Here is a 55,990-nt window from a genome sequence, read left to right on the forward strand (position 1 = left end):
AACAGATTGACCATATAAAAAAAGTGTAAGTGGATAATCCACCTACACTAAAAATTTTGATTAACTTTAATTACGCTTTAACAACGTTTGCTGCTTGAGGTCCACGATCTGTTTCTTCGATTTCGAATGTTACAGCTTGACCTTCTTCTAAAGTTTTGAATCCGTCACCTTCGATTGCTGAGAAATGTACAAATACGTCATTTCCTTCTTCTTGTTGAATAAATCCAAATCCTTTTTCTGCGTTAAACCATTTTACTGTTCCTTGAGCCATGTTACTTCCTCCTCGTGCCGTAGCACATGTTAATTTTTGTAATACTTGCTTTCGGTCGATAGAGGGTGTTTCATACAACATCTATTGAAATCCAAAACCATATTACATATTCATGATAACTCATGTCTCTTTTAATTGCAAGTAAAGTCCCGTTTTTACAATGATAATCTCTGCGTTTCTCGAAAACTTACATAACCGGATTCTCCCACAATTATATGATCTAAAATCTCTATCCCCATCATTTCGCCACAAGAAACCAAACGTTCTGTGAATAATTCATCTTGATCTGACGGTTCTGGATTTCCGGACGGATGGTTGTGAACAAGGATGAGACGAGAGGCCGAATACCTCACGGCTAGATGAAAAATTTCACGTGGATGGGCAATGGATTGATTTAATGTGCCAATAAAAATCGTTTCTTTCCTAATGATTTCATTTTTAGCATTTAAATAAAATACCATAAAATGTTCTTGTATTAGATCTTTCATTTCTTCAATTAATCGTTCGCCAATTTGCTGACTAGAATAAATTTTTCCATATTTTTCTTGCGTCGATAAAGCTAATCGTTTTCCTAATTCCACAATAGCTTTTATTTGTACCGCTTTTACTGTTCCTATTCCATTTAAATTCATCAATTCCTCTATTTTAACTGTTTTTAATCCATACAACCCGTCCACTTCTTTTAACATATTTTCTGCTAACTGCATGACTGGCGTTGACTTGTTTCCTGATTGTAACACAATAGCCAATAACTCTTCATTGGATAAAACCTCTGAACCATATTGTATTAATCGCTCACGAGGTAACAATTGATCTTTATACTCTTGCTCTCGACATTTAATTTTCAATAAAAAAACACTCCCTTCTTCACTCAAAACATACGTGAAAAAGAAAGAGTTTTTCTTAAATTGATTTTATGTAGTCTAAAACCGCAAACAAATCATTTTTGACGGCTAATGTTTTTTCATTTGCTTCATCATTAGGTAAAATTAAATCAGGTACCATAATCACAGGAACTTCTGCAGAAAAAGACGCACGAATACCATTTAGCGAATCTTCCAACATGATGGTTTCTTCCTTTGGTGTCCCAAGTAATGATACAGCTTTTTCGACAATTTCAGGGTGTGGTTTAGCATGTGTTACATCATCGCCACTTACAATCCCCTTAAATTTATCGGTTAATTGAGCTTTGTCTAACAACAAGTCGATTGCCACTCGATTATTACTTGAAGCCACCACACATGCTATATCATGGTGATTCAAATAAGTTAGCAATTCTTCTACTCCTGGTTTTAAAGGAGCACCTTTTTCATTAAACTCTTCCCAACTACTCTCTCGACTTTCTTTAAAAAACTGATCCACATCACTTTTTTCAAGCATCGGAAAATCATTGGTGTATTTTTCATAAACAGCTTTTTCGCCTAAGCCAACTTCTGATTTATAGTACTCTTCATCATAACCAGGCATATTAAATCGTTGTGCTATTTCAATATTATTTTTTGAATAGACTGCCTCTGTATTAAACAATAAACCATCCATATCAAAAATAACGCCGCTAATTTTTTTCACACGTCACTCTCCTAATAAAATTTGTCTAACTTGAGAAATAAAGTACAGTGAGCCTGTAATTAAAATCAAGTCATCTCCTGATACTTCTTTTAGAGTATCTGATAAAGCTTCTTGCCAATGTGTATAGGCAGTTAACCCCATCTCTTCATATAATTCTTTGGTACAGGCTTTTGGGTAATCAAATGTTGTGACTTTCAAATCTAGATTATTGACTGATTGTAATAACTCTATCATCCCTTTAATGTCCTTGGTTGTTAATGCTCCAAAAATAGTATGAATACGTCGATCAGAAAATTCTCGTCTTAAATTATCTACTAATACTTCCATCGCGTGATCGTTATGCGCCCCATCTAATACAATAAATGGTTCATCAGAAATTTTTTCCATACGACCAGGCCAAAATGCTTGTTGTAATCCTTTTTGATAATCACGATTAGACACTGGTAAATGAAGCATATCAGCCACCTCATTAAATGCTTCAATGGCGACACTTGCATTATCTACTTGGTGTTTTCCAACCATATTTATGGATAATTGTTTTAAATCAACTTTATCTGATTTAAAATGGAATGTTTCTCCCCAATTATCAGTTGGTTGTAAGTATTGACTATCAAAGTCAACCCCATAACGTTTGATTGGAGCATGCAATGAGTTTGCTTCTTTACTAATCACATCAAATGCTTCATCTGAAACATTCCCGACAATAACTGGCCTTCCTTCTTTAATAATCCCAGCTTTTTGACTAGCAACTTGTTCAATCGTATCTCCTAAAATATCGACATGGTCTAAACCAATTGTCGTAATTACTGACACAAGTGGAGTCATCACGTTCGTACAGTCAAAACGTCCGCCCAAACCAACTTCAACTAGAACAATGTCAACTTTTTTATCAACAAAATAATCAAACATCATAGCTGTTAATACTTCAAATTCAACAGTATGAGCTAACTCAGGCACCTCATCCATCTTATCTACGATAGGTATCACTTTTTCACATAATTCAACCAAATCTTCATTAGGAATTGGTTGACCGTTAATCGCAATGCGTTCGTTAAATGATTCGATATAAGGTGAGGTAAAGGTTCCGACCGTTAAGCCTTGTTGCTCCAACAGACAACGTAAAAACGTTGTCGTTGAGCCTTTTCCATTTGTCCCACCAATGTGAACAATTTTTAACTTATCTTGTGGGTTATCTAATTGATTTAATAAATAGTTGATTCGTGTTAATCCTGGACGAATGCCAAATTTCGTGCGTTCGTGTATCCATGAAATGATTTCTCCATACTCCATCTTGTACAGCCACCTTTATTTATTTTTTTAAAGAAGCTAGTCTTTCTTTTACTGAAGCTTGTTTTTCTAAGTAATCTTTTTGTTTTTCTCTTTCTGCTGCAACCACTGCTTCTGGTGCATTCGAAACAAAACGCTCATTGCTTAATTTTTTCTCAACAAGTGCAACTTCTGACGTCCATTTGTCTAATTCTTTTTCCAGACGAGCAATTTCTTCGTCGATATTGATTAAATCTTCTAATGGCAAGTAAATTTCAGCTCCAGTAATCACTGCACTCATTGCTAAATCTGGCACATCAAATTCTTCTTTAATTTCTAACACTTCTGGGTGACAGAAACGTTCAATATAATTAGTGTTTGCTTCAAAGAAGTCTTTAACAGAGTCTTTTGATGTTTTAATTAATAATGTAATTGGTTTAGACATTGGTGCGTTCACTTCTGAGCGAATATTACGCACTGAACGAATCAATTCTTTTAATACTTCCATTCCTTCTGCCGCTTGTTCATCTGTCCAAGCTTCATTTACAGTTGGATAAGCTGCCACTACAATGGATTCACCTTGATGTGGAATTTTTTCCCAAATTTCTTCTGTCACAAATGGCATAATTGGGTGTAGTAATCGTAAAATGTTATCTAGTACGTGTACTAAAATGCTACGAGTCATTTGTTTTTGTTCTTCATTTTCTCCGTAAAGGACTTCCTTACTCATCTCGATATACCAATCACAGAAATCATCCCAAATAAAGTTATATAAATGACGACCGGCTTCACCAAACTCAAAACGGTCGAAGAAGTTCGTTACTTTTTCAATCGTTTCATTTAGTCGAGTTAAAATCCATTTGTCAGCAACGGTTTTATCACCATCAAGAGAAATATCATCATACGTCATGCCTTCAACATTCATTAACACAAAACGTGATGCATTCCAAATCTTGTTGATGAAGTTCCATGCTGCATCCATTTTTTCATAACTAAAACGCATGTCTTGACCTGGTGTAGACCCATTTGATAAGAACCAACGCAATGCATCTGCCCCGTATTGATCAATGACATCCATTGGATCAATTCCGTTACCAAGAGATTTGCTCATTTTACGTCCATCTTCCGCACGGATTAACCCATGAATTAACACATTTTCAAATGGTCTTTCGCCAGTAAATTCTAAACTTTGGAAGATCATACGACTTACCCAGAAGAAAATAATGTCATAACCTGTTACTAAAGTATTCGTTGGGAAATAACGTTTGAAGTCATGTGATTCAGTATCAGGCCAACCCATTGTTGAAAATGGCCAAAGAGCTGAACTAAACCATGTATCTAACACATCTTCATCTTGATGCCAATTTTCGATATCTTTTGGTGCTTCTTCCCCAACGTAAACTTCTCCTGTTTCATTATGGTACCAAGCTGGAATACGATGTCCCCACCAAAGTTGACGTGAAATAACCCAATCATGCACATTTTCCATCCAAGTTAAAAACGTTTGATTAAAACGTGGTGGATAAAAATCAACTGCGTCATCTGTTGCTTGATTTTCTACGGCTTTTTTCGCAAGTGGTGCCATTTTAACAAACCATTGTGTTGATAATCTTGGCTCAACCACGACTCCAGTTCGCTCAGAATGACCAACACTATGAGTCATTTTTTCAATACCTTTAAGTAGACCTAATTCATCTAAATCTTTAATCACTGCTTTACGTGCAGCGAAACGATCCATACCGGCATATTTTCCAGCTAAATCATTCATTGTCGCATCATCATTCATCACGTTGACACGAGGTAAGTCATGACGATTACCCACCTCAAAGTCATTAGGGTCATGGGCCGGTGTAATTTTTACCACACCTGTTCCAAATTCCATATCAACATAATCATCAGCCACAATCGGAATTTCTTTATCGACTAATGGTAAAATAACTGTTTTACCAATTAAGTGTTGGTAACGTTCATCTTTAGGATGAACAGCTACTGCCGTATCCCCAAGCATAGTTTCTGGACGAGTTGTGGCAATTTCTAACTGACCACTGCCATCAGCAAGTGGATAATACATATGATAAAATGCGCCCTCAATATCTTTATGGATTACTTCGATATCAGATAACGCTGTTTTTGCTTGTGGATCCCAATTAATGATGTACTCACCACGATAAATAAGTCCTTTATTATAGAGTGTTACAAACACTTTTTTCACCGCATCAGATAACCCATCATCTAAAGTGAATCTTTCTCTTGAATAGTCCAAAGATAATCCTAATTTCGCCCATTGCTCACGAATATGTCCAGCATACTCCTCTTTCCATTCTTTTGTTGTTTCGATGAATTTTTCACGACCTAAATCATATCGTGATACCCCTTCACCACGTAATTTTTCCTCAACTTTCGCTTGAGTGGCAATCCCTGCATGGTCCATACCTGGTAACCATAATGTATCAAAACCTTGCATTCTTTTTTGACGAATAATCATGTCTTGAAGTGTTGTGTCCCATGCATGACCTAAATGAAGCTTTCCTGTCACATTTGGTGGTGGAATCACGATAGAATAAGCTGGTGCACTTTCATCCCCACTTGGTTTAAATAAATCTTTTTCTAGCCATTCATTGTAACGCCCTTTTTCAACAGCTTTTGGATCAAACTTTGGCGCTAAATTATGTTGTTCATCTGTCATATACATTTCTCCTTATTTTTTATTTTTCAAAACAAAAAAGTCCTAAAGTTATTTCTAACTTTAGGACGATTATATCGCGGTACCACCTATCTTATAAGCACATTACAGTACTTATCTCTCAAGGTCATATAACGTTGACAATACGGTTCCCACTCCTAGGCTACCTTCATACTTTTCAAATGGAAAATCTTTCAGCCAATGGACTTTCTCTCTGGATATCTCCAAGTATTACTCTTCCTGTTCATCGTGGTTGGTTATGCCATTCATTTTACATTGGTAAATTCATTTCGTCAAACTTAGATTAAAGCTTTCGCTGCTTCTAATGCTTTCGCGTAATTTGGTTCTGTGGAAACTTCTGGAACAATCTCTTCATACGTAATCACACCATCTTTGTCTAACACAAAAATTGAACGTGCTAAGCGACCAATTTCTGGGATTAAGATACCATATTCTTTCCCAACAACACCCTCTTCATCTCTTAACATAGTCATATCAACTGATTCAGCTGCACACCAATTTGCTAATTGCTCTTTTGTGTTATTTGAAATCGTTAAAAAGTGAATATCAGCAATCGTTGCTGCTTCTTGATTAAAATGCTTTGTTTGTAATGCACAAATACTAGTATCAATATCTGGAACAACACTAATAATAACTGGTTTTCCTTTTAACTCTTCAAGAGACACTACTTTATCAGATAAGTCTTTCAAACTAAATACTGGAGCTTTTTCACCAACTTTAGGTGGTGTTCCCACTAATTCTACCGGGTTACCTTTTAACAATACTTCCATATCGACACATCCTTTACTTGACTTTCCTTCATTATAGTGAAATCAAGTCAAATACACAAAATAGATGCTTGAAAAAATCAGATTAAATCAAGGTTTGCATGATTGTAATTTTCATCATAATAGATAAGTGTTTGAAGTTCTGTGGTTAAATCAATGTACTGCACTTGAACATGAGATGGTACTTTTAATCGTTTAGGAGCAAAGTTTAAAATAGCTGTAATCCCTGCATCCACCACTTCATTGATAACTTGTTGTGCTTTGCTGCTTGGAACAGTCATAATAACTGTTGTAATACCTTCTTTTTTTACAACAGCCTTTAATTCACTCATATCTTTTACAACAATCCCGTTAATTTTTTCACCCACAATATCTGGATTCGTATCAAATGCTGCCACAATATTCAAGTTCGTATCTCGTCTGAAATTATTTTTTATTAAGGCTTTCCCTAAATTTCCAGATCCAACTAATGCAATTCGTTTTTCAATGTCTGTTTTTAATATCTCACTAAATACTTCTATTAAATATGGGACATCATATCCATAACCACTTCGTCCCAACTCCCCAAAGTGAGAAAAATCTCGTCTAATAGTTGCTGATGGGATTTGAATCATTTTACTAAACTCGTTTGATTTAATACGTTTTACACCTGTTTCATCTAATGTTTTTAAATATCTAAAATAAAGTGGAATACGTTTTGTTGTTGCTTTAGGGACCATTTTCATATTTTTCTGTTCTTCCACAGTCCATCCCTCCTAAAAAATTGTGATGATTTTCACATTGAGTGTATCATTTTTCACAATCTTTTTCAATAACAGTTCAATATTATTCTTCTAATCCTTGTTCAGTGTTGCTTACTAGTATGCGATCAATCGAACGTTTAATCATTTCTAAACGATACCCTTCAATAACATCATCTACAATAATCACATTATCCAACTCGTGATAAAACAGATGATTGGTTATCACAATGTCTACTTTTTTTAATGAATCCATTGTTTCTTTACTATTAAATAACGTTTTTTCATATTCTAAACCAACAATATCAATTTTAGTTTGGAACGTTTGCTTTAAAATATAATGCAAGATTTCTGCATGATTTTTTTCTAAAGTGGTTGATATAACCATCGAAACCGGTCTGATTTTAGTTAAGCTTTCAAACGCTCTATAATCCCAATATCTAAAAACACGGCTTATCAATAAAAACTCATAAAAATGAAGCCATGGATTCGTTTTTTCTAATTCTTTTAAACTTTGAGAGACAACATCATAAAAAATAGGGTACTGCATTTTAATAGACTTAGCATTTAACTCACTTCGTAAACTAACTAAATTAATTTGGTGAGGATAAGCTTGATTCATAAAAGAAACATAGGCTAATTCTTTTTTTATCCCTTGATAATCAAGAACGTTTTCCTCAACTTTCATTTTATTAGAAATAGATGAAACAAATTGAGTTGTTAATTCTTCCACCTCTTTTGAATGATAGTTGTGGGCTAACTCACTAAACAAAAGATATATAAACTGTAAACTATCTCTATACTGCGCTTCTTCGGTCAAAAAAACATCAAAAGTCGACTCGTGTTTTAATGTTTTTAACGCGTGAGACACCTCCTGTTCAAACTCAGACGGAACGGTTGTCTCTGTCTCTAAAAAATGATTTTGGCTCGATCTCGTCACAGATATATAAATAAAGAAAGAAAAGATATTTTTTTGGATAATACTAAGTGCGATATCAAAATAGTGTTCACACCTATCAATGATGTCAAACAACTGTTTTTGAGCCATATCAATATCAGTCCACTCATAAATAGACCGCTTTTCAATACTAAATAGAGCATAAAAAAATCGCAATATCCGTTCATCTTTAACTTTTAGTTTACCAGTCGATGAGCTGACTGAGATGCCTAACTTTTTCAGGGTTCGATTGATTAATGACATTTGACGTTTTAGGGTTGTTTCACTAATAAAATACGTATCATAAAAATAATCCAAACTAGTATTTTTACCAAAAAAACAATCAGATAAGATAGAGAAAAAAAGAGACTCTTGTATCCAACTTAAATAAATTTCTAATACGTTCCGTCCATCCATCGTATAAAACTTATAACCCAATTGTTTTGAGTACTCAACAGCCACAATATCAGAATAATTTTCTTCTAGATAATTAATATCTTGTCTCACTGTTTTAATATTACATCCCAAATAATCCGCCAAATCCTGTGCCGATGTCCATTCGTAATTTCTCGCAATAAATAAAATCAGTTGTCTTTGCCTTTCTGTGCTTTTGTTTAAAATGGAATCCATATCATCCCGCCTTTTTTAGTCTCTTTTTTGAACAAAACTATTAAAATAAAAAACAACTGATTAATAAAGCAGTTGTTTTAAGTCTGTAATGAATCTCTGATAAATTCTGATGGTTTGATTAATTCCTAGATTATCGTAAGGAAATCTCTTTTGATCTTCTAACAAATGATATATTTCCTTTTCGTAGTAGAAAATTAATTCTCTTACTTCCATTTAGCCACTCACCCTACCTTTAAGAACTAAGTGTAACGAAAGTAGCCTGTCATTAACAAACCAATAAACGGCTTTTTCAAGGAAAAATTAGACAGATAATTTAGCTTTTCTCATCTTATCTAATCGCTGATTAATAAAATATAATTTGGCGTCATCAATAATATCGTCTACCACAATGATTTTATCCAACTCTTGGTAAAAAAGATGATTACAAATAACTAACTCTGCCTCTTCTAATAATGGATTGGTTGTCTCACTATTAAAACTTGTTTGTTCATACTCATAGCCAATAATATTCATTTTATTCTTAAACGCTTTTTCAAAAATATATTGATTTAGCTTAGCTTGATTTTCATTAAGTGTTGTTGAAATAAATACCTTAACCTGATTAATTTTAGTGATGTAACCATAATCTTGTGCTTTCCAGTATCGAAACAAACTATTCATTAACTCAGGTGCATAATGAGCTAACCATGCATAATCTTTTGATAATTGATTAAAGCTGTCCATCACTGCTTGATAAAAAATAGGATACTTTATCTGTATAGCAACTGAATTAAAATACCCTCTATGATTAATATAACTCATTTTATAAGGGTATTTATCTCGGACAAAAAGAATATAGCCTATGTCTTTTACTAACAATTCCTTATCAAAAACTGATACATCTGTCTGCATTTTATCCGCAATACGTTGCATTAATTCTTCACTCATATTTTCAGCTAAATCGGAGGTATAGTTTTCTTTTAATTTGATAAAAAAAGTATCGAGAAATAGCAATGTATCATTTATTTGTATTTTCGACGTTAAATAAGATGAACAAGATATAGGGTTTTTAAATGATAATAAAACCTCATAGCAATTTTTATCAGTCACTAGTGGACTTTCAATAGTATTATCTTCCTCTAGATAAAATTCACCTGATGAACGAACGACTGAACAAAGTACAAAATACGCCATCATATTTTTTTGCAGAGCTGTTAATTTAATCTGGTGAAAGTCTTCTAACAATTCTATTAGTTGAAAAGCATATCCCTGATTTTCTATCTGCGAATCATCCCAATCATAAATAGATCGTTTTTCCATTTCACGATTTCCAAAAAACATCCGCGCAACAAATTCATCCTGCACTTTAAAACTCATTTTACTTAAACTTAGTGACATCCCTAATTCTTTTAAATGATAGTTTATAACAGCAACTTGGCGTTTTAAAGTTGTTTCACTAATAAAGTAAGTATTATAAAAATAATCTTCATCGTCTTTATTTTTTTGATAAAATACGTCTGTGATAATAGAAAAAAATAATGAATGATTAATCCAATCTAAAAAAATTTCTTGGATACTATGACCTGGTTTAACTAAAAATTTATAACCTATGTTTTTTAAATACTCACATACTAAAATATCCTCATAAGTAGTGGTTAAATACTCTATATCTTGTCTTAATGTTTTTATATTACATTCTAGGGTATCTGAAATATATTTTGCCGACTTCCATTTGTCATCTTTAAACATCAACATAATCAAACGTTGTTGCCTTTCAGTGTCTTTATTCAAAATGTGTTTCACATAATCCCCCCTAAATCTGTCAATTGTTACATAAATTTTAACATAATATAGGTACTTAAAACAAACGAAGACACAGTATCTACAATGAATACTGTGCCGTTTACTAATTTATTGTGCTGAAGCAAAAATAATTAAATTCACATCATCATTAACGCATGATTGCAAAGTAATTCTTTCTCCTCCGTCTGTTCCTGTAATCGTATCATATAACTCTGCCCCATTACTTATATCTCTGCCATCATCTGTTACTTGACAAATCGCATTCACAATATATGTTTTAGGTGTTCCAGTTGAGTCTGTTACAACAATTTGATTTCCAATAGATAAACTAAAAATAATACTAAACGCACCAGGGTTATGGCCAATAAAGTGAGTATTCATTCCATCATTACCAGAAAATGTTTGAGCACCTCCCCAAGTTGATGCTTCATAATCGGAATTAGCATCAATAATACTTTGACCTGCTGCTTGTCCACCATTTTGATAGTAAACAATTTGACCTAAGATATTTAAAGACATAGCTGGTTGCGCTTGAACAGCAGTTGTGTCTTTATTGGTTGGCACTTGTTCTTGATTAACTGTCCATTCTTGTGAGTCATCTTGAACTATTTCTTGTGACTCGGTAGGCATAGATGTTTCTGTTGATACCTTGCTATCAGTTGAGTGATCTATTGTCTCAATTTTTTTAATGACTTCTTGTTTATCAGAGCTTTTAAACGTCATACTGTGAGGTGCTGTTACAATGGTTTGTCTGATTTCTTTTCTCGATTTATTTGATGCTTGATGATCTAATGCTGCTGCTGTTGTACCTAATCCCAAAGTAGCGATTAAAATAGCTGCTGCACTAATTCTTTTAACACGTTTTTTATGGAGAGATTCTATTTTGTTATGATCATTCTTTGTAGTTACTTGTTGTTTACGTTTCATATCAACGATTTTTTTATGATTTGGTTTTGAAGTGTTTGTTGAATGCGTTCTTCTTTTTTTGATAACGACTTTTCCATCTCTTATCACTTTTTTACCAGTTGAATGTGATGAATGATTAGATGATTGTTTATGTTTTCTTTTTTTACGTTTTTTCATTGATTCAGTTTCGTTTAAATTTGTTGGTTGAGTTTGGTTTGTTTTTTTAGTCATTTTTTATGCCCCTTTTTCGAATTTGTTGTTAATTACAAAAACGAGTATATGACTCTTATCACATTTTTTTAATGCTCAAAACTGACTTCAAAATAACCAAAATTTGACAAAAAAATATAATTTTGACGATTTACACTTCAAGAATACTTATAAAAGCTGAATTCCCCTTTATTTCATCTGATTAAGTTTCACTTTTTACCTTTAACAACTCACTTCTTGACCTATTTCCTAAAATGTTTTTTGTTTATACTTACTCATTTTTCACCTATCGTTTTAAGAAAGATAAAACAAAAAAGAGTTAGAAACCAAACGCTTCTAACTCTCACTATCTATATTAAACATAGCACAATTATTTAATTTCTTGCTCGATTTTTTCTAACCATTTCGTTGTCCCTTTATCTATCAACTCATAAGTTAAATCAAAATCTCCTGTATAGTATGGATCTGGTATCACTTCTTTTTCTAAACCAATTTCTTCAGACAATAATAAATGAATTTTATGTAGTGACTCAATATCAGGGGATAACCCTTCTAAATCCCGAATATTATTTTCATCCATTCCTATAATGTAATCATAGTAATGAAAGTCGTCTGCTGAAATCTTTTGTGCATGTAGCCCTTCGCAGGACAACGACACTTCTTTTAATTTATCTTGCGTGCCTTTATGTGGCGCATCTCCTTCATTCCAACTACCAGTCGCTCTAGAAGAAACCTGAATTAAATCAGATAACCCTTTATTTTTTACCTTTTCCTTAAATAGTACTTCTGCCATAGGTGAACGACAGATATTACCTAAACAAACAAATAATACTTTTTTCATCCTTTGTCCCCCTTATACAAAAATAAAAAGCCTTAGGACTACTAGGCTCTATATCTTTCTTATCCTATTAATTCTTCTTCGTTATCATGAAATAATACTTCAACTGAATGTGTTAAAATATCTGTATAACTATACGACACACGTTCAAAAGCATTTTCATCTTGATCTAGTTGCACAATAAAGACTGATGGGTACAGCTCAGCTAGTACACCATGACGCTCTGTTTGTTTTTTACGACCTGTTTGAGCGACTAACTTTATTCTACTACCAACTTTATGTTCTAATTCTTCTTTTATGGTGGAGATACTTAAAGACATTTTATTCACCTCTTATGCCAATTATATCATAGGCGAACAAAAAATACAAATTTTACCATAATTGTTTTTGTTTATCAATAGTATTTTCATTTTTTCAAAGAATAATTAAACATTTTTAATAAGAGAGATAAGCACTTTTCTTTTTTTATGGGTTGATATAATGATGAACAAATTTTTTCTTAATTCGAGTCAATGCACGTTTTTCTTTTAACATCTTGCATTCCTCTTCTAATGTGTATTTTACGAACACTTCTCGTTCATAATCCGACAATGATTCAGCAAAAAGTAAGGCATTTTCTTTATAAAAAACATATTTAATTGTTTCAAGTGGTCTATCTTCAACCACTTGTGGCATCACCCCTACATCCACTCCACAACTGACACATTCTTTATCAACTTTTCTTTTATATGCTTCTTGTCTTCTAATTAATGAAAAAACATGATTTTTAAAATTCATTCTAAAATAACTACCAAACGTTGCCCCTTTTTTCGCATCGTATGTTTGCAAAGACTTAAAGCAAATAATACGTCCTTCTTGTAACCAATCATCTGTCTCATAATGAAACAAATAATAGACTTTCTTTGCTCGGTAAACAACAGGTTTATAGGTCTCAAAAATGTAGTCAAACGAAATTGAACATCCTTTAACAGCACGTTCTTTTAGCAAATTAAAAATATCTTCTCTCATACATAAGCCTCCTTAAACTTGAAAGCGCTATCTCTCTACTCCGTTATTATAACACCACCTCTTTTTTAATAATTTGTTATTTTTATAAAAAAAATATGACTTTTTTGTTATCAAATGAATAGATAACTGCCTACTTATATGGATTATTCTACCTCTTTTTTTATTTCATAGGTCAATGTATCATTAACTGAATCATGCTTGATAGTTATTTTTTCTTTTGTCTCACTAAATGGACCAATTGTAAATATTTCATATTGATCATCTAAAATTTCAGCCTCTTTAAAATAATTTGAAAAAACTTCACGAAATCGCTGCATTTTAGATAATCTAGCCATTGCTTTTTCATAGGCCATAGATAATTTGTAGCCTCTATCCAAATATTCTTTAATTAACTCTACTTTAATAATTTCACTTAATTTATATGAACGTGGACTATTAGGATCTGGCTGAATAGATTGAATATAGCCTTTTTTTTCCCAATATCTTAATTGTCTAGTTGTTGTCTCAGTTTTTTTAGTTAATTCACTAATTCCCATACGGATATCTTCTTGTTCTATCCAATCCTTAAATTTTGATACCATAACTAAGTCCTACTTTCTATAAAATTACTAGCCACCTCAATATACACTCTCTTAACATCCGTGTCAATGTCGTTGACAAAAATATCCGTTACGTGTATATTATTTTACTGTTATAAAAATATTTTTAGGAGGTTTTAGATATGAGCAACTCACAACCCGTTGACATTCACGGGAAAACATACAAACGTAGCTTACTTGTCGCTGTACTTTTAATTGGAACTTTTTGTACAGTGTTAAACCAAACGTTACTAACAACTGCCTTTCCCACTTTGATGAAAGACTTCAATGTCTCTGCTGCCACTATTCAGTGGTTAACAACCGGATTTTTATTAGTTAATGGTATTATGATTCCAATATCAGCTTGGCTAATGAATAAATTTAATTCAAAAAATTTATATATTGGGGCTATGAGTATTTTCTTAGTTGGAACCATTCTTTGTGCGATTGCGCCAACTTTTTCAATACTACTGACTGGTAGACTCGTTCAAGCCGCTGGTGTTGGAGTATCAATGCCTTTAATGCAAAACATTATGTTAAATATTTTCCCACCTGAAAAACGTGGAGCAGCCATGGGTGGTGCTGGTATTGTTATTGGGTTAGCTCCTGCTTTAGGGCCTACTCTTTCAGGCTATATTATTGACCATTATGTCTGGCGTGATTTATTTTATATGGTCATTCCTATTGTCGTATTAGTTATTATTTTATCGTTTTTCGCAATGAAAAGTGTATTAGAATTATCAAATCCTGCCATTGATGTGTTATCCATTTGTTTATCTACTTTAGGATTTGGTTCGCTACTTTATGGATTTTCTAGTGTTGGAAATGATGGATGGGGTAGCACCAAAGTATTAAGCTTTTTAGCAGTCGGTATCATTACTCTGATTATTTTTACTTGGAGGCAATTAACTATCGAGACTCCTTTCTTAGAACTAAGAGTATTTAAATCAAAAACCTATACGATTGCTACCATCCTTTCAAGCTTAGCTAATATGGCAATGATTGGTGCTGAAATGGTATTACCACTTTATATTCAAAATATTCGTGGTGAATCAGCTTTTCATTCTGGTTTGATGTTACTTCCTGGAGCTTTGGTAATGGGATTCATGATGCCAATTACTGGTCAAATTTTTGATAAACATGGTGCCAAACGTTTAGGTATCATGGGGATGTTTTTACTAACCAGTGCCACTATTCCATTTATGTTCTTAACAGAAACAACTCCTGTTATCTATATCATAACGTTATACGCTATCCGTATGTTTGGTATTTCTATGGTTATGATGCCTTTAACTACATTAGGTATGAACTCTTTACCAAAACATCTCATTACACACGGAACTGCTGTTAATAGTACCTTGCGTCAAGTTGCTAGTTCTGTTGGAACGGCTATTTTAATCAGTATTCTCACAAATAAAACAAAAAATGCTTTACCTGATAAATCACTTTTAAAGTCAGCTCCTCTTGAATACAAAGAGTTAGCAACAAATGCTACTTTAACGGGCTATCATGCGGCATTTTTAGTGGCTGTTCTATTTGGAATGATTGGTTTATTAATTACCTTTTTCATTCATGAAAATACAAAAAAATCTTCTCAAAGTCAGGAGGTTATCTCATGATCGTTGTATTAGTTATACTTAGTGCCTTATTATTTGCCTTTACATTTATTTTTGCCAAATCAACATGGCAATATACTTTAACTGCCATTTTCGGTATTTTATTTATCGGAAGTATTGCTTTAATGGAAATGAATTACTCCCATCATTTTGGTATGAAAAAAGAATACACACTAAAAGAAGTTTCTATTGTTAGCTTGGCTGATAGTGACCAATTAAATCTATTGCTTTATCAACCTCTAGGAACTGGTGAGGAAAAAGTCTATTTATATAAAACAAAACCATCTCAAAAAAAAGTCACTCAGACGGGAACGAATCATGTAACCAATACTGTTAAAACAAGTGATAATAACCAAGCAATATTAAAATCTAACACAACTCGCTGGGTATATAAAAATTCAATGTATCAATTACTCTTTGGAATATCAGGTAACAACAAAGAATACATTTCAAGAGAAAATACTTTCTATATTCCCAAAGACTGGTTAGAGCTGAGCACAGACCAAGCAAAAAAACTTGGAGAAGAGATGGCTAATAAAAAAGACTCGTTAGAAACCGAAACAAAAGACTATGTTTCTTCTAAATTAAAAGAAGCTGTCACTAAAGACCCTACTCTAGCAACAAATAAAGACAAACAATCTGAGTTGTCTCAAAAATATGCAACAGAGTACCAACAAAAAATTATGTCCGATATCATTAAAGACATAACTAAATAATGAAAAAGGACCACTATCTCTTTTAAAGATAATGGCCCTTTTTTGGTCTCTTATCATCCAATTTTGTCTCTTTACTTCATGATTAAATTTATATTATGATGATAAAAAATCAGATTTAAAAAGGAGTCACATCATGAAAAATTTTTTTAACAATCAGGAAAATCAACAATTAACGATTAACGCTATTATTTTTTTATTTGCTATTATTTTGCTTAGTTTGAGTATTATTTTTTATCTGATTGGCTTATTTGGTAATCCTCTACTAGAAAATTTCTTTGCTGATGTTTCTAGTCTATTGTTTATGGGATTTATTGTATCAGGAGTACTTTATCTTGTTAAATTGATAATAGAAACGGTTATTATGTCACAAAAAAAATAAATCACAAAGCCCAGTAATTCTACTTAAATCATTGGGTTTTGTGACTTAATATTAATGATACATCAACTCATCAAATAATTCTTTCAACGTTTGAACTTGTTCTTGATTCCATGGACTATTTCGTCTCAAATTTTGATATTTATAGTCTTGTGTATCAGATTTAATTTCTTTTTCTACTTCTTTAATCGAATTAAACAATTCTCTTGCTGAAACACGCAATGCTCCTTGAGAAAAGATTACCCATTGCTCTGCCAAATCGCTTGTTGCCACACGAACTGTCGATAGTGCATTCATTTTATTAGGAACTTCTCGTTCAATATACGTGTCTGCTGTTTCATCTTCCTTTGTAAAAATAACCGTTAATCCGTACTTATCATACGTCTGTTGAATTCCAGGAACAAGTTGGGCATCAAATACAACGATGATTTCGATTCCTTTATATTTAGCATAATTCGATAGAATAAATAATAATTGATCTCTCGCATCGCCTAATTTATCTTGCTTTTTCAAGCGATTTAATTCAGGCCAAGCACCAATCATATTATAACCATCGACAAAAAGGACTTGATGTTTTAATTTTCGTGTCATATGATGCCCTCCATTGTCTATCTTCTCTTTCTATGTACTTCATACATCAATAAACCAGCAGCAACACTAGCGTTTAAGCTCTGTACGTGTCCTTCGATTGGGATAGTAATCATCTCATCCACTTCTTTTTTGAGTGCTTGCCCCATGCCTTTTCCTTCATTGCCAATAATTAAAGCAATATCTCCTGATACATTCCATTGAGTGTAGTCTGTTCCTTCCATATCGGTTCCAAATACCCAAATATTTTCTTTTTTAAGCTCTTTCACTGTTTGAGATAAATTGGTCACACGTGAAATAGGGATGTGTTCCACTGCCCCAGTAGATGTTTTAACCACAACTGGTGTCACACCAACTGCACGGTGTTTTGGAATAATAACGCCATCAACATTTACCGCGTCAGCTGTCCGTAAAATTGAACCTAAATTATGTGGATCCATAATACTATCTAAAATTAAGAAAAAGCGATTTTCTTTTTCTTTTGTTTTTTCAAGTAACTCAGGTAATGATAGGTATTCATATGGAGTAATTTTTAAGACAATCCCTTGATGATTTAATCCATCTACCATTTCATCTAATTTAGATTTTGGTACCCATTTAATAGAGACAATCTTTTCTTGAGCAAGTTGCTTAATCTCCTCAATTTTATTTCCTTTAATATCTTCTTGTAAAAATAATTTATTGCCTCGATTAGCTTGTAGTGCTTCTATTGTGGCATGCTTTCCTAATACTACATCATCCATCTCTGGTGTTGGAACATCTGCTTCTTGTTGATATTTTTTATCAAATTTCGGGCGTTGTCTCTCTGGTTTGCGTTTATTTTGCGGTTTTCTCATTATTTTTTTCTCCTATTGTTTGAATACACCATGCAATGACTTCTTCTAAGCGTTCCTTTTGTTCTGTTAAATGTAAATATCCCATCAATGCTTCAAAACCTGTGGATGATCGGTACACCGCCACGGAAGTATTTTTTGCACTTGTGTGGCTTTTGGCATTGCGGCCACGTCGATACATATCTTGTTCTTCATCAGTTAAGAATCCTTGTTCCATCATTTGCTCAATCAAATAATGTTGTGCTTTAGCTGATACATAGTGTGTTGCTAAACGGTGTAATTGATTGGGACGTGTTTGTCCACTTTTTACTAAATAATCACGGACATATATTTCATATATCGCATCCCCCACGTAAGCAAGAGTTAATCCACTTAGTAAGGTATAATCTTTTTCATTTGTCATTCACTTCTACTCCATCTTGTTCCTTGAGGGGTATCTTCTAAAATAATCCCTTGTTCTTTTAATAAATCACGAATTTCATCACTTCTAGCAAAGTTCTTTTCTTTACGTGCCGTATTTCTCTCAACAATTAACGCATCAATATCTTCATCTAATAAATCCTCGCTACTAGCTAGTTCAATACCAAAAATAAGCATTAATTTTTCTAGCGTTTCTTGATAGGCAGATATGACTTCTTTAGAAACCACCTCTTCTTCTAAGTAACGATTTAAGTGTTTCACTAACTGATAAACTACTGTAATACCATTTGCGGCATTAAAATCATCGTCCATCTCTGTGACAAATTCCATCATCAAAGTAGATAATTCTTTTAACCAATCATGATCGTTTTCTAAAGAATCAACTGACGTTTCTAATCGAAAATTCGCATTATTGTAACTACTTTTAATACGTCCTAAATTAGTGGTTGCTTCTTTAATCGTGGTGTCATTAAATGGCATTGGACGACGATAATGAGTGGTTGATAAGGCAAAACGCACCACTTCTGGTGAAACGTCCTTCATCAATTCATGTGCCGTTATGAAGTTGCCAAGTGATTTACTCATTTTCTCACCTGATTCACCGACTGTTAAATAAGCGTTATGCATCCAATAATGAGCAAACGTCTGATCAGTTTTTGCTTCACTTTGAGCAATTTCATTTTCATGATGAGGAAATTCTAAATCTTGACCACCTGCGTGAATATCTATTGTATCACCTAAATGTTTTGTTGCCATCACAGAACACTCAATGTGCCATCCTGGACGGCCTTTTCCCCATGGAGAATCCCATGAAACCTCATGCTCTTTTGCTTCTTTCCATAAAGCAAAATCTAATGGATCTTCTTTTTTAGCGGATTCAGCACCAGTTCTTTGACTAGCTCCAATTTCCAACTCGTCAATACTTTTATTACTTAATTTTCCATATGGTTTAAATAGTCGTGTGCGGTAATACACATCTCCTTGTGACTCGTAAGCATAACCTTTATCAATTAAAACAGAAACAAAGTCAATGATATCATCAATATGGTCAACGACACGTGGGTGCAGACAAGCTGGTTGCACGTTTAATTTACCCGTGTCTTCTTTAAACGCTTCAATGTACTTATCGGCTAATTCTTTCGTTGAAATTCCTTCTTGGTTAGCTGTCTTAATGATTTTATCATCCACATCTGTAAAGTTCGAGACATAGTTTACTTTATACCCTCTAAACTCAAAATAACGACGAACCGTATCAAAAGCGACTGTACTTCTAGCATTTCCTATATGAATGTAATTATAAACAGTTGGACCGCACAAATACATGCTCACTTCATTTGGTTTAATTGGCACAAAACTTTCTTTTTTTCGGCTTAATGTATTATATATTTGTATTCCCATAGACTTACTCCTTCCATAAATAAAAAAGAACGCCTTTTAACAAATTGTTAAAAGACGTTCTCACGTGGTTCCACTTTTCTTCATTCACTTAACTAATCAGTGAATCTTTTGATAACATAACGTTTATCACACGTGACGAGCTACTTACTTCACTCATCCTACTCAAAGAGGCATTTCACTGATAAATTGACACTTGTTTTCACCCACCACAAGCTCTCTAAAGACAATCGATCACTTACTTTTCTTATCCTTGTATTTCTTTTAATGCTAAATTAATATGTTCTGTTGCTTGTTCTTTACCTAATAAAAGAATCGTTTCTGCTAATTCTGGACCATGCATTTGTCCGCTAACTGCCACACGAATTGGCATAAATAATTTTTTACCTTTAGCTCCTGTTTCTTTTTGAACAGCTTTAATCGCTTTTTTAATTGTTGGAACATCAAATTCCTCTAATTCATTCAATTGAGCTTTAAATGCTTCTAATACTTCTGGTACTTGTTCATCTGATAAAACTTCTTTAGCTGCTTCATCAAAAGTCAATGTATCATTGAAGAATAAACTTGATAATTCAACAATCTCTTTAGCATAACTCATTTGTGGTTGATAAAGACTCACTAATTCTTCAACCCAAGCTTGTTTTTCAGCTGATGGATTTTCTTCTACTAATCCCGCTTCAATCAAGTAAGGTAGGGCCATCTCTGCCATTGTTTTTCTATCAAGCTGTTTCATGTATTGGTTACTAATCCACTCAAGTTTTTTATTATCAAATGCTGCAGGAGATTTCCCTAAACGATCAGCATCGAATATTTTTATAAATTCTTCTTGGCTAAAAATTTCTTCTTCCCCAACTGGAGACCATCCTAATAAACTGATAAAGTTAAACATCGCTTCTGGTAAATAACCTAATTCACGATATTGTTCGATAAATTGTAAAATCGTTTCATCACGTTTACTTAATTTTTTACCTGTTTCAGTGTTAATAATTAATGTCATATGACCAAATCTTGGTGGTGTCCAACCAAATGCTTCATAAACCATCAATTGTTTTGGCGTGTTTGCAATATGATCATCCCCACGTAAAACATGAGTGATTTTCATCAAATGATCATCCACGGCTACGGCAAAATTATAAGTTGGCATGCCATCACGTTTTAAGATAACAAAATCTCCACCAACACTATCTGATTCAAATGTGATATTTCCTTTAACAATATCATCAAACGTGTATTCTTCACCTTTAGGTACTCTAAAACGAACAACTGGTGTGATGCCTTCTGCTTCTTTTGCTGCTTGTTGTTCTGGTGTTAAGTGAGCACATTTTCCATTGTAGCGTGGAATTTGGCCACGGCTACGTTGGCTTTCACGTTCTGCTTCTAATTCTTCTTCTGTACAGTAGCATTTGTAAGCTAAGTTACTAGCTAATAATTGATCAACTAATGGTTGATAAATGTCTTTTCTTTCTGATTGACGGTAAGGACCATAAGCACCTGGTTTATCAGGGGATTCATCCCAATCAATGTTTAGCCATGCTAAGTTATCTAATTGGCTTTTTTCTCCGTCTTCAATGTTACGTTTTTGGTCTGTATCCTCAATACGAATAATAAAATCGCCGTCATGATGACGAGCAAATAAATAATTAAATAATGCTGTTCTGGCATTTCCTATATGCAAATGACCTGTTGGACTTGGTGCATATCTGACACGTACTTTATTTCCCATGGTATTACCTTCCTTGTTCACGTATTATCGCTTCCTATGCTTTTAGTTTACCTTCATTTACTTAAATAGTAAAGGCACTTTCTTAAGACTTTTTTAACAATTAGTCAGCATTTATAGTAGTTTGAGAATGACTCGGTTTAGCAAAAATCATTCGACCAGCGGCTGTCTGTAAGGCACTTGTTACAATCACATTAATTTTCTTATTCATAAAGTGCTTGCCATCTTCGACAACAACCATGGTCCCATCATCTAAATAAGCCACTCCTTGTTGACGTTCTGTTCCATCTTTCATCACAATAACATCCATTGTCTCACCTGGTATTACAACAGGTTTAACCGCGTTAGCTAAGGCATTGATGTTAAAGACAGGAACATTTTGAAATTCACATACTTTATTAAGATTGTAGTCATTTGTCACCACAATCCCATCTAACAATTTAGCCAACTTAATCAATTTACTATCGACTTCTTGAATGTCTTCAAAGTCTCCTTCATACATTTCAACCGAGATATTTTCTTCTTTTTGTAAGGCATTTAAAATGTCTAATCCTCGACGTCCACGAACACGTTTCATACTATCACCTGAATCAGCAATATACTGTAATTCATATAAAACAAAATTAGGAATCAACAATGTCCCTTCGATAAACCCTGTTTTAGCAATATCATAAATACGTCCATCAATAATCACACTTGTATCTAAAACCTTATATTTATGAAAATAGTCATCAACACGACGATCTAAAATATCTTCTGATACTTTTTTTGACTTTGGTACAAATAGTTTTTTAAAATCTTCTGTTTTCATTGTTCCGACTCTAAAACCTAAATACCCTGTAATTAACATAATAATCGCAGGTATAACAACCGGTAATGAATAAAACGGAATAGAAATAAGTGCCCCTAATAATAATCCAATAATCGTACTAACACTTCCAAATAACAAATCTGATAAGCTTTGTTCAGTAATAAATTTTTCTATTTTTTTTAATCCTGATACCAAATATTGCTCAGTTAATGTTGCAATAATTGCAAAAATAATGGCGCCAATAATTCCGTTAGTAATATCGTTATTTAACCAACTGAGCGTTTCTTGATTTGTTGCCTTCCATAATAATGGAAATAATGCCACACCTAAACTAAAGCCGACAATGGCCATGATAACTACATATATTTTTTTCTGCATACTGCTCTCTCCTCCTTTACTTAAGAAAATACTTTAAATAATGTTTCAGATAGTGTTTCGACACCTATCACTTCAATCCCAGTTGGTGGTGTCCACCCTTGTAGATTGTTGATAGGAATAAACACTCGTTTAAATCCTAGTTTTTGTGCTTCTCCTACACGTTGCTCGATACGATTTACTCGTCTAATTTCACCAGTTAAACCAATTTCACCTATAAAGCAATCTTGGGGAGAAGTCCCTTTGTCTTTATAACTTGAAGCAATACTGACAGCGATTGACAAATCAATTGCTGGTTCATCTAATTTTACGCCACCGACAGCTTTTAAATATGCATCTTGGTTTTGTAAAAGCAATCCTGCTCGTTTTTCTAACACAGCCATAATCAGTGACACACGATTATAATCAAGTCCTGTCGCAGTTCGTTTGGCATTTCCAAAAACAGAAGGTGTCACAAGTGATTGGATTTCGGCTAAAATTGGACGAGTTCCTTCCATTGAACAAACAATAGCAGAACCTGTCGCACCATCAATCCGTTCTTCTAGAAAAGCTTCAGATGGGTTAAGAACTTCGACTAGTCCGGCTTGTCTCATTTCAAAAATACCAATCTCATTTGTTGAACCAAAGCGATTTTTTACTGCACGTAATATTCTAAACGTATGATGTCTATCCCCTTCAAAATAAAGCACTGTATCCACCATATGTTCTAACATTCTTGGTCCAGCCAGTGAGCCTTCTTTTGTCACATGCCCCACAATAAAGATGGCAATATTATTTGTCTTTGCAATTTGCATTAACTCAGCAGTGTTAGCACGTACTTGACTCACACTCCCTGCTGCACTTTCTGTTTCTGGATGCACCATTGTCTGAATCGAATCAATAATCACATAATCGGGAGTCAATTGCTCGATGACTTGTTTGATACGTCCCATGTCCGTTTCTGGATAAACATAGAAATCATTGCTTCCGTCTGCTAAGCGTTCTGCACGCATTTTAATTTGTTGTGAACTTTCTTCACCAGAAACATATAACACATTTCCATTTAATAAACTAAGTTGTTGAGATACCTGTAATAGTAGTGTTGATTTTCCAATCCCTGGGTCGCCACCAATTAAAACCATCGAACCAGGAACAACCCCTCCACCTAATACTCTATTCAATTCACCTAGTTGTGTTTTTACACGTGGTTCCTTTTGAGCAGCCACTTCTTTTAATTTCTGTGGCTTACTCATCTCTCCTGTTAAACTTACTCTACTGTGTCTAGTGGGCGTCTCTGAGGCAACTTCTTCTACTAATGTATTCCACTCGCCACAGTTGGGGCATCGCCCTAAATACTTGGGAGAGATATAACCACACGTTTGACAAACAAACTCATTTCTCTTTTTTTTTGCCACAAAATCATCCTTATTCTACCATTTTCGATTTTTTATTAAATAAAATACTTATAAACGTATTTTAACATAAATTGTCCGATTCTAATAAAAACTCCCACTCTTTTAAGAATTATTTACCAGATGACCCAAATCCACCAGTTCTCTCAGTTTCTGCTGAATCATTATCGGCTTTTAAAAAAGGTAAAAAGATCCCTTGAGCGATGCGGTCCCCTTTTTTAATGTGTTTATCTGTTAAACCAAAATTCAATAATTGAATCATGATATGCCCTTCATTTTCTGGATTATTATAATAGTCACTATCAATAATTCCTACACCGTTTGTTAAAACTAGGAAATTTTTTAGTGGGTTACTAGAACGATTGGCAATCTGTAAAAACTCATCATCACCCATATATGATTTAACACCTGTTGGAACAAGTGTTGATTTTAATTCTTTTTGCATAGCTGAATCAACTAATACATCTTCTTTTGATAAAACAGCCTTTAATACTTTTGCGATACCTTGTTTCCAAATACTTGGAATCACAATATCAACAGCTGATTCAAAATCATATCCTGCTGCGTTTTTTGTTGCTCTTTTCGGTAGATTAATGTCCTCAAACGTTGATACCTTTTCAAAACCTCTTACTTTACTCATGTGTTACCTTCCTTTATCTTTTGATTTCTTTAATCCTAACCGAAAACAAGACAAATAAAAAGAGTAAAAATAAATCTTACTCTTTTCTTTGATAAATTATGTTATTCATCATCATCTTCATCAAATTCTTCTACTTGAACTTGTCTTAAAGTGACTTTGTTTTTCTTCGGTTGAATGACTAGTGGTACATACTCTGTAATCACATCACTGTATTCTAATCCGTACCATTTAGCTGGATCAACCGCACGACTTTTAATACCAAGTTTTGCTTGCATAACGAGTGTATCTATCCAATTCAATTCTGTTACTCGTGATAGCTCTTCACGAATTAACACGAACGAAAAGTCCCCAGTCTCTCTACCTGGTGTAATAGAATATTTTTGTGGCTGTTTTGGCAATTTCCCTTCATTCATCAAATCATGCACAATTTGTCTTAGATACACATTGACTTCTTGTGGCATTTTAAATCCTAAACGAAGTTGGACATTGACGATGTAATCTGTATCCATCATATCAACATAGTACTCTTTTGTATAAGGTTCATCTGTAACAAATACATTAACAAACCAATACACTTTCGCTCGTTTCGGACTCTTATCCAATATCGAATACATAATCTCACGACTAATCAGATGGCCTTTAATCTTAGATGTTAAAAATACTAAATTAGTTTGTAATTGAGGCCAATCCGTATCGTTTCTTAAATCACCCAATTGTTCTTTATAATCATATAAAGAAATTCGTTTAGAAGTAGCCTCTGTAATCATGTTTCCTCGATGCCAAATCAACATAATCAAGAAAATAACTAAGGCAATTCCTAAAGCAACATATCCTCCGTGCATAAACTTAGAAGCACTTGATACAAAGAAAATACTTTCAATTGTAGCAAAGAATATGAAAATTAAATATGCCAGTGGTTTTGGTGTTCCTTCTTGTAATAAATAAACGAGTAGCAAGATAGTCGTCATTAACATCGTAATCGTAATCGCCAACCCATACGCTGCTTCCATACGAGCTGATGTTTGGAAACCAAATACAATGGCTAAACAACCAACCATTAACATGTTATTAATCGCAGGAATATATAGCTGTCCTTTTTGATCTGTTGGATAAATAATTTTCATTCTTGGTAATAAACGTAACTTAATTGCTTCTGAGGCTAATGTATACGAGCCTGAGATTAATGACTGAGATGCAATAATCGCTGCTACTGTAGCAAAGATAACTCCTACAACTGTTAACGATTGTGGCATCATTCTAAAAAACGGATTAAGCATGTCAATATTTTGATATTCTGGTAAATCTTTCACACGAATAATCCAAGCAGCTTGACCAAAGTAGTTTAATACCAAACATACTTTAATGTACGGCCAGCTAACACGGATATTTTTTCGACCGGCATGACCTAAATCAGAATACAATGCTTCGGCCCCTGTTGTGGCTAAAAAGACACTACCTAAAATTAAAATACCTAATTTATTTTCTTCAGAAAATAGTAAATGAACAGCATAATAAGGATTGAGTGCACGAATCACGGATAAATTCCCCATAAAATTAGATAAACCAATTAATCCAATAAACGTGAACCAACCAAACATAATAGGACCAAAGGCGGTTCCCACTTTTTTAGTTCCTAAACGTTGAACCATAAACAGTGAAAAGATAATAATCACCGTTATAATGACAATAATCTGTTGACTATCACCAAACATATCGTAAAAAGAAGGAATCCCTCTAAGTCCTTCAACTGCTGTTGTCACAGTCACAGCAGGTGTTAAAATCCCATCTGCCAGTAACGTTGCGCCACCTAACATTGCTGGGTATAACAAGTATCGACTGTTTTTTCTAACTAATGTGAAGAGTGAAAAAATACCACCCTCACCATGGTTATCTGCGTTTAACGCAATCATGACATATTTTATTGTGGTTAATAAGGTTAAGGTCCAAAAAACCAATGATACCGCACCTAAAATAAATGTTTCTGAGACGTGAGCTAATCCTCCATTGCCATCCACAATGGCTTTCATAACATATAATGGACTAGTTCCAATATCCCCGTAAACAACTCCCATAGCAACAAGCGTTCCACCTAGCGTAAAACGATCAATCGCCTGTTGGTTACATTTTTGACTCACTTTTTTCACTCCTCTTCTCTTTAAAAAGTTAGTATTCATGACAATCATATACTCATTTTTTTTAAAGTCAACACTAATTTTCAAAAATCATTTTCAATTAGTGGAAACCCAAGTAAAAATGCGTTATTATAGCATGCATAGACACTTAAAAAATAGCCATTAAACAAAAAAGAGGGATTATTTTGGAAAGAAAAGAGTTATTAAAAAATAGTAAACGACTTGTGATCAAAGTTGGGACCAGTTCACTTGTCTTACCAAATTCAGAAATAAATTTACGTGCTATCGATCAATTAGCTTTTACCTTATCTTCTTTGAGACAAGCAGGTTATGAGGTTATCTTGGTTTCTTCAGGTGCAATTGGCGTCGGAATGAAGCTACTAGGTCTAGATAAACGACCTGAAACCATTGCTAAACAACAAGCTATCGCCGCCATTGGACAGGCGGAACTCATTAAAATATACACGCAACGCTTTGCTTCTTATCATCAGCAATCGGCACAAGTGTTACTGACTCGAGACGTCACTGATTTTCCGACAAGTCGACAAAATGTTATCAATACCTTTGAAGAACTACTAACGATGGGAGTCATCCCAATTGTTAATGAGAATGACAGTGTATCTGTAGACGAATTAGATCACTTAACAAAATTTGGTGATAATGATCAATTGTCAGCTATTGTTTCTAACTTAGCACAAGCAGACTTATTACTAATGCTCTCAGATATTGATGGCTTTTATAATGATAACCCTCATACTAATCCTGAAGCGACTCTCTACTCTCATATCACAGAAATTACCACTACAATGGAAAAAGCTGCTGGAGACAAAGGGAGTGTATTTGGTACTGGTGGTATGATGAGTAAATTAAAAGCTGCCAAACGTGTATTAGATAGTCAATCGCAAATGATTTTAGCTAGTGGGAAAGACCCAGCCATTTTATTTGATATTTTAGAAGGAAAAGAAATTGGCACGTTATTTTCAAATGAATGCTAATTTAACTAAAAAGGAGGCGTTTTGAATGACACTGTTAGATGTATTAGGTAAGCAAGCAAGAGAAGCTGCATTTTTTTTAAATAATACGACAACAAAAGAAAAAAATAATGCACTAGAGTCAATTATCAAAAAGTTAGATGAAGATACGGAAATTATTTTATCAGCAAATAAAAAAGATGTTGAAATCGCACGTGACAATGGTATGCCTGAAACCATGATTGACAGATTACTCCTCACAAAAGAACGAATCCATGCCATGCAACATGATATTCGTACAACCATCGATTTAGACGACCCTATTGGAAAAGTTGATCATATGTGGCGAAATGAGGATAATTTATTAATTGGAAAACAACGAGTTCCATTAGGCGTTATCGGTATGATTTATGAATCAAGACCAAACGTTACAACAGATGCATCCACCCTTGCTTTAAAATCAGGGAATGCTATTATTTTAAGAGGAGGCAAAGAAGCTTTCCATTCTAACCAAGCACTTGTTCAATCTATTCAACAGGCTTTAGAGTTAGTTGATTTTCCAAAAGAATGTGTCCAATTTATTGATGATACTTCCAGAAAAACGGCAACAAAATTCATGCAGTTATCAGATTATCTAGATGTTCTAATCCCTCGTGGTGGTGCGAACTTAATTCAATCTGTGGTTAAAAATGCCACTGTGCCTGTTATTGAAACAGGAACTGGAAACTGTCATATCTATGTTGATGAACATGCTAATTTAACGATGGCAAAAGACATTGTTATCAACGGTAAATGCCAACGACCTTCCGTGTGCAATGCAACAGAGTCACTTTTAGTGAATGCTACTATTGCTGAGGAATTTTTTGAACTAGTCTACCCTGAACTTGAAGCACATCATGTTAAATTAAGAGCAGATGAAGCATCATTATCTTATCTACCTTCTGCTACACTTGCAATAGAGGAAGATTTTGCCACAGAATTTAATGACCTAATCTTATCAGTAAAAATCATCAATAATCTAGATGAAGCTATCCAACACATTAACCATTATGGAACAAAACATTCCGAAGTCATTGTAACAGACAGCTATCAACATTCTCAAAAATTTATGCAACAAATTGACGCAGCCGTTGTTTACGTAAATGCATCTTCTCGCTTTACTGATGGTAGCGTATTTGGATTTGGTGGAGAAATTGGGATTAGTACCCAAAAACTACATGCTAGAGGTCCAATGGGATTGAACGAACTCACTACTACAAAATATATTGTCTTTGGGGAAGGGCAAACTAGACGTTAAAATGTTATCTAGGAGGATAGAGAACAACTATGTTATCAAACATAAAAAAGAATTTTAAAACAAGTGGTAAATACGGACTTCTTGCTTTTATCATCCCCGTTTTGGTTATGATTGGCGTTTATTTAAGTTTAAGTATTTATCCTGGAAGTTCTAGAAGTGTCTTAGCAAGTGATGCTTTCTCGCAATTTTCAAATTTCCATGCCAGTTTTAACAATGTTCTACATGGTAAACAAAGTATTTTTTATACTTGGAATGCTTCTTTAGGACTCAATTACTGGTCTCTTATCTCATATTATTTAGGTGGAATATTTACACCGATTGTTTTCTTTTTTAACAATCAAAATATACCAGATGCTCTTTATTTATTAACCTTACTAAAAATAGGTGCAGCTGGATTATCCTTTTGGTACTACTCAAAAGAAACCTATAAATTACCAAATCTATCACATGTTACATTAGCTATTTGTTATTCGCTCATGTCTTTTGCAACCGCACACTCTGAATTGATTATGTGGTTAGACATCTTTATGTACATCCCTCTGATCTTTTTAGGTATCAACCGAATACTAGATAAGGGAAAATCTTCTTTACTGTTTGTTTCTTACTTTCTTTTATTTGTATCTAATTTTTACTTTGGATTTATGGTAGGATTATTTTCGTTCCTTTATTTCGTTGCTCGTGTTGCCATAAACGCATCTTTTTATAAAAAACGAATCATTCCTTATCTGACAACCTCTATGTTAGCTGGGATAGCTTCGATGGTGATGATTTTGCCAGCAGTATTTGATTTAAGATCTAACGGCGAGACACTATCTGCTATAGGTCATCTTAAAACAGAAGCAACAGCTTTTTGGGATATCGTGATTAAAAATATGATTGGGGTTTTTGATACCACAAAATATGGCTCCATTCCATTTATTTATGCTGGATTACTGCCATTAATCTTTTGTATCTTTTATTTTTGTAGTAACAAAATTCCAACTAAAAATAAAATGGCTTATGTAAGTTTATTTGTTATTTTAATTGCAAGTTTTTATATTGAACCACTTAATTTATTTTGGCACGGTATGCATGCGCCTAATATGTTTTTATTCCGATACAGTTTTCTATTCTCTTTCTTAGTTGTGATGATAGCAGGATATGGTTGGGAAAAATTTACTAAACCAGATATGTCCTTGATGATTGTTGTAGTACTGTCATTAGCTGTATTATTTTCGGTTGCATTCTTTGCTTCAAGTAAAGAGAGTTACACTTATGTTACTCTAGGACAATATGTCTTAACCATTCTATTTTTAGGCCTATATTTAGTCAGTATGTATTTTTACTACGGCAATCAATTGCCCAAAAATACTTTTGTCTTTTTACTGCTTTTAGTAGTGACTGGTGAAGCCTATATCAACACATCCTTTATGTTAAATGGGATTTTAAATGATTGGAACTACGCTTCTCGTAGTTTATATTCAGAGCCTTACCCAGATTATAAATACCTTGTTGATAAAGCCAATGACTCGAATAAAAAATCATTTAATCGTTTAGAATCTCTTGCTCCTATTTCAAGTAATGATAGCTTTAATTATGGATATAGCGGCATTAGTATGTTTTCTTCTATTAGAAATAGACATTCTTCTGCTTTACTTAATGAACTAGGATTTCGCTCTCGAGGAACTAGTTTAAATATTCGTTACCAAAATAACACCTTATTAATGGACAGCCTAATGGGGATTAAACACAATATCAGTGATCAAGATATTTTAAAATATGGATTTAATCCCACAGATAGTCAAGGAAAATATACCCTGTATACAAATGATAATGCTCTACCTTTAGGGATACTAACAAATGATGATTTGTATAAATTAAAACTGCCAGCAAGAGATAATTTAGGTGCTCAAACAACATTGATTAACCAGTTAGCAGATTTAAATGATGTCTATTACACTTTTACTAATCCAACAGTTGTCAGTACACAAAATGCTCAAATAACCAATTTACCAAATAATCGTGTGGCGATTAAAGAACAAAAATCAAATGAAGCCAAAGTTGTCACATATCAAGTCAGTGTACCGGCTGGTAAACAAGCTTACTTTAGCCTTTTTCCAAATAATTTTGGCGATTTAAAAAGTTCTAATGCCAAAATCACTACACAAAAGGTTAGTTATGAAACACAAATCGGAATTACAGGTCAATACTATAATTTAGGCTACTTCAAAGAAGATTCCATTGTAGAATTTTCGGTTTCTTTTTATGGAACAGATACCATTGAATTAATCAATCCACCTGTTGTATTACTTGATATCCCTAAATTTGATGCGGCTATTAAATCTATACAAGAAAAAGGCGTAGATTTTAAAGTCAGTGGTAGAAAAGCAACTGCTCACGTAGAAATACCAGAAGAACAAGTAGTCTTTACAACTATTCCTTATGATAAAGGTTGGACAGTCAAAATAGATGATAAAAAAGTAGCCATAAAAGACTTCCAAGATGGTTTTTTAACCTTTACAGTTCCTAAAGGAGTTCATGATATTGAATTAAGTTTCCTACCACCTGGACTCATGATTGGACTCATCTGTTTTGTTAGTGCGACCGGTCTATTTATTATTTATTATCGTTTAACGAAAGTGACATTAAAAAAAAGAAAGTCTATTTAATTAATAAAGATTAAAAAAACATCCTTTCCATTATTCTGGAGAGGATGTTTTTGCGTCTTTTTCTTTTTCTCTATCAACAATTTGATTAATCTCTTCTAACATATTTTGCTCATAATTGTCATCATGAACTTTTCCTGTCATAAAAACAAACAATAGATTTTCAACATCTGTCTCGCTTGTTTTTTTACTATCAACCAACCACTTCTTATTATCGTCTTTTTTAAACCAAACATTAATATCTACTGGTTCCACAATACTCATTGATTTCTCTAAAGCTTCATAATAAGCTGTTGTTACTAAGTGTTTAGCTCCAACTGATCCAATATCAATTTTATCTTGATGCTCCAATAAATTAGCCATCATCATTGCTACAAGTCTAGCATAATCAAAGCCTTTAACATGATAGGTTACTTTAAGTTCATCTTTTGACTGTTCGTCAATCGTATAGGTATAACTTGTTGTTTCCCTCACCTTATCAATTAAGGATTTCGATATATCTTCTCTTTCACTTTTAGATAACTTCCCTGATATAGGTTCAAAAACTGTCGCGAAATTATTTTCTAAATCCTCTTCCACTTCTTTTAAACGCTTATTAAATAACTCACTATCAGAAAACGTCTCTTGGTATTCACTTAACTGTTCATTATAAAACAGACGATTTGCAAACAAAGAGGCTATCTCATCTGGGTTATCATTTTTTGAAGAACAGCCGGAAAGAAAGAATAGTACTAATGCACTTAACAACAAAAACCATTGTTTTTTGTCTTTCAACATGCTTTTTACACTCCAATTAATTACATTCGTTTATTGTAAGTTTACCATATAATCTTTTAAAAAAGGAATTTTTTTGTTTTATCCGTATGTTTTTTAAAAAGGAGTGGATGGATTTGAGAGTTCTTTTATATTGTGTATTAAATGCAATGTCATTCATATTTTCGTCTTATTTATTATGCTTATCCCCCAATAATAAAATAAACTTCTCAGAAAAAAATAATCACTCTTTATTTCTTCTTGGAAGTTCATGTATCTATTTACTTTTACTTACAACAAAATTGGCTACAGCACACACTTTACTCATCGTGATGGGGGTTTATCTAGCTATTATTGATCTTTACTACTATATCGTTGATCCTTATTTATCTGTCTTATTCCTAATAGGATTACTCATTCTTTATCCATCAATAAATTGGCTATTCCCTTTATGTGTCTTGGTATTCTTTTTATTACTTAGTTATTTGATGCCAAAAAAATTAGGATTTGGTGACATCAAATTACTTGTCTACTGGTCAATCTTTTTATCTCCGATACAACTTATATGGTTAATATTTATTGCTTCACTTACAGGAATACTCTATATTATTTTATATCATTTATTAACAAGTAATTCTCTTACAAAAATAGCTTTTGTCCCATTTTTAACCATCGCTTTAACTATTGTACTATCAATAATTTAATACGTTTTACGCCATTTATTTGTTCTGTTTTCAGCAAAATCAATCATTTGAAATAAAATAAAAGCCACCAAACTTAGCACTAAAATCCCGCTATACATGTCTAAATAATCTAATCTTCCCCACGCATCCATAATGAAAAAACCTAATCCATAACTTGTTCCATATACTTCTGTAAAAAATAAAATAGCAATCGCTGTTCCTAACGCTATCCTTACGGCATTTAAAATGGCAGAATACGCCGCAGGTAACGTAATTTTACAAAACTGTTGAAATTGACTCGCACCTAGTACATACAAATGATGGTAATAACTTTTTGGAATCGACTTAACACCATCTCTCACAGATAAAATAACTTGAAACACAATAATCAACACTAATAAGATAATTTTAGAAGCATTTCCTAATCCAAATAACAACATAATAATGGGTAACAATGCAATCTTAGGTATGGGATAAGTCAAATAAACAATTGGATCCAACAATTGATTTATTTTGGGAAAACGTCCCATCAAAAGCCCTATGATTAATCCTATCACAACAGCAATCAGCATCCCCCAAAACAGACGAACCAGGCTATTATATGTATGTAGCCATAATACTTGTGGCTCGATAGCCATTAAGTGTTGATACACCGCAAACGGCGTGGGTAACATATTTTTATTTAATATCTTACTTGCTAGCCACCATAAAATAGTTAAAAAAATAAATGCTAGAATCGCATGTGTCACTTTTGATACACTTTTTCTCATGCTTTTTCCATTGCTCCTCTCACTTGTTTGATGGTGTCATAAAATAGTGGTGATAACCTTTTTTCTTTCAACGGAATCGAAAAGCTACTATTTTCTATGACAGCTGATACTCTTCCTGGTTTACCGGATAATAAGACTATCTTACTTGCCATAAATACAGCCTCTTCTACATCATGAGTAATTAAAATAGCTGGGGCTTTTTCTTTATCCCACTGAGTTAAAAACAAACTTTGCATATGTTCTCGTGTTAGTGCATCTAAGGCAGAAAAAGGCTCATCTAATAAAAAAATGTCTGGTGTCACAAGCATCGCTCTAGCAATCGCAACTCGTTGTTGTTGTCCACCACTCAGTTGATTAGGATAACGTAATAGTAATTCCTCCAAGCCTAATTCATTTACCAAATGATCTAATCGATTAGATATTGTTTTTACAGATAATTTTCGAACAGATACTCCAAGCAATATATTCTCTTTTACTGTTTCCCAAGGTAGTAAGCCATAATTTTGTGGTATCCAAGCTATTTTATGACACTTTGGATTAATCACTGCTCCATCCAATGTAATCGTTCCCTGATACTGTTGATGCAACGTGGTAATAGAATTAAGCAACGTCGATTTTCCCGTCCCACTTGGACCAATTAACGCGACAATTTCTCCCTTAGAAACAGTAAAAGAGATGTCATCTAAAATCAACGGTGCTCCTTCATAAGACGCACTGACGTTTTCAATGGTTAACATCTCTTTCACCTCTATACTTATTTAACGAGTAAATCACTCATAACCTCTTTTTGATTGTATTCTTTTTTATAAATACCTTCTTGTTTTGACCAGTTTAATGCATTGTCTACTTGTTTACCATCTATTTGTTTTGCATGAACATACTTAGGTAATGTTACATCTTTTTTAATGTCATCCGTAAAACCAATTTTTTCTTTTAACACATCATAATAATCATCTAGATTATGATCATTGACATAATCAACACCTTTATTATAGGCACGGTAAAAAGCTTCAATGGCTTCTTTATTATTGGTTAGTGCTTCGTTTGTAAAAGCAAAAACGGTTGACTGAATACCTAACTCTTGACTATTCGTTAATTCTTTTAATCCTTGCGACAAACCAATCGTTCTAAACGGTTCAGGTACAACTGTAGCATCTATTTTGTGATTTAATGTTAACTCAACTCTGACTGGAATTTGTGGCACTTCTTCAAACCCAACTTCATTAACAGATAAATTATGCGTTTTTAATGCTTCATCTAAAAAATAATAAGGTGCTTGATTTTTAGCGTAACCCACTTTTTTTCCTTTTAAATCATTTATCGTGTTAATACTATCATTTCCTGTTAAAACAGAAAAAGTACCAATTGATTGACTAACCACTTTGACATCCATATCACCTTGTCTATAGGTACTCAGTGCAATTAAATCTGTGTTTGCTCCGTCTAAATGACCACTCGTTAAAGCCGCATCACGATCTTTTGGTGACTTAAAACTATTTAATTCTAAATTAAGTCCTTCTTCTTTAAAATATCCTTCTTTTTCAGCAATATAAACTGGTAAACTATCAACTGCCGGCATAGCACCAAAACTCAAAGTCAATGATTCTTTTTTAGCTGAGTCATTTGTTTGTTTTTGATCTGTGTTCTCTTTTGTGCCACAACTTGCCAATAGACCAATTGCCATAACTGATATTAAACTAATCCAACCTAACTTCTTCTTCAATGAAAAAAACTCCCTTATCGCTATTTATCTACTAGTATAAAATATCACAAAATATCATAATATACCATAGTATGACTAGTTTCCTTCAACCTCTTCCCAATATAAACTCGCTTGTTTTTCCCAATAAGATTTATCCTCGTCTGTGATGGGACGGATTACTCTACAAGGATTCCCCGCTGCAATAGTATTAGGTGGAATATTTTTTGTCACTACTGCACCCGATCCTATGACACAATTATCTCCAATCGTCACACCAGGATTAACAATAACCCCACCACCTAACCACACATTACTTCCAATCGTGATAGGTGATCCTAATTCTAAGCCAGATACTCTCACTTGTGCATCAATTGGGTGTGAAGCTGTCAATAAACTAACGCGCGGCCCAAACATCGTATTATCCCCAATAGTAATAGGACAAACATCTAACATAATGCAATCGAAATTAGCGTAAAACCTTTCTCCAACTGAAATATGTTTTCCATAATCACATTTAAAATTAGGTTCTATATAGACTTTTTCTCCTGTTTTTCCTAACCATTCTTTCAGTAAAGCTGCTCTTTTTTCTGCTTCCAATTCACTTGTTTGGTTATATTCACGCATTAAACGACGACTTCTCATAAATAACTCTCTTAACTCGGTCTCACCACTACCAGGATAGTACAGTTCTCCATTAATCATACGCTCTCGTTGTGTTTTCATATAAACCTCCGTAATTTTATTTGATGAATTTATTTAAACAAATTCTAGATAACATTTCAATTTATTGTTTGTTCATTACTGTGTATAATATAGACTTAATAATCTAAATATTAAAACATTTTTGACGAGATATTTATAATTAATAGTGAGTTAATAAAAATACTCTTCACACTTTTATCATATTTTAATTGTACAATATCTTCGTACTAACAAAACAACCTTAACAAACTTTTTCATTTTACTTATTTCATAATAAGTAAACAACTCTTTTAACCTTATATAGTAAGAAAACAAGCTAATCTAATTGATGGATTAGCTTGTTTTCTTAATATTCACGCTATAAAATCAAAATTAGATTATGTTTTTTTATTTACAAATAAAAAATGCTTAAACAACGACATATCATTGATACATCAACGTTTAAGCATTCCTTTTCATTTTTGTTTATGGGCTGTAGGGGGTTCGAACCCATGACCCACGGATTAAGAGTCCGTTGCTCTACCAACTGAGCTAACAGCCCAAGAAATGAACATGTTTATTATATCACTTGTTATTTTTTCACGCAAGAAATTATCTAAATTTTTCGTGTTTTCATAGGAACAATATTTTGTGATCTAATTCCTTCATTTTGTATCAATTCAGCTAATTGATACAAACAATCAATATCTTCTAAATTACTCATATCAAGCCCTAGTTCTTCACCTAATATCAAGAGTTCAGCTTCTGGGGTGTCACGCAATAAATTCTCTACTTCTACCAATACAACATCCTGTAACGATTTAATTTTTTCTGCTAAATATAATCCTTGTGAATAATTTTCATGAAAATATAAAAACTCAAAAAATTTAATTAATACAACCATAACTTTTTCAAAAAATTTTGGGCCTGCCACAAATTCATGAGGAAAAATATCTAATAAAACATCTTGTAGTGCTTTTTCTTCCCATTCATTTAATGTCTGAAAATGATAATCAAACATATATTCACTAAAAGACATAATAATTTTTCGTGATATCATTTGTTCAGAATAATTAAGTTGTCTATACCAAAATGTTTTCTCAAACACATTTATTTTTTCTTCTGCTTCGTTCATCGCTTGTTCAAATAAACGATTTGCCTCTTCTAAATGTTCATTTGTCATTGTCCCACCATCTTTTCTCATCTTATCCAACTCCTTTTATTCAAAAATAAAGGATTAACATCTCGCTCATTAAATATATCGTATGTATTTTAAAATGTCTACCCTTTATAGAAAGCGTTTATCCTATCTAATATTATATAGATAATTTAGTATGGCTTTGTGAAGAGTTTCGTCCGACGAGGCGACAAATTTGTCTTTTTTTCGAATTTTTTTCTATTTACTTTTACACTTAGTATGTCTATACTAGAGACTATTGGTTAAGAATTTTTATTTTATGAGAATTTTTTCTTTTTTACCTAAAACACAATAGCTAGTAGCTTTCAATAATTCGAACACAATATCTAGTGTTTCATTATTGACTTTTTTTTATTTCAAGCTATACTTATATTTATATTAACGAGAACAAATTAGGAGGAAGAACTCATGAATACAATCACACTATACACAAAAAACAATTGTCCACAATGTTTAATGACAAAGAAATTTTTAGCACAAAAAAATGTTGAATTTAACGAAATTAACATAGATAAAGAACCACAATATATTGATTCATTAAAAGAACAAGGTTTCCAAAGTGTTCCTGTTTTAAAAACAATGGATGAAAATATTACAATTGTTGGTTTTAGACCTGATCAATTAAGAACGTTGGCGGTTTAATCATGAAACTAGTCTTTTTTTCTTTAACCGGACAGACAAGACGTTTTATTAATAAACTAGACCTTCCTTTTTATGAAATTGACACAACCAATCCTTTTCATGAAATCAATGAAGACTATCTATTAATCGTTCCTACTTATGACAAAGAAGTCACAGAAGTAGTGAACGATTTTATTGAGTACAAAACCAACCAAGAGCACTTACTAGGTGTTGCTGGTGGTGGAAATCTTAACTTTGGAGACTTATTTGTCTTTACTGCAAAAGACATTGCAAAAGATTATGGCATCCCTCTTGTGTTCTCTTTTGAATTTAGTGGCACAAATGACGATGTAAAAAATTTTAAGAAAGTAGTGAATGAATTTGAGTCTAAAAGATCTGACTGATGTAACTTATTTCGAACTAAACAACGAAATCAACCGCCCCGTAAACGATCAAATTCCCTTATATAAAGATAAAGAAGCCTTAGATGCTTTTTTTAAAGAAAATGTGGAACCAAATACAAAACAATTTTCTTCTATAGAAGAAAAATTGACATTCTTAACTAAACACGACTATTTAGAAGAAGAATTTTTATCTCTTTACTCACTAGAGTTTATTGAATCACTTTATGCCTATCTAGCCGCTCAGTCATTTACCTTTAAATCATTTATGGCAGCTTACAAGTTCTACTCTCAATATGCCCTAAAAACAAATGATGGCACACAATACTTAGAGCGTTATGAAGACCGTGTGGCATTTAACGCATTATACTTTGCTAACGGTAATGAAGAACTGGCTATGAGTTTAGCCGATGAAATGATTCATCAACGCTACCAACCAGCAACACCATCCTTTTTAAACGCTGGACGTAAACGTCGTGGTGAATTAGTGTCTTGTTTCTTAGTGCAAGTAACGGATGATATGAATAGTATTGGTCGCTCAATTAACAGCGCCTTACAATTATCACGTATTGGTGGTGGGGTAGGGATTACGTTATCAAACTTACGTGAAGCTGGAGCCCCTATCAAAGGCTTTGAAGGAGCTGCAAGTGGAGTTGTTCCTGTGATGAAATTATTTGAAGATAGTTTTAGTTACAGTAATCAACTTGGTCAACGTCAAGGAGCTGGCGTGGTTTATTTAAACGTCTTCCACCCAGACATCGAAATGTTCTTATCAACGAAAAAAGAAAACGCAGATGAAAAAATCCGTGTTAAAACATTGTCTCTTGGATTATTAGTACCTGATAAATTTTATGAATTAGCTCGTAATAATGAAGAGATGTACTTATTTAGCCCATATAGTGTAGAACGTGAATATGGCATCCCATTTTCTTACATTGATATTACAAAAGAGTATGACAATTTAGTTTCTAATCCACGTATTAGAAAACAAAAAATCGACGCACGTTACTTAGAAAATGAAATTAGTAAATTGCAACAAGAATCTGGTTACCCATATATTATCAACGTGGACACAGCCAATCGTGCAAATCCTATTGATGGTAAAATCATTATGAGTAACTTATGTTCTGAAATCTTACAAGTCCAAAAACCATCTATCATTAATGATCGCCAAGAATATGACGTTCTTGGAACAGATATTTCTTGTAACTTAGGCTCAACTAATATTGTTAACTTAATGGATAGTCCTGACTTTGGAAAATCTGTTAAAACAATGACACGAGCGCTCACTTATATTACAGATGCTTCTGATATTGAAGTTGTTCCATCTATTCAAAATGGAAACCGTCTAAATCATACGATTGGATTAGGCGCGATGGGATTACATACTTACTTTGCTAAAAATCAAATGGAATATGGCTCAGAAGACTCATTAGAATTTACTGATGTCTACTTCATGTTACTAAACTACTGGACCTTAGTTGAAAGTAACAATATTGCAAAAGAACGCAACGAATCATTTGATAACTTTGAAAACTCAAAATATGCTACTGGAGAATACTTTGATACGTATATTAAAGATGAAATCAAGCCTTCTTCTGATAAAGTCAAAGAATTATTTGACGGCATTTTCATTCCTACAGCAAAAGATTGGGAAGAGTTAAAACAATCAATCAAAAAATACGGTTTATACCATCAAAATCGTCTAGCAGTTGCACCAAATGGCTCAATTTCTTACATCAATGATACAAGTGCTAGTATCCACCCAATCACTCGTTTGATTGAAGAACGTCAAGAAAAGAAAATCGGGAAAATCTATTACCCAGCACCTTTCTTATCTAATGACACGATGCCATACTACACATCAGCTTATGACATGGATATGCGTAGAGTGATTGATGTGTATGCAACAGCTCAAAAACATATCGATCAAGGCATGAGTTTAACCCTATTTATGCGCTCAGATATACCTGAAGGCTTGTATGAATGGAAAACAAACACTACAAAACAAACAACACGTGATTTAAATATTTTACGTCACTACGCATTCCATAAAGGCGTTAAATCAATTTACTACGTTCGTACTTATACAGATGACGATGAGGAAATTGGTAGCAACCAATGTGAAAGCTGTGTTATTTAAGGAGGAACAATAAATGACCACGTTAGACAATAGCTATTACCAAGCAATTAACTGGAATGCTGTTGAAGACATTATTGATAAGTCCACTTGGGAAAAATTGACAGAACAATTTTGGTTGGATACACGTATTCCTTTATCAAACGATTTAGATGATTGGCGTAACTTTAACGACGATCAAAAAGAAAATATTGGTCTAGTATTTGGTGGGTTAACACTACTAGATACGATTCAATCTGAAAGTGCCATCGAAGCCTTACGCAAAGACAGCCGCACACCTCATGAGGAAGCTGTGTTAAACAATATTCAATTTATGGAATCTGTTCATGCCAAAAGTTACTCATCCATCTTTAGTACACTAAACACTAAGGCTGAGATTGAAGAAATTTTTGAATGGACAAACACCAACCCTCAACTACAAAAAAAAGCTGAGATTATTAATGAAATTTATTTAAATGGATCCCCATTACAAAAAAAAGTAGCGAACGTATATGCTGAAACGTTTCTTTTCTACTCTGGTTTTTATGCACCTTTGTATTATTTAGGAAACAACAAATTAGCAAACGTAGCCGAAATTATTAAATTAATTATCCGTGACGAGTCAGTTCATGGGACTTATATTGGGTATAAATTCCAACTAGGTTTCAATGAATTAAGTAATGAAGAACAAGAAGAAATGAAAGAATGGATGTATGACTTACTCTTCACTCTTTATGAAAATGAAGAAGTCTATACTGAATTATTGTATGATAAATTAGGTTGGACGGAAGAAGTCAAAACATTCCTACGCTATAATGCAAACAAAGCCCTAATGAACTTAGGAATGGATCCATTATTCCCAGATACAGCCAATGACGTGAACCCTATTGTCATGAATGGCTTATCAACTGGAACAAGCAACCATGACTTTTTCTCTCAAGTAGGTAATGGTTACTTACTTGGTACAGTAGAGGCCATGGAAAATGATGACTATTTAATCGGTATGTAATACCAAAAGACTCACCAACTTATGACACGTTGGTGAGTCTTTTTTGTTAAATTACTAATGAATAAGGATGTTCTAAATAATACACCACTTGCCCTAAAAATTCTGCTGCCGGTGAGCCATCCAAAACTTGATGGTCAAATGTTAAACTTAACGGTAATTCACTAATTTCTGTTACGTCTTTTTCTTCGTTAAATACTAATTTTGTACTGGTTACCCCAATTCCTAAAATACCAATTTCTGGTGTGTTTAAAATTGGTGTAAAGTACTCAACCCCAGCATTTCCTAAATTTGTAATCGTAAACGTTGAACCTCGGTAAAATTCACTTGCTAATGAGCCATCAACTGCTTGAGAGGTCACACTGACAAAATCTGAACCGATTTGTGATAGAGATTTAAGGTGGACATCTTTCACAACTGGCACAACTAAACCATCATCAACTGCCACTGCTACCCCAATATGAACGTCTTTATGTTCTGTGTAAACTTGTGTATCATAAGAGGCATTCATTTGTGGGAAATCTTTTAAGGCTAAACTCACAGCTTTAATCAACAGTGTATTAATGCTTAATGCACTCTTACTTAAACTATCACCTGCTTTTTCTTTCATATCTTTTCTAAATGCAAGCAATGACGTAATATTGGCTTTTCTATGCAAGGTTAATTGCGCAGTTTGAGCTAAACTTTGATGCATTCGTTGTGCAATAACTTTGCGCATTCCCTCTAAGCCTTCTCCAACAGTGGCACTTATAACAGATTGAGAAACAACTTGCGGCACGTGACGTTCCACATCGCGTCTTGTAATTCGCCCGTTGCCACCAGTTCCAATAATATCGCTTAATGAATAGTGTTTATCTGCTGCTAATTTTCTAGCCAAAGGTGTTGCGAAAATCCGCTCACCCTCTTTTTTGACTGCTGTTGGTTGGTCTTTCACCATTTCTTGTGTGACGTCCTCTTGTATTTCATTAACTTCTTCTACTATTTCTGTTGCTTCTGAAATTGTTTCGCCTTCATTTCCAACATAGCCAATAACTGCTTGGCAAGGTGCTTCTCCCCCTGCTTCTACGCTAATAGACAGTAATACACCATCAACAGGAGATTCCACATCGTGCGTTAATTTTTCAGAACTAATCGATACAACTGGCTCTCCTTTTGTTACTGTATCCCCCACTGATTTGTACCATTGATCCACTGTACCTTCTGTCATGGTTAGACCTAATGTCGGCATCAATAATGTTTCTGCCATGATTTTCACCTACCCTTTATTTTAAGTCTTGAATTAACTCACTTGCTTCTTCTAATACTCTTTCCTTACTTGGTAAATACAACGCCTCTAAGTTACTTGCAAATGGCACAGGAGTATTAGGTGCACACACACATTTAATTGGGCCATCTAAATAATCAAACGCTTTGTCTCCAACCACTGAGGCAATATCTGTTGCTGTATTATTGTGCGGATTCGCTTCATCTATTACGATTAATCGTCCTGTTTTCTTCACAGATTGAATGATTGTTTCTTGATCCCAAGGTGCTACAGTCACTAAATCAATCACTTCAACGGAAATGCCTGATTTTTCTAGCTCAGCTGCAACATCTAATGCAACATAAAGCATTTTTCCAATAGTCACAATCGTTAAATCGTTACCTTCTTGTTTAACTTTTGCTTTTCCTATTTCCACTTTATAGTATTCTTCAGGGACTTCATCTTTAATGCCGTAAAGTGTTTTATCTTCTGAAAAAATCACAATATTATCATCTTCAATTGCTGCAAGCAACAAGCCCTTAGCATCATAAGGATTAGAAGGTACAACTACCTTTAGTCCAGGTATAGAACCAAACATCCCGTAGTAAGAGCCTGAATGTTGTGCTGCTGCTGATGCGCCTGCACCGTGACACGTTCTAACCGTCATAGGAATCGTTGCTTTTCCTCCAAACATGTAACGCATTTTTGACCCTTGTGCTAACAATGTATCAAAACAAAATCCTAAAAAATCATTAAACATTAATTCCGGTACTGGACGTAATCCTGTTGCCGCAGCCCCCACTGATGCTCCCATGTATCCCATCTCAGAAATCGGCGTATCAATAACACGTTCATACCCATGTTTTTCCACTAATCCTTTTGTCACACCGAACACGCCACCCCAAGCACCTTTACCTTCTAGATGGTCAATATGTGTTCCTCCAGCAATGTCTTCACCTAAAAGAATCACGCGATCATCTTTTTCCATTGCCATATCTAAACCTTCATTAATTGCTTGCATAAATGTTATTCGTCTACTCATGATAGTCACTCCTTATTTTATAAATTGTTTTAAATCGATACATCTTCATATAAGGCTTCAGGTCTTGGTATATTACTTTCTCTTGCAAATAAAACAGCCTCTTCTGTATCTTTAACAGATTGTACTTCAATCTCATCTGCTTGTTTGGCTGTTAACCATTTATTTTTGATTGCGACATCTCTAAATTCTTTAATATTGTCAAGATCAGCATAGTCTTTTTCTTCGCCTTCTTTTGCTTTGTATTTTTGTTCGTCACCTTCAAAATGTCCATAATTTCGATAGGTTACACATTCTAAAATAGTTGGTCCTTCACCATTTCTTGCTCGATCAATCGCTTCTCCAGCTGCTTCATAAACAGCCATTAAATCTTTGCCTTCTACTCGTATGCCTGGAATACCATAAGCGACACTTCTTTCAGCAATCGTATTTGATCCTGATGCATACTTAACAGTAGTTGACTCAGCAAACCCATTATTTTCACAAACAAACACAACAGGTAAATTCCAAATTGCTGCCATATTAATCCCTTCATGGAATGTTCCTTCATTACTAGCACCATCGCCAAAGAAACAAATCGCTACATCATCTGTTTTCAAATACTTATTTCGAAGTCCAGCTCCTACTGCGATTGGGAATCCTCCACCAACCATACCGTTTGCTCCTAGCATGCCTTTATCAATATCGGCAATATGCATTGAACCGCCTTTTCCTTTACAAAGTCCAGTTTCCTTTCCAAAAATCTCCGCCATCATACCATTTAAGTCACACCCTTTAGCGATACAATGGCCATGACCTCTATGAGTACTAGTAATATAATCTTTATCTGTTAAATGAGCACAAACCCCAGTTGCAACAGCTTCTTCACCTGCATATAAATGGACAAATCCTGGAATTTCTCCCGTTGTAAAAATACGATGCACTTCATCTTCAAAATTTCTGATATCATTCATCGTTTTGTAAATCCACTCTGCTTTTTGTTTTGTCATTTTTTCCATTTCCTATTCCTCCTTAGACAATCATGTTGCTTGCCAATTCACCTATCATTTCTGAGAGTGTTGGGTGAGCAAACGTCATTTTTTCCAACTCTTCTAAACGACCTTCTGATTCTTTTACTGCTAGTAAGATATGAATCATTTCTGTTGCATTAGCTCCAACAATAACACCACCCAAAATCTCATGATGTTTTTTTTCAGAGATGATTTTGACAAATCCTGTGGTTTCATCTCCTGCAATCGCGCGACCATTTGCCATATAATCTGTTTTTGAAACCAATACATCGTATCCTTTTTCTTTCGCTTTCTCTTCTGTTAAACCAAAGCTGGCAATTTCAGGATGACTATACACACATTTTGGAACGTCCTCATTTTTTAAAGGTCTTTCTGCTGTTGCAAACATATGTCTGACAGCTTTAATACCTTCCTTACTCGCTGCATGAGCTAACATTAAACCATCAATCATGTCACCTACAGCATAAATAGATGACACAGATGTTTGATAGTGATGATTTACCTCAATAAATTTTTGATTTTCTGTTTTTCTTAAGGATAGTTGATCAGCCAAATCTAGATTTGCTTTACGACCTGTTACGACTAATAATGTATCAAAAGAGATGGCTTGATTAGATAATGCTATATTATTTGGAGTTACTTGCTTAATTTGTGCTGACTCAATAAGATTTACGCCCATTTTATTTAGTTTTTTCTTAATGATACGTCTTGCGTCTATGTCTTCAGTCATCAAAATACTTGGCGCTACTTCTACTACTGTAACGTTTGTACCTAGCGGGGCCATCGCAAAAGCTAATTCAATACCTATAACGCCTCCACCAATAATAACTAACTCTTTAGGCAACTCTTTTAACTCGAAAAAAGTATCTGTTGTTAAATAATCAACCTCTTGAATACCTGATATAGGTGGAACAAATGGAGTACTGCCTGTTGCTAATAAAATGAACGTTGCTTCTAAACATTCCCCCCCTACTTCAACTTCATGAGATGTTTTTAACTGTGCTTCTCCTTCAATATAGTCAATTGAGTGTTGTTTAAATAAATAATGAATGCCTTGCTGTAACTGACTAACAACACCATCTTTTCTAGCAACTAATTTTGAAAAATCAATATCTATCAACTCGCTATGAATACCAAAAGCATTTGCTTGATGCAGCGATTCTATCCAACTGGCATTTTTTAAATAAGCTTTTGATGGTATACACCCAACGTTTAAACACGTTCCACCAATTTTTTTTCGCTCTATCACTGCGACTTTTTTTCCCATTTTTGCCGCTTCAATTGCTGCGATATACCCTCCTGGACCGGCTCCAATGACAATTAAATCGTATTGCCTCATAACATCACCTTCCTTTAATCGTTCTACACTTATTAATAAGCAAAAGTTATGCCAATTTTGAAAACGCTTTATTTAAACTTTTTTGTTTTTATCATTTAAAAAATGAAACAAAATTGTAGCGAATTGTCGCAACAAAAAAGACATTCATCAATTGATCAATGTCTTTTACTTTTATTTAGGAATCTCGATTTGATATTTATCTAATTTTCTATAAAGTGTACTACGTGCCATGTTTAATTTCTCAGCTGTTTGTGTTAAATGGTAGTTTGTTTCCCTCAAAGCATTTAGAATATGCATTCTCTCATCCAATGTTTCTTTTGGTACACAAACACGTTTAATCGCGCCAATCTCAATCAACTCTATCAGTTCTTCTTTTGAGGGTTCATTTGTTGGAAAGTAAATCAACACACGCTCTAAAAAATTCTGAAATTCACGGATATTTCCTTGCCATTTAAAATCCTTAGCAATTTGACTAATTTTTTTCTGCCAATTTGGATACCATTTCTTTTTATCACAAAAGGTCTCAACTAGCGTGACAAAATCTTCTTGACGGTTTCTAAGTGGAGGTAAAATGAGTGGAATGACATACAAACGATAAAATAAATCTTCACGAAAATCACCTGTTTTAACAAGCTTTTTTAAATCTTTATTACTCGCTGTCACTAGTCGAAAATCAACACTTATTTCCTCTTCACTGCCGATTGGTGTAATTTTTTTCTCCTCTAGTGCTCTAAGCAATGCTACTTGCATTCGTGTGGACATACTATCTATTTCATCTAAGAATAATGTTCCGCCATCAGCTTGTCTGATTTTTCCTAGATACCCCTTCTCACTTGCTCCAGTAAACGCACCTGAAACGTAGCCAAATAACTCGCTTTCAAGAAGTGACTCACTTAACGCTCCACAATTTAAAGCAATTAGAGGACCATCTTTTCGTAAACTATTATAATGAATTGTTTTAGCAGATACCTCTTTTCCACTTCCTGTTTCACCAAATATATGGATGGGTAACTCAGACTGTGCTGCTTTTGATAACTGTTTTAAGAAAACCTGATACTCTTTATTTTTTGAATGAATGCCGAAACTAATAAAAGACGATTTTTTTTGCTTTTTTCCTAACTGGTAACAAAACCCAATTAAATCATTTTGTTGGTAGATTTCTTTTTTATAAAAATCTTGGGAGGATTGGTTTAATATACTCGAAATCATTTCGCCTTCGCAATCTTCATGTAATAATTTAAAATCATCAGATGCAGACAATATTTTCCCATCCAATCCTACTAAAACAGATTGTTCAAATGGTTGATTTAACGCTTCTAAAAATTGTTCTTTTTTATCATGTAACTGTCGTTCAATAACTCTAGCTTGAACATTTTTAGCAATCATTTTCAAAGCAAATAGCGTATAATTCGTTTCAGAAAAAATTTCCATTGTTGAGACATTTAAACAAGCTATTACGTCATCATTATCATCTAATATAGGTGTGGAAGAGCACGTAAACGGATGTGACGCTTCTGAAAAATGCTGAAATTTTTCCACAGTAACACTCTCAAGTGTACGGAGTGCTATCCCTATTGCATTTGTTCCTACTGCTTTTTCTGTCCATATACTGCCTTCAGAAAAACGAATATCATTTGCTAAATGTCTAGTCTCATGATGACCATCACGCCAAAGAACAACCCCTTGATTATTCGTTAAAATAAATAAGGGTTTCTTCACTTGAAAAAATTCGTGTAATCGTTGAATTTCTGATTTTACTGTCTGTATTAAAAAAGCTTGTTCTTTTTTCTCTCTTAATAATTCAACATCTGTCACCTTTTCTAAACCTTGTTTAGAGTATGGATTGACTGAATGTTTCATACAATAATCCCATGATTCAACAATATAATGAGGTAATAACGTTTCATTCACTTCATTAGACTGAATATATCTTTGCCATAAATCTTTTGTTTCTAACATGAACACGCCCCCTTTAGTCAACACAAGTATATCATTTTTTCACAATGTTTTATATAAAAGCGCAAACAAATAACATATCAATCTATTTATTCACCATTTTTAAATAGTATGTATCATACAAAAAACACTTAGCTTAATAACTAAGTGTCTCCTAACCCAAATCATATGATGTATTAGTTTGTGAAATTATTTTGCTTCTTGAACTAATTTTTGTGCTTTTCTTTCATTATCATAATCAGCAGATGTTGCTTTCGTGTATCCTTCATGACTATAAATAGCGATTACTTCTTTTCCTTTTAACTCAAGGAGAGAACACATTAAACAAAATATTTAACATATTTTTTTGTAATATATGTCACAACTAATAAACAGAGACTAGAAATGATAAATACCATATTAACACCCAGCTTATCTGATACAATACTTAACAAGATTAAACTTAAAGAAAAAATCAATGAGCATAATACACTACTAGCTGAATAAACTGATGCAATTTTTTCTGAGGATATTTTTTGTTGTATGACTGTCACTTGAGGAATATTTTTCATTTGAGAAAAAAATCCTACACCAATAGATAATATCAAACTAACGATTGGCAATGGAATAATCGCAAATAAAAAAGTGATGACAGAACCCATTAACGATCCAAAAAAAATAAAACGAGCTTTTTGTTGATTAATTGTTGTTTCATTTTTCATCACCAATAAACTTCCCATCATTGAGCCTAAGAAAAATGTGGCGTTAATGTATCCCCACCATTGATCTCCTTTATGTAAAAAATCTGTCACATAAACTAATACAACGGAAGAAACCCAAGCCGTATTGGTAATAGATTCTAAACTATCCATTAATAATACTACTTTAACTAATGGCTCATCACGAATAACAAGCCATCCTTTTTTAAATTCTTTCCACAAATTGGTCGTTTTCTTATTATCATCAACCCTGTTAGCGTAAATCCCAATCAAACATAAAAAAGACATGATAAATAAGAGGGTGTCAATCATTAAGAGAGTTGTCTGTTGAAATAAAACAACTAAAGAAGCCCCTACTAACCAACTTAATATATTGACTAATTGGCCCATCGTATTATATAAACTATTTGCTTTTATTAAGTATTCCTTCTCCACAAGTGCAGGGATTAACGCCACACTAAGAGGATACATAAAACTTGTTAAAAGAGAAAACAAACATACCCATATACTTAATGCTAAAATAGTCATTTCGCCAAATTGAAGCGACATACTTAACATGATAAATAAAATAATCCCCAGAAACTGAGTTACTTTTAACACTTTAATCATTCGATATCTTGCGACTAACATTGGTGTAACTAAGCCACATAAAACTGTGCCTAATGTCATAGCAAGTGGCATAATTGATGTAGCTAATACTGAGTGGGTTGATGTTAAAACTGAACTAATAATGGATACAGTATAAACGGTATTTCCCAAACTAAAAAATAGTTGGCTGATTAATAACTTATTAAATTGTTTTGTCATTATTTTTCCTACTTTCACTTAGGTGAATAATTTCATCACCTGTTTAAATTATTTACACTAAGTGAAATGGTCTAAATTTGTCTCATAAGATGCTCCTATCTACGATGTATTTGTTTAAGTTTACCACTTTTAAATCAAAAAATAAAACACCCCTTTATTAAAGAGTGTTTCCTCAAACAGATTAATTATCTTGCGGCATAAATAGGCTTTTATTTTTATTCAAGATTAATAGTAAAATAACCATTGTCACAACACCAGTCAGTAAACCACTTATCCCATTTGCCACTAATGAATACGTCACTGGAGATAATCCCCAAATGGCATATTTACCCCAAAAGATAAATCCGGCAATAAAATGAAAAATGTAACGCGCTAACACACCAACAAATGTTCCAGAAACAACATATCTCCAAGCATTTGATGGATTAGTTTTCAACGTTATTTGTAGTTTTTTACTGAATAAACCAGAAAAACCAGCCGCTGCAAAAGCAAAAATGTATTCAATAATAACTTGAGAGACGGTTAAAAAATAAACTTGTCCCATTAAAAAATGTAGTAAGCCCCAAACTAACCCAGCATATATTCCCGGTACAGTTCCACGACGCAATGCGTATAATGTTAAGGGAATCATTCCTAAAGAAACGGAAAATCCTGTTCCTACATTTAACGGGATAAACGATAGTGCCATTGATAATGCGGCAACAATCGTCCCCTCTAAAATAACTCGTGAACGTTTTGACATAAAAAACTCCTCCTATTATTGATTCATACGTGACCAATCAACAAAAGAGCAGTGCTTACTTGCTACCACTTCACACAATTCCTACGCTTGAATTAACAATATCAGGTTCGAGGGTTTAGAGTTTTCACTCATTCTCAGCTTTGAAGCTCCCCTTTGTGACGGTTATGTATTTAATTTATTTCATCTATAAGTATGGCATGTATCCGCTTAAGAGTCAAATGAATGAGACATTTCTTACTAATCAACTAGTTATTTAATTGATTAGATACGATATTCTCACAAAATTCAATGGTATCAGTCATGCCTTGCGCTAAACGATGGTAGTCACTACCTAGCAAGTAACACACCTCTTCTATCTTTTTGGCATTTGTTAAAAATATCTGATCTTTTGTCATAACATAATCATATAAATGATATGTTAATACACAAAAGGTTCGTTGTTGAAATCCCTCACCCGTATCTTTTGTGACATCAAAAAAATCGGCACGATACTTTTTTAAACTTTTCCAATCTTGATTTTCTATCGCTGTACTTAAAAAATTACAAAATAAAAAACTCTTAACCTTAATTGCTTCTTGAAACGTATTATATCGCTCTAGTTGTTTTAAGGCTGACTCTGTTAAAAAGCGATATGTTTCATAATCAAAATAATGCCCATTATTTAAGAAAAAATTACTTTCACTAATTGTCCAAGAGTCCATTGATACCAGATAGTTTTTTAATATCTCCACATCTTTTTTTGGATAAACGACTGGTTTACTATGTGTCTTGTATGATTCCTCATAAGAATAAATTAATAAATTCAATCTAGCCTTTAATAGTTCTTCATCCTTATTTTGGGGAACATTGTAATAAGTACGTAATTTCTTTAGAGTTTCAATATCCCCACGATTTGCTGCAACAGCGATTAAAACATCACTTGTTACTTCCTCTGTGGTATGATAACCATTCGCAATAAATTTAAATTCTTTATATCCCATATCTAATCTAGCTAAGACATCCATAAATTTTGTTACCGACATATCATGCAATCCTTTTTCAAAATCTATGGCATAGGTTTTAGAGACAATCCCTGAATACAAGTATTTTTGTGAATAGCCTTTACTTAGCCGAATGTCTCGCACCACTTTTCCATAATTACTTTCCATGATTTTTCTCCTTTTTTACTGGGATAAAAACAACTACTCTCAATCACGTTTCTCACCTTTTTGAACAACCTCCTCACAAAATTCAATGGTATCACTCATCGCTTGCGCCATACGGTGGTAATCACTACCAAGTAAGTAACACATCTCTTCTATCTTTTTTGCATTCTTTAAAAAATTCTGATCTTTTGTCATAACATAATCATATAGATTAAAGTCAAATACGCATAAAATTCTTTGAAATCCCTCTTCAGTATTTTTTGTCACCTCATAAAAATCCTGTCTATAGTTGTTAATGCTATCCCAATCTTTATTTTCTAAAGCTGTGCTTAAAAAATTAACAAATAAGTAACTTTTTATCTTAACCACATCTGGATAGCTGTTATACTGTCTTAACTGTTTTAAGGCAAACTCCGTCAAAATCCGGTAAGTCTCATAATCAAAGTGATACCCATTATTTAGAAAAAAAGCGAATTCTTTTAATGTCCATGATTCGACTGACATCAGATGATTTTTTAGTACCTCAACATCTTCTTTTTTATAAACAGCTGGTTCAATATGTCTTTTACCTGACTCCTCATAAGAATGAATCAACAAATTTAATCTCGCCTTTAATACCTCATCCTCTTTACTTTTACGTGTATCATAATAAGTACGTAATTTTCTTAATGTCTCAATATCCCCTCTATTTGTTGCGATTGCTATCAAAACGTTGCTAGTTATTTCTTCTGATGACTGATAACCATTGGCAATAAATTCAAATTCCTCAAGTTTCATCTCTAATCTAGCTAAGACATCCATGAACTTTGTTACCGACATATCATGTAATCCTTTTTCAAAATCTATAGCGTATGTTTTAGAAACAATCCCAGAATATAAGTATTTTTGTGAGTATCCTTTGTTTAACCGTATATCTCGAACTACTTTTCCATAATCTATCTCCATCGAATCTCTCCTTTTGGTCAACTATACTTTACCATTTATTCGTTCATAAAACGAATCATTCTATACTATAAAAAAGGAGGAATCACTTATGTCTATTATAAAAAAATATCCACTCTATCAAAAAATTATCCTGAACAACTTTATATCAACTCTTGGGGATTCCATGTATTATATTGCTCTTATGACCTATGCTGCACAATTTACAAATTCATCTCTTGCTATAACGATCGTATCATTATCCGAAAGTATTCCATTTATTTTTGCTTCACCTTTAGGTAGTTTGGCTGATATGAGCGAAAACAAAGCCACAAAAATCTTTTACTCTGGATTAATACGTGGGGCGCTGTATCTATCAGTAGGGTTTTTAATTGGTTTTCAACAAAGTATGATGTTATTAGTTGGGATTAGTCTCATTAATTTTATTTCTGACAATGTTGGAAAATTTTCAAACAGTCTTTTTTTTCCATTTATCCCATTAATTGTTGAACAAGATGATTTAGAAGAAGCTCAAGGTTTAAACGGAGCGATTAGTAACATTGTGGCAATTATTGCCCAATTTATTGGAGCCTATTTGTTAGGAATTTTTTCTTATCAATTACTTGCTATCATTAATAGTATGACGTTTTTTGCGACAGCTTTGATTGTTTTATCCATGAAAAAAAACCTAGATACCTTAGAAAAAGAACACCTAGACAAACACGAGTCAATTTCACTATCTGCTATTTGGAAACAGATGGTGTTTGCTATCAAAGAAACGACAAAGAACAAACAATTTTTTAAATTAATCTTAGTTTTTGCTGGGTTAAATGGCCTATCTTCCGCTATTTCACCTCTTTTATCAATTATTTTAGCAAAAGACTCAGCACTCATTATTGACAGCTTTTCATTTACCTTTGCACTCATTCAAGGTTTAACGTCTATTGGGGTGATACTTGGTAGTTTATTTGGGACAAAATTATTTAAAAAATTAGAATTAGAGCAGTTTAATCAACTTATTTTGTTTTTTATGGCCTTACTTGTTTGTAGTATTTTACTAAAAAATATCTACTTATTATTGATTTTTCAATTTATCTTAGGATTACTCATTGGTATTGTAAACCCAAAATTTAATGCTAAATTGATGAAAGAAATCCCTCTTGATAAATTAGCTACCATTGCTGGAGGTGTCAGCACACTACTTATGCTTTTCCCACCAATCACTATCTTTATTTTTACTACACTTGCTACTGCTTTTAGTAGCAATGTATCGTTGGTCACTCTTAGCATCAGTTGTTTATTATTGTGTCTTTATTCCTTTATGAGTTCTAAACATTAATAAATTATCAATAAAACGGTTGATTTTTTAAAAAAGTACATATAATATATTTTATATATACTAATCTACTTAAAAAAACACCAAAAAAAACATATTTACAAATAATTGTTTTTATAAAATTAATAAACTAAGATCATTCTCATTTAGAAAGGAGGATAATATGAGTTCATCTAAATTGCCACAGACTGGATTGATTGCTACAAGTTCTTTCATCTTTGGAATTCATCAAATAGTTGGTCTTATGTTAATTGCTTTTATAAGTGCTTATTTTTTGTATGACTATATTAAAAAGTATAATGATTGAATTAATTTATTATGGAATTGTGTACTTATTTTTAGTCCAACTATTTTTAACCTTTTTATTAAATATTTTTCAAAATAAAACAAGCTGTACTAATGTAGATAATCATCACCATTATTTTTTCATTGTACCTTGTGTTAACGAAGAACTTGTTATATACCAAACTATCTCTTCTTTATTAGCCATTGATAACAACTGCCATATTATTGCTATTGATGATGGCTCAACTGATAATACATACAACATCATGCAGCAATTTCCAGACAATCGTTGTACCATTATAAAAAGAGAATTACCAAATGCCAGACAAGGAAAAGGAGTTGCTCTTAATGTCGCTTTACAATGGTGTATTCAAGAAGTTAAAAAACGTGATTTACCGTTAGATTCTGTCATTGTTGGTGTGATAGATGCTGATGGCAAACTATCAAATGACGCTATGAATGAATTAAATAGAGCTTTTTCTGAAAAAGATGTTGCTGCTGTCCAAATGAGAGTAAAAATGTATGATGATTTTAAAAACACACTTCAAGTAGCTCAAGACTTAGAATTTTTCACAGTCAATAATTTAATCCAAAAAGCTCGAGTTAGTACAAATTCTGTTGGACTAAGTGGTAACGGGCAATTTTTCAGATTAGGACCTATCTTAGAAACGATAGGTCCTAATCCTTGGGGAACTTCTTTACTAGATGATTACGAACTAACGTTAAAATTAATGTCAGAAAATCTCAAAATTGCCTATGTCTCAAACGCTTATGTTTACCAAGAGGCACTATCTTCGACCAAACTATTCATCAAACAACGCAGTCGATGGGTACAAGGAAATTTAGACTGTTTAAAATATATTCGTCAAGTCTCTTCTTCAACGACTCTCACATCTATACAAAAACTAAGTATTTTTTACTTTTTGAGTCAACCATTTATTAATCTGATTGCCACAAGTTGTATCCTTATTTTCTCTATAAAATCAAGTAAACAAATTTATAACTCCCTTCCGATTATTTATGAAAATACCAATCACTATCTATTTTTGCTCTTTATAATTCTTGGGTTTTCTATTATTTTTGGCATCATTTTCACTGTGTTGTATGACAAAAATTTATCCGCTACCAAAGAAATAAAACCACCTTTTAGGTTCTTTCTTTTATTACCTTTTGCTACGTCGTATATGTATCTTATTTTATTTTTTAGTATCCTTATTGCATTTTGGCGACAATTGAGTCATCAGCGTAGCTGGATTAAAACAAAACGAAATTAAACGAGGCTGACCCAAAAGTCTCCTAAAAAAGATTAAAAGGAACAAAATTATTTTGGATTTTGTTCCTTTTTTGACGAAAAAAATAGCACTTTCCTTTATAATTAAGGTGTCTAAACCAACTAAAAAGGA

Annotated in this window: 52 protein-coding genes, 1 tRNA gene, 1 riboswitch and 2 other annotated features; of the genes, 13 read left to right on the plus strand and 40 right to left on the minus strand. The window is 33.3% G+C overall.

What is annotated here, in order from left to right; translation table 11 throughout:
• Positions 1–70: 70 nt before the first annotated feature.
• The 14 genes from CBF36_RS05865 to CBF36_RS05930 form a co-directional block, all read right to left on the minus strand.
• Positions 71–271 carry a cold-shock protein gene (locus CBF36_RS05865; protein ID WP_071457588.1) on the minus strand — a complete coding sequence of 67 codons (201 nt, stop codon included), beginning with the start codon at positions 269–271 and terminating at the stop codon, positions 71–73.
• 155 nt (positions 272–426) lie between these two features.
• Positions 427–1,119: a RadC family protein gene (gene radC / locus CBF36_RS05870; RefSeq protein WP_243637984.1), complete on the minus strand. Its 693-nt coding sequence runs from the start codon at positions 1,117–1,119 to the stop codon at positions 427–429.
• Between the two features lie 55 nt (positions 1,120–1,174).
• Positions 1,175–1,840: an HAD family hydrolase gene (locus CBF36_RS05875; protein WP_125957439.1), complete on the minus strand. Its 666-nt coding sequence runs from the start codon at positions 1,838–1,840 to the stop codon at positions 1,175–1,177.
• Between the two features lie 3 nt (positions 1,841–1,843).
• Positions 1,844–3,130, minus strand: coding sequence for a bifunctional folylpolyglutamate synthase/dihydrofolate synthase (locus CBF36_RS05880; RefSeq protein ID WP_125957441.1), 1,287 nt, complete (start codon positions 3,128–3,130; stop codon positions 1,844–1,846).
• 19 nt (positions 3,131–3,149) lie between these two features.
• Complete coding sequence (locus tag CBF36_RS05885) at positions 3,150–5,792, minus strand: valine--tRNA ligase (protein WP_125957442.1); 2,643 nt, start codon at positions 5,790–5,792, stop codon at positions 3,150–3,152.
• A gap of 58 nt (positions 5,793–5,850) precedes the next feature.
• Positions 5,851–6,046 (minus strand) — a binding site (T-box leader).
• Positions 6,047–6,088: 42 nt separating this feature from the next.
• Entirely contained in the window at positions 6,089–6,580 is a 492-nt protein-coding gene (gene tpx / locus CBF36_RS05890) for a thiol peroxidase (RefSeq protein WP_125957444.1), read from the minus strand.
• A 77-nt stretch (positions 6,581–6,657) separates the two neighbouring features.
• Positions 6,658–7,302 carry a redox-sensing transcriptional repressor Rex gene (locus tag CBF36_RS05895; protein WP_125957523.1) on the minus strand — a complete coding sequence of 215 codons (645 nt, stop codon included), beginning with the start codon at positions 7,300–7,302 and terminating at the stop codon, positions 6,658–6,660.
• 100 nt (positions 7,303–7,402) lie between these two features.
• A complete protein-coding gene (locus CBF36_RS05900; protein ID WP_125957445.1) occupies positions 7,403–8,884 on the minus strand; it encodes an AcpB/EbpR/MafR family transcriptional regulator in 1,482 nt (493 codons plus the stop codon).
• 300 nt (positions 8,885–9,184) lie between these two features.
• Positions 9,185–10,666 (minus strand): helix-turn-helix domain-containing protein, encoded by a 1,482-nt coding sequence (locus tag CBF36_RS05905; RefSeq protein WP_125957447.1) that lies wholly within the window; start codon positions 10,664–10,666, stop codon positions 9,185–9,187.
• A gap of 108 nt (positions 10,667–10,774) precedes the next feature.
• Positions 10,775–11,803, minus strand: a complete 1,029-nt coding sequence (locus CBF36_RS05910) for a sortase domain-containing protein (RefSeq protein WP_125957449.1) — start codon at positions 11,801–11,803, stop codon at positions 10,775–10,777.
• Positions 11,804–12,152: 349 nt separating this feature from the next.
• Complete coding sequence (locus CBF36_RS05915; protein ID WP_125957451.1) at positions 12,153–12,623, minus strand: low molecular weight protein-tyrosine-phosphatase; 471 nt, start codon at positions 12,621–12,623, stop codon at positions 12,153–12,155.
• Between the two features lie 59 nt (positions 12,624–12,682).
• Complete coding sequence (locus CBF36_RS05920; protein WP_125957453.1) at positions 12,683–12,940, minus strand: Veg family protein; 258 nt, start codon at positions 12,938–12,940, stop codon at positions 12,683–12,685.
• A 145-nt stretch (positions 12,941–13,085) separates the two neighbouring features.
• Entirely contained in the window at positions 13,086–13,628 is a 543-nt protein-coding gene (locus CBF36_RS05925) for a sigma factor (RefSeq protein WP_125957455.1), read from the minus strand.
• A gap of 143 nt (positions 13,629–13,771) precedes the next feature.
• Positions 13,772–14,209 carry a MerR family transcriptional regulator gene (locus CBF36_RS05930; RefSeq protein ID WP_125957456.1) on the minus strand — a complete coding sequence of 146 codons (438 nt, stop codon included), beginning with the start codon at positions 14,207–14,209 and terminating at the stop codon, positions 13,772–13,774.
• A gap of 140 nt (positions 14,210–14,349) precedes the next feature.
• Here CBF36_RS05930 and CBF36_RS05935 point away from each other — a divergent pair, with 140 nt between their 5' ends.
• From CBF36_RS05935 to CBF36_RS05945, 3 genes are all read left to right on the plus strand, one after another.
• Positions 14,350–15,825, plus strand: a complete 1,476-nt coding sequence (locus tag CBF36_RS05935) for an MDR family MFS transporter (RefSeq protein WP_125957458.1) — start codon at positions 14,350–14,352, stop codon at positions 15,823–15,825.
• Positions 15,822–16,538, plus strand: a complete 717-nt coding sequence (locus tag CBF36_RS05940; RefSeq protein ID WP_125957460.1) for a DUF4811 domain-containing protein — start codon at positions 15,822–15,824, stop codon at positions 16,536–16,538. Before CBF36_RS05935 ends, CBF36_RS05940 begins: the two co-directional genes overlap by 4 nt.
• A 133-nt stretch (positions 16,539–16,671) precedes the next feature.
• Positions 16,672–16,917 carry a hypothetical protein gene (locus tag CBF36_RS05945; RefSeq protein WP_125957461.1) on the plus strand — a complete coding sequence of 82 codons (246 nt, stop codon included), beginning with the start codon at positions 16,672–16,674 and terminating at the stop codon, positions 16,915–16,917.
• Between the two features lie 51 nt (positions 16,918–16,968).
• Here CBF36_RS05945 and CBF36_RS05950 read toward each other — a convergent pair whose 3' ends face one another.
• The 9 genes from CBF36_RS05950 to CBF36_RS05990 form a co-directional block, all read right to left on the minus strand.
• A complete protein-coding gene (locus tag CBF36_RS05950; protein ID WP_125957463.1) occupies positions 16,969–17,505 on the minus strand; it encodes an NYN domain-containing protein in 537 nt (178 codons plus the stop codon).
• 17 nt (positions 17,506–17,522) lie between these two features.
• The gene (gene rlmB, locus CBF36_RS05955) at positions 17,523–18,338 is read right to left on the minus strand and encodes a 23S rRNA (guanosine(2251)-2'-O)-methyltransferase RlmB (protein WP_125957464.1); all 816 of its coding nucleotides are present in this window, start codon (positions 18,336–18,338) and stop codon (positions 17,523–17,525) included.
• On the minus strand, positions 18,319–18,738 hold the full coding sequence (locus CBF36_RS05960) for a Mini-ribonuclease 3 (protein WP_125957465.1): 420 nt from the start codon (positions 18,736–18,738) through the stop codon (positions 18,319–18,321). Before CBF36_RS05960 ends, rlmB begins: the two co-directional genes overlap by 20 nt.
• Positions 18,735–20,153, minus strand: a complete 1,419-nt coding sequence (gene cysS / locus CBF36_RS05965) for a cysteine--tRNA ligase (protein ID WP_125957467.1) — start codon at positions 20,151–20,153, stop codon at positions 18,735–18,737. Before cysS ends, CBF36_RS05960 begins: the two co-directional genes overlap by 4 nt.
• 47 nt (positions 20,154–20,200) lie before the next feature.
• Positions 20,201–20,413, minus strand: a binding site (T-box leader).
• Positions 20,398–21,873, minus strand: coding sequence for a glutamate--tRNA ligase (gene gltX / locus CBF36_RS05970; RefSeq protein WP_125957469.1), 1,476 nt, complete (start codon positions 21,871–21,873; stop codon positions 20,398–20,400). It overlaps the preceding feature by 16 nt.
• A 100-nt stretch (positions 21,874–21,973) precedes the next feature.
• Positions 21,974–23,059, minus strand: a complete 1,086-nt coding sequence (locus CBF36_RS05975; protein ID WP_125957471.1) for a PIN/TRAM domain-containing protein — start codon at positions 23,057–23,059, stop codon at positions 21,974–21,976.
• A 20-nt stretch (positions 23,060–23,079) separates the two neighbouring features.
• Positions 23,080–24,450 (minus strand): DNA repair protein RadA, encoded by a 1,371-nt coding sequence (gene radA, locus CBF36_RS05980; RefSeq protein WP_125957472.1) that lies wholly within the window; start codon positions 24,448–24,450, stop codon positions 23,080–23,082.
• 109 nt (positions 24,451–24,559) lie between these two features.
• Positions 24,560–25,087 (minus strand): dCTP deaminase/dUTPase family protein, encoded by a 528-nt coding sequence (locus tag CBF36_RS05985; protein ID WP_125957474.1) that lies wholly within the window; start codon positions 25,085–25,087, stop codon positions 24,560–24,562.
• 101 nt (positions 25,088–25,188) lie between these two features.
• Positions 25,189–27,159 carry a KUP/HAK/KT family potassium transporter gene (locus CBF36_RS05990; protein ID WP_243637986.1) on the minus strand — a complete coding sequence of 657 codons (1,971 nt, stop codon included), beginning with the start codon at positions 27,157–27,159 and terminating at the stop codon, positions 25,189–25,191.
• Positions 27,160–27,404: 245 nt separating this feature from the next.
• On the opposite strand from CBF36_RS05990, the gene proB reads away from it, so the two are divergent.
• Genes proB through CBF36_RS06005 form a run of 3 tightly spaced genes read left to right on the plus strand, consistent with a single transcriptional unit; the run spans position 27,405 to position 32,135 of the window.
• A complete protein-coding gene (gene proB / locus CBF36_RS05995; RefSeq protein ID WP_125957478.1) occupies positions 27,405–28,214 on the plus strand; it encodes a glutamate 5-kinase in 810 nt (269 codons plus the stop codon).
• 25 nt (positions 28,215–28,239) lie between these two features.
• Entirely contained in the window at positions 28,240–29,487 is a 1,248-nt protein-coding gene (locus CBF36_RS06000; RefSeq protein WP_125957480.1) for a glutamate-5-semialdehyde dehydrogenase, read from the plus strand.
• Positions 29,488–29,516: 29 nt separating this feature from the next.
• Positions 29,517–32,135 (plus strand): YfhO family protein, encoded by a 2,619-nt coding sequence (locus CBF36_RS06005; RefSeq protein ID WP_125957482.1) that lies wholly within the window; start codon positions 29,517–29,519, stop codon positions 32,133–32,135.
• A 30-nt stretch (positions 32,136–32,165) separates the two neighbouring features.
• Here the strand turns inward: CBF36_RS06005 and CBF36_RS06010 are convergent, their stop codons facing one another.
• Complete coding sequence (locus CBF36_RS06010) at positions 32,166–32,909, minus strand: hypothetical protein (protein ID WP_125957484.1); 744 nt, start codon at positions 32,907–32,909, stop codon at positions 32,166–32,168.
• A gap of 113 nt (positions 32,910–33,022) precedes the next feature.
• Here CBF36_RS06010 and CBF36_RS06015 point away from each other — a divergent pair, with 113 nt between their 5' ends.
• Positions 33,023–33,589: a prepilin peptidase gene (locus tag CBF36_RS06015; RefSeq protein WP_165865394.1), complete on the plus strand. Its 567-nt coding sequence runs from the start codon at positions 33,023–33,025 to the stop codon at positions 33,587–33,589.
• Here CBF36_RS06015 and CBF36_RS06020 read toward each other — a convergent pair.
• The 6 genes from CBF36_RS06020 to CBF36_RS06045 form a co-directional block, all read right to left on the minus strand.
• Positions 33,586–34,338: an ABC transporter permease gene (locus tag CBF36_RS06020; RefSeq protein WP_125957487.1), complete on the minus strand. Its 753-nt coding sequence runs from the start codon at positions 34,336–34,338 to the stop codon at positions 33,586–33,588. The two genes, CBF36_RS06015 and CBF36_RS06020, sit on opposite strands and share 4 nt — an antisense overlap.
• Positions 34,335–35,075 carry an ABC transporter ATP-binding protein gene (locus CBF36_RS06025; protein ID WP_125957489.1) on the minus strand — a complete coding sequence of 247 codons (741 nt, stop codon included), beginning with the start codon at positions 35,073–35,075 and terminating at the stop codon, positions 34,335–34,337. The genes CBF36_RS06020 and CBF36_RS06025 overlap by 4 nt, the downstream gene beginning before the upstream one ends.
• Positions 35,076–35,092: 17 nt before the next feature.
• Positions 35,093–36,061, minus strand: coding sequence for an ABC transporter substrate-binding protein (locus tag CBF36_RS06030; RefSeq protein ID WP_125957491.1), 969 nt, complete (start codon positions 36,059–36,061; stop codon positions 35,093–35,095).
• Between the two features lie 75 nt (positions 36,062–36,136).
• The gene (locus CBF36_RS06035) at positions 36,137–36,763 is read right to left on the minus strand and encodes a sugar O-acetyltransferase (RefSeq protein WP_125957492.1); all 627 of its coding nucleotides are present in this window, start codon (positions 36,761–36,763) and stop codon (positions 36,137–36,139) included.
• Positions 36,764–37,210: 447 nt separating this feature from the next.
• Positions 37,211–37,283 (minus strand) — tRNA-Lys (locus tag CBF36_RS06040).
• Between the two features lie 54 nt (positions 37,284–37,337).
• Positions 37,338–37,925, minus strand: coding sequence for a hypothetical protein (locus CBF36_RS06045; RefSeq protein ID WP_125957494.1), 588 nt, complete (start codon positions 37,923–37,925; stop codon positions 37,338–37,340).
• A 402-nt stretch (positions 37,926–38,327) separates the two neighbouring features.
• On the opposite strand from CBF36_RS06045, the gene nrdH reads away from it, so the two are divergent.
• From nrdH to nrdF, 4 genes are read left to right on the plus strand one after another with little or no spacing between them, the layout of a single operon-like run.
• Entirely contained in the window at positions 38,328–38,561 is a 234-nt protein-coding gene (gene nrdH / locus CBF36_RS06050) for a glutaredoxin-like protein NrdH (protein WP_125957495.1), read from the plus strand.
• Between the two features lie 2 nt (positions 38,562–38,563).
• Positions 38,564–38,944, plus strand: a complete 381-nt coding sequence (nrdI, locus tag CBF36_RS06055) for a class Ib ribonucleoside-diphosphate reductase assembly flavoprotein NrdI (protein ID WP_125957497.1) — start codon at positions 38,564–38,566, stop codon at positions 38,942–38,944.
• A complete protein-coding gene (gene nrdE / locus CBF36_RS06060) occupies positions 38,922–41,084 on the plus strand; it encodes a class 1b ribonucleoside-diphosphate reductase subunit alpha (protein WP_125957499.1) in 2,163 nt (720 codons plus the stop codon). Before nrdI ends, nrdE begins: the two co-directional genes overlap by 23 nt.
• A 13-nt stretch (positions 41,085–41,097) precedes the next feature.
• Positions 41,098–42,069, plus strand: a complete 972-nt coding sequence (nrdF, locus tag CBF36_RS06065) for a class 1b ribonucleoside-diphosphate reductase subunit beta (RefSeq protein ID WP_125957500.1) — start codon at positions 41,098–41,100, stop codon at positions 42,067–42,069.
• Positions 42,070–42,115: 46 nt separating this feature from the next.
• Here the strand turns inward: nrdF and CBF36_RS06070 are convergent, their stop codons facing one another.
• The 10 genes from CBF36_RS06070 to CBF36_RS06110 all read right to left on the minus strand — a co-directional run bounded on the left by CBF36_RS06070 (position 42,116) and on the right by CBF36_RS06110 (position 52,990).
• Complete coding sequence (locus CBF36_RS06070; RefSeq protein ID WP_125957502.1) at positions 42,116–43,312, minus strand: dihydrolipoamide acetyltransferase family protein; 1,197 nt, start codon at positions 43,310–43,312, stop codon at positions 42,116–42,118.
• Between the two features lie 16 nt (positions 43,313–43,328).
• Entirely contained in the window at positions 43,329–44,351 is a 1,023-nt protein-coding gene (locus CBF36_RS06075; RefSeq protein WP_125957504.1) for an alpha-ketoacid dehydrogenase subunit beta, read from the minus strand.
• A 29-nt stretch (positions 44,352–44,380) separates the two neighbouring features.
• Entirely contained in the window at positions 44,381–45,346 is a 966-nt protein-coding gene (locus CBF36_RS06080) for a thiamine pyrophosphate-dependent dehydrogenase E1 component subunit alpha (RefSeq protein ID WP_125957506.1), read from the minus strand.
• A 13-nt stretch (positions 45,347–45,359) separates the two neighbouring features.
• Positions 45,360–46,697, minus strand: coding sequence for a dihydrolipoyl dehydrogenase (lpdA, locus tag CBF36_RS06085; protein WP_125957508.1), 1,338 nt, complete (start codon positions 46,695–46,697; stop codon positions 45,360–45,362).
• Between the two features lie 171 nt (positions 46,698–46,868).
• Positions 46,869–48,656 (minus strand): sigma-54-dependent Fis family transcriptional regulator, encoded by a 1,788-nt coding sequence (locus CBF36_RS06090; RefSeq protein WP_125957509.1) that lies wholly within the window; start codon positions 48,654–48,656, stop codon positions 46,869–46,871.
• Positions 48,657–48,842: 186 nt separating this feature from the next.
• Complete coding sequence (locus tag CBF36_RS12370; protein ID WP_416340696.1) at positions 48,843–48,974, minus strand: hypothetical protein; 132 nt, start codon at positions 48,972–48,974, stop codon at positions 48,843–48,845.
• Complete coding sequence (locus CBF36_RS06095; protein ID WP_125957511.1) at positions 48,974–50,158, minus strand: MFS transporter; 1,185 nt, start codon at positions 50,156–50,158, stop codon at positions 48,974–48,976. The genes CBF36_RS12370 and CBF36_RS06095 overlap by 1 nt, the downstream gene beginning before the upstream one ends.
• A 181-nt stretch (positions 50,159–50,339) precedes the next feature.
• Complete coding sequence (thiT, locus tag CBF36_RS06100) at positions 50,340–50,900, minus strand: energy-coupled thiamine transporter ThiT (RefSeq protein WP_125957513.1); 561 nt, start codon at positions 50,898–50,900, stop codon at positions 50,340–50,342.
• Between the two features lie 61 nt (positions 50,901–50,961).
• Positions 50,962–51,063, minus strand: a riboswitch (TPP riboswitch).
• 82 nt (positions 51,064–51,145) lie between these two features.
• Positions 51,146–52,048: an Rgg family transcriptional regulator gene (locus CBF36_RS06105; RefSeq protein WP_125957515.1), complete on the minus strand. Its 903-nt coding sequence runs from the start codon at positions 52,046–52,048 to the stop codon at positions 51,146–51,148.
• 39 nt (positions 52,049–52,087) lie between these two features.
• Positions 52,088–52,990: an Rgg family transcriptional regulator gene (locus CBF36_RS06110; RefSeq protein WP_125957516.1), complete on the minus strand. Its 903-nt coding sequence runs from the start codon at positions 52,988–52,990 to the stop codon at positions 52,088–52,090.
• Positions 52,991–53,078: 88 nt separating this feature from the next.
• On the opposite strand from CBF36_RS06110, the gene CBF36_RS06115 reads away from it, so the two are divergent.
• Both CBF36_RS06115 and CBF36_RS06120 read left to right on the plus strand, forming a co-directional pair.
• Positions 53,079–54,305 (plus strand): MFS transporter, encoded by a 1,227-nt coding sequence (locus tag CBF36_RS06115; protein WP_125957518.1) that lies wholly within the window; start codon positions 53,079–53,081, stop codon positions 54,303–54,305.
• Positions 54,306–54,580: 275 nt separating this feature from the next.
• Positions 54,581–55,861: a glycosyltransferase family 2 protein gene (locus tag CBF36_RS06120; RefSeq protein WP_243637985.1), complete on the plus strand. Its 1,281-nt coding sequence runs from the start codon at positions 54,581–54,583 to the stop codon at positions 55,859–55,861.
• Positions 55,862–55,990 lie beyond the last annotated feature (129 nt).

This window comes from Vagococcus bubulae, from assembly GCF_003950315.1.
Lineage (GTDB): Bacteria > Bacillota > Bacilli > Lactobacillales > Vagococcaceae > Vagococcus > Vagococcus bubulae.

Coding starts and splice junctions, on each gene's coding strand:
- CBF36_RS05865 (WP_071457588.1), bottom strand. CDS start 271: ATGGCTCAAGGAACAGTAAAATGGTTTAACGCAGAAAAAGGATTTGGA.
- CBF36_RS05880 (WP_125957441.1), bottom strand. CDS start 3,130: ATGGAGTATGGAGAAATCATTTCATGGATACACGAACGCACGAAATTT.
- CBF36_RS05885 (WP_125957442.1), bottom strand. CDS start 5,792: ATGACAGATGAACAACATAATTTAGCGCCAAAGTTTGATCCAAAAGCT.
- tpx (WP_125957444.1), bottom strand. CDS start 6,580: ATGGAAGTATTGTTAAAAGGTAACCCGGTAGAATTAGTGGGAACACCA.
- CBF36_RS05895 (WP_125957523.1), bottom strand. CDS start 7,302: ATGAAAATGGTCCCTAAAGCAACAACAAAACGTATTCCACTTTATTTT.
- CBF36_RS05900 (WP_125957445.1), bottom strand. CDS start 8,884: ATGGATTCCATTTTAAACAAAAGCACAGAAAGGCAAAGACAACTGATT.
- CBF36_RS05910 (WP_125957449.1), bottom strand. CDS start 11,803: ATGACTAAAAAAACAAACCAAACTCAACCAACAAATTTAAACGAAACT.
- CBF36_RS05915 (WP_125957451.1), bottom strand. CDS start 12,623: ATGAAAAAAGTATTATTTGTTTGTTTAGGTAATATCTGTCGTTCACCT.
- CBF36_RS05920 (WP_125957453.1), bottom strand. CDS start 12,940: ATGTCTTTAAGTATCTCCACCATAAAAGAAGAATTAGAACATAAAGTT.
- CBF36_RS05925 (WP_125957455.1), bottom strand. CDS start 13,628: ATGAGAGAAGATATTTTTAATTTGCTAAAAGAACGTGCTGTTAAAGGA.
- CBF36_RS05930 (WP_125957456.1), bottom strand. CDS start 14,209: ATGGTATCAAAATTTAAGGATTGGATAGAACAAGAAGATATCCGTATG.
- CBF36_RS05935 (WP_125957458.1), top strand. CDS start 14,350: ATGAGCAACTCACAACCCGTTGACATTCACGGGAAAACATACAAACGT.
- CBF36_RS05940 (WP_125957460.1), top strand. CDS start 15,822: ATGATCGTTGTATTAGTTATACTTAGTGCCTTATTATTTGCCTTTACA.
- CBF36_RS05945 (WP_125957461.1), top strand. CDS start 16,672: ATGAAAAATTTTTTTAACAATCAGGAAAATCAACAATTAACGATTAAC.
- CBF36_RS05950 (WP_125957463.1), bottom strand. CDS start 17,505: ATGACACGAAAATTAAAACATCAAGTCCTTTTTGTCGATGGTTATAAT.
- rlmB (WP_125957464.1), bottom strand. CDS start 18,338: ATGAGAAAACCGCAAAATAAACGCAAACCAGAGAGACAACGCCCGAAA.
- CBF36_RS05960 (WP_125957465.1), bottom strand. CDS start 18,738: ATGACAAATGAAAAAGATTATACCTTACTAAGTGGATTAACTCTTGCT.
- cysS (WP_125957467.1), bottom strand. CDS start 20,153: ATGGGAATACAAATATATAATACATTAAGCCGAAAAAAAGAAAGTTTT.
- gltX (WP_125957469.1), bottom strand. CDS start 21,873: ATGGGAAATAAAGTACGTGTCAGATATGCACCAAGTCCAACAGGTCAT.
- CBF36_RS05975 (WP_125957471.1), bottom strand. CDS start 23,059: ATGCAGAAAAAAATATATGTAGTTATCATGGCCATTGTCGGCTTTAGT.
- CBF36_RS05985 (WP_125957474.1), bottom strand. CDS start 25,087: ATGAGTAAAGTAAGAGGTTTTGAAAAGGTATCAACGTTTGAGGACATT.
- CBF36_RS05990 (WP_243637986.1), bottom strand. CDS start 27,159: ATGGGAGTTGTTTACGGGGATATTGGAACTAGTCCATTATATGTTATG.
- CBF36_RS06000 (WP_125957480.1), top strand. CDS start 28,240: ATGACACTGTTAGATGTATTAGGTAAGCAAGCAAGAGAAGCTGCATTT.
- CBF36_RS06005 (WP_125957482.1), top strand. CDS start 29,517: ATGTTATCAAACATAAAAAAGAATTTTAAAACAAGTGGTAAATACGGA.
- CBF36_RS06010 (WP_125957484.1), bottom strand. CDS start 32,909: ATGTTGAAAGACAAAAAACAATGGTTTTTGTTGTTAAGTGCATTAGTA.
- CBF36_RS06020 (WP_125957487.1), bottom strand. CDS start 34,338: ATGAGAAAAAGTGTATCAAAAGTGACACATGCGATTCTAGCATTTATT.
- CBF36_RS06025 (WP_125957489.1), bottom strand. CDS start 35,075: ATGTTAACCATTGAAAACGTCAGTGCGTCTTATGAAGGAGCACCGTTG.
- CBF36_RS06035 (WP_125957492.1), bottom strand. CDS start 36,763: ATGAAAACACAACGAGAGCGTATGATTAATGGAGAACTGTACTATCCT.
- CBF36_RS06045 (WP_125957494.1), bottom strand. CDS start 37,925: ATGAGAAAAGATGGTGGGACAATGACAAATGAACATTTAGAAGAGGCA.
- nrdH (WP_125957495.1), top strand. CDS start 38,328: ATGAATACAATCACACTATACACAAAAAACAATTGTCCACAATGTTTA.
- nrdI (WP_125957497.1), top strand. CDS start 38,564: ATGAAACTAGTCTTTTTTTCTTTAACCGGACAGACAAGACGTTTTATT.
- nrdF (WP_125957500.1), top strand. CDS start 41,098: ATGACCACGTTAGACAATAGCTATTACCAAGCAATTAACTGGAATGCT.
- CBF36_RS06070 (WP_125957502.1), bottom strand. CDS start 43,312: ATGGCAGAAACATTATTGATGCCGACATTAGGTCTAACCATGACAGAA.
- CBF36_RS06075 (WP_125957504.1), bottom strand. CDS start 44,351: ATGAGTAGACGAATAACATTTATGCAAGCAATTAATGAAGGTTTAGAT.
- CBF36_RS06080 (WP_125957506.1), bottom strand. CDS start 45,346: ATGGAAAAAATGACAAAACAAAAAGCAGAGTGGATTTACAAAACGATG.
- lpdA (WP_125957508.1), bottom strand. CDS start 46,697: ATGAGGCAATACGATTTAATTGTCATTGGAGCCGGTCCAGGAGGGTAT.
- CBF36_RS06090 (WP_125957509.1), bottom strand. CDS start 48,656: ATGTTAGAAACAAAAGATTTATGGCAAAGATATATTCAGTCTAATGAA.
- CBF36_RS12370 (WP_416340696.1), bottom strand. CDS start 48,974: ATGTGTTCTCTCCTTGAGTTAAAAGGAAAAGAAGTAATCGCTATTTAT.
- CBF36_RS06095 (WP_125957511.1), bottom strand. CDS start 50,158: ATGACAAAACAATTTAATAAGTTATTAATCAGCCAACTATTTTTTAGT.
- thiT (WP_125957513.1), bottom strand. CDS start 50,900: ATGTCAAAACGTTCACGAGTTATTTTAGAGGGGACGATTGTTGCCGCA.
- CBF36_RS06105 (WP_125957515.1), bottom strand. CDS start 52,048: ATGGAAAGTAATTATGGAAAAGTGGTGCGAGACATTCGGCTAAGTAAA.
- CBF36_RS06110 (WP_125957516.1), bottom strand. CDS start 52,990: ATGGAGATAGATTATGGAAAAGTAGTTCGAGATATACGGTTAAACAAA.
- CBF36_RS06115 (WP_125957518.1), top strand. CDS start 53,079: ATGTCTATTATAAAAAAATATCCACTCTATCAAAAAATTATCCTGAAC.
- CBF36_RS06120 (WP_243637985.1), top strand. CDS start 54,581: ATGACTATATTAAAAAGTATAATGATTGAATTAATTTATTATGGAATT.